The 57,671-nt window shown below is 40.6% G+C and carries 61 protein-coding genes, 3 tRNA genes and 1 other RNA gene (2 of these 65 cut by a window edge); 9 read left to right on the top strand and 56 right to left on the bottom strand.

Annotation, left to right across the window (positions count from 1 at the left end):
- The 9 genes from fliI to B5771_RS12240 form a co-directional block, all read right to left on the bottom strand.
- Positions 1–319: the beginning of a flagellar protein export ATPase FliI gene (gene fliI / locus B5771_RS12200; RefSeq protein WP_088187739.1), read on the bottom strand. It extends 989 nt beyond the left edge of the window; only the first 319 of its 1,308 coding nucleotides appear in the window; the start codon lies at positions 317–319; its stop codon lies off the left edge, out of view.
- The gene (locus tag B5771_RS12205) at positions 276–1,139 is read right to left on the bottom strand and encodes a FliH/SctL family protein (protein WP_088187740.1); all 864 of its coding nucleotides are present in this window, start codon (positions 1,137–1,139) and stop codon (positions 276–278) included. Before B5771_RS12205 ends, fliI begins: the two co-directional genes overlap by 44 nt.
- Positions 1,129–2,139: a flagellar motor switch protein FliG gene (gene fliG, locus B5771_RS12210; protein WP_088187839.1), complete on the bottom strand. Its 1,011-nt coding sequence runs from the start codon at positions 2,137–2,139 to the stop codon at positions 1,129–1,131. Before fliG ends, B5771_RS12205 begins: the two co-directional genes overlap by 11 nt.
- A 6-nt stretch (positions 2,140–2,145) precedes the next feature.
- A complete protein-coding gene (gene fliF / locus B5771_RS12215) occupies positions 2,146–3,735 on the bottom strand; it encodes a flagellar basal-body MS-ring/collar protein FliF (RefSeq protein WP_088187741.1) in 1,590 nt (529 codons plus the stop codon).
- Between the two features lie 128 nt (positions 3,736–3,863).
- Positions 3,864–4,196: a flagellar hook-basal body complex protein FliE gene (fliE, locus tag B5771_RS12220; protein ID WP_088187742.1), complete on the bottom strand. Its 333-nt coding sequence runs from the start codon at positions 4,194–4,196 to the stop codon at positions 3,864–3,866.
- A 6-nt stretch (positions 4,197–4,202) separates the two neighbouring features.
- A complete protein-coding gene (flgC, locus tag B5771_RS12225) occupies positions 4,203–4,697 on the bottom strand; it encodes a flagellar basal body rod protein FlgC (RefSeq protein ID WP_088187743.1) in 495 nt (164 codons plus the stop codon).
- A 4-nt stretch (positions 4,698–4,701) separates the two neighbouring features.
- Positions 4,702–5,886, bottom strand: a complete 1,185-nt coding sequence (locus B5771_RS12230) for a chemotaxis response regulator protein-glutamate methylesterase (protein WP_088187744.1) — start codon at positions 5,884–5,886, stop codon at positions 4,702–4,704.
- 1 nt (position 5,887) lies between these two features.
- Positions 5,888–6,313, bottom strand: coding sequence for a chemotaxis protein CheW (locus B5771_RS12235; RefSeq protein ID WP_047810847.1), 426 nt, complete (start codon positions 6,311–6,313; stop codon positions 5,888–5,890).
- Positions 6,314–6,326: 13 nt separating this feature from the next.
- Positions 6,327–8,492, bottom strand: a complete 2,166-nt coding sequence (locus B5771_RS12240) for a chemotaxis protein CheA (RefSeq protein ID WP_088187745.1) — start codon at positions 8,490–8,492, stop codon at positions 6,327–6,329.
- Positions 8,493–9,310: 818 nt separating this feature from the next.
- Between B5771_RS12240 and B5771_RS12245 the strand changes: the two genes are divergently transcribed.
- Entirely contained in the window at positions 9,311–10,378 is a 1,068-nt protein-coding gene (locus tag B5771_RS12245) for a glycosyltransferase family 2 protein (RefSeq protein ID WP_088187746.1), read from the top strand.
- A 217-nt stretch (positions 10,379–10,595) separates the two neighbouring features.
- Here B5771_RS12245 and B5771_RS12250 read toward each other — a convergent pair whose 3' ends face one another.
- The 33 genes from B5771_RS12250 to flgM all read right to left on the bottom strand — a co-directional run bounded on the left by B5771_RS12250 (position 10,596) and on the right by flgM (position 39,160).
- Positions 10,596–11,885 carry a DUF4910 domain-containing protein gene (locus B5771_RS12250; RefSeq protein WP_207652688.1) on the bottom strand — a complete coding sequence of 430 codons (1,290 nt, stop codon included), beginning with the start codon at positions 11,883–11,885 and terminating at the stop codon, positions 10,596–10,598.
- A 63-nt stretch (positions 11,886–11,948) separates the two neighbouring features.
- Positions 11,949–12,776 carry an AAC(3) family N-acetyltransferase gene (locus B5771_RS12255; protein ID WP_242966821.1) on the bottom strand — a complete coding sequence of 276 codons (828 nt, stop codon included), beginning with the start codon at positions 12,774–12,776 and terminating at the stop codon, positions 11,949–11,951.
- Between the two features lies 1 nt (position 12,777).
- The gene (locus tag B5771_RS12260; RefSeq protein ID WP_088187747.1) at positions 12,778–13,005 is read right to left on the bottom strand and encodes an acyl carrier protein; all 228 of its coding nucleotides are present in this window, start codon (positions 13,003–13,005) and stop codon (positions 12,778–12,780) included.
- Between the two features lie 4 nt (positions 13,006–13,009).
- A complete protein-coding gene (locus B5771_RS12265; RefSeq protein ID WP_088187748.1) occupies positions 13,010–14,818 on the bottom strand; it encodes an HAD-IIIC family phosphatase in 1,809 nt (602 codons plus the stop codon).
- A 97-nt stretch (positions 14,819–14,915) separates the two neighbouring features.
- Positions 14,916–15,407 carry a hypothetical protein gene (locus tag B5771_RS12270; RefSeq protein WP_088187749.1) on the bottom strand — a complete coding sequence of 164 codons (492 nt, stop codon included), beginning with the start codon at positions 15,405–15,407 and terminating at the stop codon, positions 14,916–14,918.
- A 61-nt stretch (positions 15,408–15,468) separates the two neighbouring features.
- Positions 15,469–16,494 (bottom strand): pseudaminic acid synthase, encoded by a 1,026-nt coding sequence (gene pseI, locus B5771_RS12275; protein ID WP_088187750.1) that lies wholly within the window; start codon positions 16,492–16,494, stop codon positions 15,469–15,471.
- Positions 16,495–16,605: 111 nt separating this feature from the next.
- Positions 16,606–17,160: a UDP-4-amino-4,6-dideoxy-N-acetyl-beta-L-altrosamine N-acetyltransferase gene (pseH, locus tag B5771_RS12280; RefSeq protein WP_172408259.1), complete on the bottom strand. Its 555-nt coding sequence runs from the start codon at positions 17,158–17,160 to the stop codon at positions 16,606–16,608.
- 1 nt (position 17,161) lies between these two features.
- On the bottom strand, positions 17,162–18,277 hold the full coding sequence (gene pseG / locus B5771_RS12285; protein WP_207652689.1) for a UDP-2,4-diacetamido-2,4,6-trideoxy-beta-L-altropyranose hydrolase: 1,116 nt from the start codon (positions 18,275–18,277) through the stop codon (positions 17,162–17,164).
- 1 nt (position 18,278) lies between these two features.
- The gene (locus tag B5771_RS12290; protein WP_088187752.1) at positions 18,279–19,121 is read right to left on the bottom strand and encodes an AAC(3) family N-acetyltransferase; all 843 of its coding nucleotides are present in this window, start codon (positions 19,119–19,121) and stop codon (positions 18,279–18,281) included.
- 23 nt (positions 19,122–19,144) lie between these two features.
- On the bottom strand, positions 19,145–19,888 hold the full coding sequence (locus B5771_RS12295; RefSeq protein WP_088187753.1) for an SDR family oxidoreductase: 744 nt from the start codon (positions 19,886–19,888) through the stop codon (positions 19,145–19,147).
- Positions 19,885–20,112, bottom strand: coding sequence for an acyl carrier protein (locus B5771_RS12300; protein ID WP_088187754.1), 228 nt, complete (start codon positions 20,110–20,112; stop codon positions 19,885–19,887). The genes B5771_RS12295 and B5771_RS12300 overlap by 4 nt, the downstream gene beginning before the upstream one ends.
- Positions 20,113–20,126: 14 nt before the next feature.
- Positions 20,127–21,191, bottom strand: coding sequence for a 3-oxoacyl-[acyl-carrier-protein] synthase III C-terminal domain-containing protein (locus tag B5771_RS12305; RefSeq protein ID WP_088187755.1), 1,065 nt, complete (start codon positions 21,189–21,191; stop codon positions 20,127–20,129).
- A complete protein-coding gene (locus B5771_RS12310; RefSeq protein WP_088187756.1) occupies positions 21,181–21,420 on the bottom strand; it encodes an acyl carrier protein in 240 nt (79 codons plus the stop codon). Before B5771_RS12310 ends, B5771_RS12305 begins: the two co-directional genes overlap by 11 nt.
- 1 nt (position 21,421) lies before the next feature.
- Entirely contained in the window at positions 21,422–22,249 is an 828-nt protein-coding gene (locus B5771_RS12315) for a GNAT family N-acetyltransferase (protein ID WP_088187757.1), read from the bottom strand.
- The gene (locus B5771_RS12320) at positions 22,249–23,781 is read right to left on the bottom strand and encodes an amino acid adenylation domain-containing protein (RefSeq protein WP_088187758.1); all 1,533 of its coding nucleotides are present in this window, start codon (positions 23,779–23,781) and stop codon (positions 22,249–22,251) included. Before B5771_RS12320 ends, B5771_RS12315 begins: the two co-directional genes overlap by 1 nt.
- A gap of 41 nt (positions 23,782–23,822) precedes the next feature.
- Entirely contained in the window at positions 23,823–24,551 is a 729-nt protein-coding gene (locus tag B5771_RS12325; RefSeq protein WP_207652690.1) for a glycosyltransferase family protein, read from the bottom strand.
- A 98-nt stretch (positions 24,552–24,649) separates the two neighbouring features.
- Positions 24,650–25,198 carry a UDP-4-amino-4,6-dideoxy-N-acetyl-beta-L-altrosamine N-acetyltransferase gene (pseH, locus tag B5771_RS12330; protein ID WP_088187760.1) on the bottom strand — a complete coding sequence of 183 codons (549 nt, stop codon included), beginning with the start codon at positions 25,196–25,198 and terminating at the stop codon, positions 24,650–24,652.
- A 361-nt stretch (positions 25,199–25,559) separates the two neighbouring features.
- The gene (locus tag B5771_RS12335; RefSeq protein ID WP_088187761.1) at positions 25,560–26,498 is read right to left on the bottom strand and encodes a GDP-mannose 4,6-dehydratase; all 939 of its coding nucleotides are present in this window, start codon (positions 26,496–26,498) and stop codon (positions 25,560–25,562) included.
- Between the two features lie 3 nt (positions 26,499–26,501).
- Positions 26,502–27,512, bottom strand: a complete 1,011-nt coding sequence (locus B5771_RS12340) for a UDP-N-acetylglucosamine 4,6-dehydratase family protein (protein WP_088187762.1) — start codon at positions 27,510–27,512, stop codon at positions 26,502–26,504.
- 63 nt (positions 27,513–27,575) lie between these two features.
- Entirely contained in the window at positions 27,576–29,444 is a 1,869-nt protein-coding gene (locus B5771_RS12345; protein WP_088187763.1) for a 6-hydroxymethylpterin diphosphokinase MptE-like protein, read from the bottom strand.
- Positions 29,445–29,461: 17 nt separating this feature from the next.
- The gene (locus B5771_RS12350; RefSeq protein WP_088187764.1) at positions 29,462–29,731 is read right to left on the bottom strand and encodes a hypothetical protein; all 270 of its coding nucleotides are present in this window, start codon (positions 29,729–29,731) and stop codon (positions 29,462–29,464) included.
- A 4-nt stretch (positions 29,732–29,735) separates the two neighbouring features.
- Positions 29,736–30,143, bottom strand: coding sequence for a flagellar export chaperone FliS (fliS, locus tag B5771_RS12355; RefSeq protein WP_088187765.1), 408 nt, complete (start codon positions 30,141–30,143; stop codon positions 29,736–29,738).
- Positions 30,144–30,200: 57 nt separating this feature from the next.
- Positions 30,201–31,712, bottom strand: a complete 1,512-nt coding sequence (gene fliD, locus B5771_RS12360) for a flagellar filament capping protein FliD (protein ID WP_088187766.1) — start codon at positions 31,710–31,712, stop codon at positions 30,201–30,203.
- Between the two features lie 14 nt (positions 31,713–31,726).
- Positions 31,727–32,095 carry a flagellar protein FlaG gene (locus tag B5771_RS12365; RefSeq protein ID WP_088187767.1) on the bottom strand — a complete coding sequence of 123 codons (369 nt, stop codon included), beginning with the start codon at positions 32,093–32,095 and terminating at the stop codon, positions 31,727–31,729.
- Positions 32,096–32,206: 111 nt separating this feature from the next.
- Positions 32,207–33,013, bottom strand: a complete 807-nt coding sequence (locus tag B5771_RS12370; RefSeq protein ID WP_088187768.1) for a flagellin — start codon at positions 33,011–33,013, stop codon at positions 32,207–32,209.
- A gap of 298 nt (positions 33,014–33,311) precedes the next feature.
- Positions 33,312–34,391: a glycosyltransferase family 2 protein gene (locus tag B5771_RS12375; protein ID WP_172408260.1), complete on the bottom strand. Its 1,080-nt coding sequence runs from the start codon at positions 34,389–34,391 to the stop codon at positions 33,312–33,314.
- Positions 34,392–34,498: 107 nt separating this feature from the next.
- Entirely contained in the window at positions 34,499–34,738 is a 240-nt protein-coding gene (gene csrA / locus B5771_RS12380; RefSeq protein ID WP_088187769.1) for a carbon storage regulator CsrA, read from the bottom strand.
- Complete coding sequence (locus B5771_RS12385; RefSeq protein ID WP_088187770.1) at positions 34,739–35,218, bottom strand: flagellar assembly protein FliW; 480 nt, start codon at positions 35,216–35,218, stop codon at positions 34,739–34,741. It lies immediately after the preceding gene.
- A gap of 73 nt (positions 35,219–35,291) precedes the next feature.
- Positions 35,292–35,849, bottom strand: a complete 558-nt coding sequence (locus B5771_RS12390) for a DUF6470 family protein (RefSeq protein WP_088187771.1) — start codon at positions 35,847–35,849, stop codon at positions 35,292–35,294.
- Between the two features lie 129 nt (positions 35,850–35,978).
- Positions 35,979–36,842 (bottom strand): flagellar hook-associated protein FlgL, encoded by an 864-nt coding sequence (gene flgL / locus B5771_RS12395; RefSeq protein WP_088187772.1) that lies wholly within the window; start codon positions 36,840–36,842, stop codon positions 35,979–35,981.
- Between the two features lie 86 nt (positions 36,843–36,928).
- Positions 36,929–38,374, bottom strand: coding sequence for a flagellar hook-associated protein FlgK (flgK, locus tag B5771_RS12400; RefSeq protein ID WP_088187773.1), 1,446 nt, complete (start codon positions 38,372–38,374; stop codon positions 36,929–36,931).
- Positions 38,375–38,377: 3 nt separating this feature from the next.
- Positions 38,378–38,860, bottom strand: a complete 483-nt coding sequence (locus B5771_RS12405) for a flagellar protein FlgN (RefSeq protein WP_088187774.1) — start codon at positions 38,858–38,860, stop codon at positions 38,378–38,380.
- A 27-nt stretch (positions 38,861–38,887) separates the two neighbouring features.
- Positions 38,888–39,160, bottom strand: a complete 273-nt coding sequence (gene flgM, locus B5771_RS12410) for a flagellar biosynthesis anti-sigma factor FlgM (RefSeq protein ID WP_088187844.1) — start codon at positions 39,158–39,160, stop codon at positions 38,888–38,890.
- Positions 39,161–39,529: 369 nt separating this feature from the next.
- Here flgM and B5771_RS12415 point away from each other — a divergent pair, with 369 nt between their 5' ends.
- The 4 genes from B5771_RS12415 to B5771_RS12430 all read left to right on the top strand — a co-directional run bounded on the left by B5771_RS12415 (position 39,530) and on the right by B5771_RS12430 (position 42,552).
- The gene (locus B5771_RS12415) at positions 39,530–40,345 is read left to right on the top strand and encodes a flagellar motor protein (protein ID WP_088187775.1); all 816 of its coding nucleotides are present in this window, start codon (positions 39,530–39,532) and stop codon (positions 40,343–40,345) included.
- Positions 40,342–41,190 (top strand): flagellar motor protein MotB, encoded by an 849-nt coding sequence (locus B5771_RS12420; RefSeq protein WP_088187776.1) that lies wholly within the window; start codon positions 40,342–40,344, stop codon positions 41,188–41,190. Before B5771_RS12415 ends, B5771_RS12420 begins: the two co-directional genes overlap by 4 nt.
- A gap of 71 nt (positions 41,191–41,261) precedes the next feature.
- The gene (locus B5771_RS12425; RefSeq protein WP_088187777.1) at positions 41,262–41,699 is read left to right on the top strand and encodes a YaaR family protein; all 438 of its coding nucleotides are present in this window, start codon (positions 41,262–41,264) and stop codon (positions 41,697–41,699) included.
- A gap of 64 nt (positions 41,700–41,763) precedes the next feature.
- Positions 41,764–42,552 (top strand): protein-glutamate O-methyltransferase CheR, encoded by a 789-nt coding sequence (locus B5771_RS12430; RefSeq protein WP_088187778.1) that lies wholly within the window; start codon positions 41,764–41,766, stop codon positions 42,550–42,552.
- Between the two features lie 74 nt (positions 42,553–42,626).
- Here B5771_RS12430 and B5771_RS12435 read toward each other — a convergent pair whose 3' ends face one another.
- The 12 genes from B5771_RS12435 to dnaG all read right to left on the bottom strand — a co-directional run bounded on the left by B5771_RS12435 (position 42,627) and on the right by dnaG (position 51,190).
- The gene (locus tag B5771_RS12435) at positions 42,627–42,815 is read right to left on the bottom strand and encodes a hypothetical protein (RefSeq protein WP_047809818.1); all 189 of its coding nucleotides are present in this window, start codon (positions 42,813–42,815) and stop codon (positions 42,627–42,629) included.
- A 203-nt stretch (positions 42,816–43,018) separates the two neighbouring features.
- Complete coding sequence (locus tag B5771_RS12440) at positions 43,019–43,402, bottom strand: EamA family transporter (protein ID WP_088187779.1); 384 nt, start codon at positions 43,400–43,402, stop codon at positions 43,019–43,021.
- 126 nt (positions 43,403–43,528) lie between these two features.
- Entirely contained in the window at positions 43,529–44,479 is a 951-nt protein-coding gene (locus B5771_RS12445) for an HD-GYP domain-containing protein (RefSeq protein WP_242966822.1), read from the bottom strand.
- A 573-nt stretch (positions 44,480–45,052) separates the two neighbouring features.
- Positions 45,053–45,492: RNase P RNA component class A (gene rnpB, locus B5771_RS12450), an RNA gene on the bottom strand.
- A gap of 23 nt (positions 45,493–45,515) precedes the next feature.
- A complete protein-coding gene (locus tag B5771_RS24325; RefSeq protein ID WP_162531698.1) occupies positions 45,516–45,677 on the bottom strand; it encodes a hypothetical protein in 162 nt (53 codons plus the stop codon).
- Between the two features lie 311 nt (positions 45,678–45,988).
- Positions 45,989–46,858, bottom strand: coding sequence for a Nif3-like dinuclear metal center hexameric protein (locus tag B5771_RS12455; protein WP_088187780.1), 870 nt, complete (start codon positions 46,856–46,858; stop codon positions 45,989–45,991).
- The gene (locus tag B5771_RS12460; RefSeq protein ID WP_088187781.1) at positions 46,843–47,643 is read right to left on the bottom strand and encodes a class I SAM-dependent methyltransferase; all 801 of its coding nucleotides are present in this window, start codon (positions 47,641–47,643) and stop codon (positions 46,843–46,845) included. Before B5771_RS12460 ends, B5771_RS12455 begins: the two co-directional genes overlap by 16 nt.
- 140 nt (positions 47,644–47,783) lie before the next feature.
- Positions 47,784–47,858, bottom strand: a tRNA-Val gene (locus B5771_RS12465).
- A 104-nt stretch (positions 47,859–47,962) separates the two neighbouring features.
- Positions 47,963–48,037 (bottom strand) — tRNA-Ile (locus B5771_RS12470).
- Positions 48,038–48,055: 18 nt separating this feature from the next.
- Positions 48,056–48,130 (bottom strand) — tRNA-Asn (locus B5771_RS12475).
- 86 nt (positions 48,131–48,216) lie between these two features.
- Entirely contained in the window at positions 48,217–49,404 is a 1,188-nt protein-coding gene (rpoD, locus tag B5771_RS12480) for an RNA polymerase sigma factor RpoD (RefSeq protein ID WP_088187782.1), read from the bottom strand.
- Complete coding sequence (gene dnaG / locus B5771_RS12485; RefSeq protein ID WP_242966830.1) at positions 49,394–51,190, bottom strand: DNA primase; 1,797 nt, start codon at positions 51,188–51,190, stop codon at positions 49,394–49,396. Before dnaG ends, rpoD begins: the two co-directional genes overlap by 11 nt.
- A gap of 447 nt (positions 51,191–51,637) precedes the next feature.
- On the opposite strand from dnaG, the gene B5771_RS12490 reads away from it, so the two are divergent.
- Positions 51,638–52,237, top strand: coding sequence for a GerMN domain-containing protein (locus tag B5771_RS12490; RefSeq protein WP_088187784.1), 600 nt, complete (start codon positions 51,638–51,640; stop codon positions 52,235–52,237).
- 220 nt (positions 52,238–52,457) lie between these two features.
- On the opposite strand, the gene B5771_RS12495 is transcribed toward B5771_RS12490, so the two are convergent.
- Positions 52,458–53,489: a deoxyguanosinetriphosphate triphosphohydrolase gene (locus B5771_RS12495; RefSeq protein WP_088187785.1), complete on the bottom strand. Its 1,032-nt coding sequence runs from the start codon at positions 53,487–53,489 to the stop codon at positions 52,458–52,460.
- A gap of 166 nt (positions 53,490–53,655) precedes the next feature.
- Positions 53,656–54,507, bottom strand: coding sequence for a DegV family protein (locus B5771_RS12500; protein WP_088187786.1), 852 nt, complete (start codon positions 54,505–54,507; stop codon positions 53,656–53,658).
- A 289-nt stretch (positions 54,508–54,796) separates the two neighbouring features.
- Here B5771_RS12500 and B5771_RS12505 point away from each other — a divergent pair, with 289 nt between their 5' ends.
- From B5771_RS12505 to B5771_RS12515, 3 genes are all read left to right on the top strand, one after another.
- Entirely contained in the window at positions 54,797–56,719 is a 1,923-nt protein-coding gene (locus tag B5771_RS12505) for a sigma 54-interacting transcriptional regulator (protein ID WP_088187787.1), read from the top strand.
- A gap of 316 nt (positions 56,720–57,035) precedes the next feature.
- On the top strand, positions 57,036–57,221 hold the full coding sequence (locus B5771_RS12510; RefSeq protein ID WP_088187788.1) for a hypothetical protein: 186 nt from the start codon (positions 57,036–57,038) through the stop codon (positions 57,219–57,221).
- A gap of 205 nt (positions 57,222–57,426) precedes the next feature.
- Positions 57,427–57,671, top strand: partial view of an ATP-grasp domain-containing protein gene (locus B5771_RS12515; protein WP_088187789.1) — the 5' portion only. It continues 1,036 nt past the right edge of the window; the window shows 245 of its 1,281 coding nt (coding positions 1–245); the start codon lies at positions 57,427–57,429; the stop codon falls past the right edge of the window.

The raw sequence follows: 57,671 nt of genomic DNA on the forward strand, positions 1-57,671 counted from the left end.
CCAATCCATCGAGAATTCGTCCCAAAAGTTCAGGACCCACAGAAACTGTCAGCCTTTGCCTTTGAGGAATCACGCGATCACCCGGAGCAATCCCTTCCAGTTCTCCTAAGGGCATAAGAAGAGCGGTTGAATCCCGAAAGCCAACAACTTCAGCTGGAATCTCCTGTCCGTTGTAAGTAAGGATATGGCAATATTCACCGACACTTACTCTTGGGCCGGCCGACTCAATCATCAGGCCCACAATTTTGGAAACCCTTCCTTGAGCCGAGATTGGGTCAAGCTGCTCCACCTTTTGAGTCATTAAGGTCCAGGCTCCCATACTTGAACTCCTCTCGTAAGGTGTGCTCTAATTTATCTAGTTGCGCGTTTAGCCGGGCATCAAAGATCCCTTCTTGACACTCCAGGAAACAATCGCCTTGAGTTAACGATTCATCAGCAGTCCAAGGGCAAGGTAATTGATATCCCTGAAGCCAGCCGGCATCCTCTTTCGCCACATGAAGCATCCATCCTTGACGTTCCTGTGGCAAGAGGGTGAGAGCTTGAATCGTGTTTAGCATTTGTTCCGGCTCGACTGCCAAGGTCGATCTTACAATTCGTTCAGCAATTTTTATCGCCAAATGCAGCAGCTCGGCATCAACTTTGGCATATTCCTCTTGGACTGCATGCTGAGCCATCTGCAAAAGCATATTTGCATTCTGGGAGAAACGGCTCCCCTCAGCCAGTCCTTCAGACATCCCTGCTTGATACCCTTCAGCTTTAGCCGCAGGATAGACTTCAGCCCTTACTGACTCTCTAACCTCAGAACGTAAACGTTCCACGTCATTTTGGGCTTGGGAACGAATAGCCTCAGCTTCGGCCTCAGCCTGCTTCAGTATCTCTTGAGCTTCAGCGTCTGCCTTAGCCTTGATCTCCTGAGCTTCCTTTTTTGCTTGGTCCAATGATACCACTATAGCTTCCTGTGTTTCAGGCGGAAGGGAAGACTCTGGAAGCTCATCCTGTGCCGTATTCAGATCAGTCAGGTCATCACTTGCTTCTTTTGGCATAGGATCAGCTTGGACAACCTTCGGAGTCCATTTCACAAGATGTGGCGTAGATACCTCGACATCCCAACTTTTTACGACGCCTGTTTTAGTAAACAATTTCGTCTGCGCCTCCTCTTGAAATAACGATTGCGCCGCTCTCTTCCAGTTTGCGGATTACTTTAACAATACGCTGCTGAGCTTCTTCGACATCCCGCAGTCGAACCGGACCCATAAATTCCATATCTTCCCGCAGCATCTGTCCGGCCCTTGAGGACATATTGCCCATAACCTTTTCCACGACTTCAGGATTACTCCCTTTCAGCGCCAATCCCAAGTCTTTTGTATCTACTTCACGCAGTACCATCTGAATACCGCGATCATCAAGGGTAATAATATCTTCAAAGACAAACATTTGTCGTTTGATTTGTTCCGCTAACTCCGGATCGTCTTGTTCCAAAGCATCCATAACCACTTTAACCGTTCCGGGGTCAGTCCGGTTGAGAACATCAACAATATTTTGGATACCGCCGGAACTTGTATAATCTGTCGGAGCCAGACTGGAAATCTTCCGTTCCAGAACTTTTTCGATTTCTTTAAGCACGTCCGGACTCGTCCGGCCCATAATCGCAATTCTCTTCGCCACATCGGCCTGTCTCTCTTGGTTAAGACTGGCCAGCAAGGTTGCCGCTTTATCAACAGGAAGATGGGTCATAATGAGGGCAATAGTTTGAGGGTGCTCACCTTGAATAAAGGAGAATAGTTGTTTCGGGTCTGTCCGCCGCACCAAGTCAAAAGGACGCATTTTCAGATTACTTGCCAAACGGCTGATAATCTCATTGGCTTTAGGTTCTCCAAGAGCCCGTTCCAACACTTCCCGCGCGTAATCCACTCCCCCGTAAGAAATATAATCATTTGCCAAACACATCTGATGAAATTCCTCAATAACATTATCCCGCTGTTCCGGCGTGATTTTACCCACATTGGACATTTCCAACGTCAATTTTTCAATTTCTAATTCGCTAAGATTTTGTACTATTTTGGCAGAATTCTGTGAACCTAAAGAAATCATCAGAATTGCTGCTTTTTGGATACCCGTTAAAGGCTGTGCTTGAGCCATTGTCATCTAACTCTCCTCTGCTAACCAGGTCTTAACAAGACGAGCGACTTCAGCTGGGTTATTCTGCGAATATTGTTCAACAGCCTCTTTCGTTTGTTGCATAAGGATCTCATCCTCAGTTTTGGCCTGTTTCTTGGCCATTTTGGCCTTCGCCTCTTGCTCCAGTAACTCTTGGGACATCATCAGTTCAGCATCAGCGAGAGTTACCGGCTGTTCACCATTCATACCTAACATTCTATCCGCACGGGCTTTCTTTGCTCGTCTGACCCAAAAAACGATGAGTGCTGCTAAGCCAAGTAAAACACCGGCCCCAATTTCAGCGTAGGTCATCATTTGCTGCCGTTGTTGTGCGCTTGCCATGGCTTGTTTTGCTTGAGCCAATTCAGAATTATTAAAGGGAATGGCGGCAACTTGAATTTGATCTCCCCGAGTTAGATCAATCCCAGCGGCAGATGCCACGATCGTCTTGATTTGATTAAGCTGGTTCGGGGTAACGACTGACGAATCGGCCATTACTGACACGGAAAGGCGCTTAATTGCCCCTGGGCTCACCACTTGTTCTTCTTGGCTGGAATCAACTTGATTATTAATTGTGTTCGTTGTCTTAGTTGAAGACGTTGACCCCTGTGTCGCCGCTTGATAGGTAGGCGCCCCATTGGTCGTCACACCTGGTGTCCCGCCGACCGCAGAGCCGTTCGTAGTGTTTTCGGTAGAATTTTGCTGACTGACTACGGCGCCGGGGCCATAAGTCTGTTTAGTCCGTTTAATTTGATCAAAATTCAATACCGCATTGATGCGAACGATGGCCGCATTGGGACCCAATACCCTGTCCAGCATACTTTGGACAGATTTCCGAGTATCTTCTTCCACAGATTGTTCAAGCTGATACTGGGTTCCTGTGAGACGATTAGGATCATTACTTTTACCAAGAACATCCGAGAGAACATTACCTTGGGTATCCACAATCGTCACATTAGCCGGCTGCAGTCCTTCAACTGACCCTGCAATAAGATTAGCGATCGCACGAACTTGATCATCGCTCAGTTTATTTCCGGGAGCGATTTTAAGAGTTACCGATGCGGTCGCCGCTTTTTGAGTATCGGCAAATAGTGAATTATCCGGCATGACTAATTGAACTCGAGCGTCTTGCACACCATTCAAAATTTTCAAGGTAGTCTCTAATTCGTTTTGTAAACCAAGGGTGTAGCGCAATTTGCGGTCGGCATCAGTTTCACCGAGATGCATCGTGTCCAAATAATCAAAACTAAATTTGCTGTTTTGGGGAAGTCCTGCGTTAGCCAGTTGTAAACGGACATCAGCAGCTGATTGTTGAGGAACCATAATCGTGGATCCGTTATCTGCTAATTGATAATTAACTTTCAAGTCTTTAAGTTTCGTCGTTATTGCTCCGGCATCCGTATCGCTGAGCTTGGTAAAAATAGCGACATATTGCGGACGGCTCGCCCAAACAATTAAGGACACCAGCGCTACCATAACCATAAGAGGAGCAACAACCGTGATTACTTTCTGTGGCCGAGAAAGCTTATCCCAAAAATTCTTTACCGAGTTCTTAATCCCGGCCCAAGAATAATCCATTCTTCACACTCCTTTCCTTAAAGTGAACTCATTCAGCTAAAGCTAAAAATCCAAAATAATTTCCGTAAGACCCAACCAAAACAATAACTCCATCCGTATTAATAAATAAGAACATTTTTACTTTAAATTTACATTTGCATATTCATAATTTGATGGTAGGCGTCAAGGACTTTATTACGGACTTCAACAGTCAAAGATAAAGACAGATTAGCTTTTTCCAAGGCAACCATAGCTGTCGATACGTCTTGGACCTGACCTGTCGCGAGCTGCATACTGGCTTTGTCTGCATTGGTCTGCAGCGCATTGACCTGTCCTAAAGCATCACTTAAAAACTTCGCAAAATCCGTTCCCGCCTTTTGAGCCCCATCGCCAGAAGGAAGAGCGGTATTATTCCCAGTACTTGCCGAAGAAATCGGATTCAGGATTCCTGGCGATGAAATAGGCGCTATTGAAATGCTCATTTTATCTTACCCCTTTCCAATTTCTAAGGCTTTTGAAGCCATTGACTTACTGACATTAAGGGCAGTAACGTTTGCTTCATAAGCCCTGGAGGCCGAAATCATGTCTACCATTTCTGTGACAATATTCACATTCGGCTCTCGTACATAGCCTACAGGAATTCCGGGTTCGGCCACTTTGGCAGCGTCGGGCGAATCCGGATTGTACTCTAAACGGAAGGGGGCTTCAGTATCCGGAACACTGTTAATACTGGAAACCTCTACGCCATTGCCAACATTTTGCCCGCTCATTTTTTCCCCAAGCACATTAGAAAACGATGCTGTCGAGGGACGTGGGACAAACACAGCCACTTCCCTCTGATAAGGGATAGGGTTTCCAGCAGGAGTCAGCTGTCCCGTTCGAGTTGTATTAATATTGGCTATGTTACTGGAAATTAAGTCCATGCGCAAACGTTGGGCAGTTAGCCCGGAAGAGCTGATATCCATCGAACCAAATAGGCTCATTTCCTTACCCCCTTTTCATAACGCACTCCACAATTGTTCGTCCAATCTCACCAAGCGGTACGATTCGATCAGCTAAACCGGCATCAACTACAGACCTGGGCATACCGTAGACAACACAAGTCTCCTCAGATTCTGCTATGGAAAATCCTGCAGAAGCCTTAACGTCTTTCATTCCCTTAGTCCCATCATTGCCCATACCGGTCATGATGACTCCCAGAGTTCCTTTGCCTACAGACTTCGCCAGAGAAAGCAGCATAACATCCACCGAGGGGTGATAAAGTGTAGGGATCGGAGCTTCATCGCCGATATTAAGAACTAGCTGCCCCGACTTACGCTGGACTTGCATTTGTTTCCCAGCCGGTGCCACATAAATTGTCCCGGCTTTGAGAGCTTCTCCGTGAAGGCCTTCCCTGACATTTAAGGGGCAAAGTCCGTTTAAACGTTGGGCGAGAGGCCCAGTAAACCCTGCAGGCATATGTTGAGCTACAAGTACAGGTACTGGAAAATTAGCAGGCAATGAAGGAAGGACCGCTTGCAGGGCTGACGGCCCCCCTGTGGAAGTTCCGATCGCCACAATCTCAACAGGATGCTTAGGCAGAGTGGAGCTTTTCCCCGTAATAACCGGACGTGGGGCTTGTCCTTTTGCTGGAAGAACACCCGCTTGAGGAACGGCCGAAGTTTCAACCTTTCTTCCAGGCGTTAGGTTAACAAGCCCTTTGTTCCCGGAAACCCCGGAACTAATAGTTAATCCCTTCCGTCCAAGACGAGAAAGGTTAACACCGGCGGCTGCCAATACCTTTTCAATTAAATCACGCGACAGAGCCTGAAGATCATTTCCTTGTGTCCCTGTAGGCTTCACAACGACATCCACGGCTCCTAAATCCAAAGCCTTTAAGGTCGCTTGTGCTCCTTCTGTTGTCACTGAACTTAAAATAATTATCGGCGTCGGCTGCCAGCGCATAACCTCGTCTAAGGCCTGGAGGCCATCCATTACAGGCATCTCGACATCCATGGTAACTACCTGTGGACGAAGGGACTGAATTTTTAAAATTCCTTCACGCCCATCCCGTGCAGTATCTAAAACCTTAATATTAGGGCTTTGATTAAGAATCTTTTGCAAGGTCAAACGCATGAATGGCGAATCATCAACGATCAGCACCCCAACGGATGTATTTGGCCTTTCACTCATATTAATCCCCGCCCATAATTTGATCGAGTTCTAAAAGAATGAGTAAGCGCTCACCAGTTTTCCCAACTCCGCGTATAAACTGAGAGTCAACACCAACCGCTATCGGCGGCGGGGGTTCGATACTGTCACTATCTAAATGTAAAACTTCCGTTACGGCATCCACGCGAATCCCGAAAACTTTAGCTTGTACTTGAACCACAATAATTCGGCTAAGTTCCGTTTCTTCCGCACGAGTCATGCCGAAACGAGTTGACAGGCTCACGACCGGAATCACGTTCCCCCGTAAATTTATAACTCCTTCCACATAAACCGGGGCATTAGGAACCCGCGTAATCGGCGGAATTCGAATAATCTCCTGAACGCGCATAATATCAACGCCAAATTCTTCAGAACCTAAACTAAACGTTACTAATTGTTCTTCAGCCATGCTTTTCTCCCCCTTAGATTTTTCTCGTAACTAAAACGTCTTGAAGAAGAGATCCTATATCAAGAATTAATGTAACTTTGCCATCGCCCAAAATTGTCGCGCCGGCAATTCCTGGCAGGTTATTGAGAAAATCGCCCAGGGACTTAATGACAACTTCCTGTTGTCCGCGCAATTCATCAACAATAAGTCCCAGCACTTTGTCTCCAAAGCCCACAACAACAACAAAAACCTCATTTTGGAGAGTTTCCGCATCCGGAAGACCAAACTTTTCTTGCAGAGAAATCAGGGGCAAGGTGTTTCCGCGCAGTTGAACCATCTGCAAACCGCCTACAGTCTTAATGTCCGAACGGTTAACGAGTAAGGTCTCCAGAACCGAGGACAGCGGAACAGCATAAATTTCATCCCGTACTTCCACGAGCAAAGCTTGAATGATCGCTAAGGTCAAAGGCAGACGAATTGTAAAGGTAGTCCCCTTACCTTTGCGGGTTGCAATATCGACCATTCCACCGAGATTGTTAAGGGCCTTTTTCACAACATCCATACCCACGCCCCGCCCGGAAATGTCAGTGACTTTATCCGCCGTACTAAAGCCGGGCAAGAAAATGAGATTGGCGATATCATTTTCAGAGAGTTCTTCCCGCTCATTAATAAGGCCCTTAGTAAGAGCTATTTTCTTAATTTTGTCAAGATCTAAACCGCCTCCGTCATCGGAAATGAGAATCGCAATATGGTTGCCATCATGATACGCATCCAAAGTAACCGTTCCATGAACCGGTTTGCCTGCCGCCCGACGTTCTTCCGGAGATTCAATACCATGGTCCACCGAATTGCGAATAAGATGCATGAGAGGATCGCCGATCACTTCAACGACGGTTTTGTCAAGTTCAGTATCTTCGCCCTTTAACACCAGATCAATTTCTTTACCCGTCTTTTTGGCCAAATCCCGCACCAAGCGCGGAAAACGATTGAAGACAGTTCCAATGGCGACCATACGCAAACGCATAACACTTTCTTGCAGATCGTTCATTAACCGCCCTAAGTAAACATTCGCCTCATTTAAATTATTAACCATCGGGTCCGTGCTGTGCTGAGATTTTAAATCCAAGCCGATTTGTACCAATCTGGTCCGGGTAATAACCATTTCGCCGACAAGGTTAATGAGATTATCCATTCTAACCGTATCAACACGAATTGTATGAACCTGAGTACTGCTTTCCCCATTCGTTGGCGGTTGTTCAGGAACAGCCGGTGCTGCCGCAGGTTTGCTTTTTTCTTTAGGTACGTCAGGCATACTCTGTTTAACAATTTCATGATTCGCGGTGTCCTGGGGCAAAATTTCGTTATTCGAAATATTCGGTTCTTTCACAGCACTCTCCGCCGTTAAATAGGGAAAAATCTCCACACTTGTTATGTCGGTAATTTCTAAAACTTCTTTTCGAATCTCTTCACTAGGTTCGTCGCTTAAAAAGAGAACAGAAAAGCCATCAGCCTGTCCCGCTTCCAAGTCTTCAACACTAGGAAGAATTTTTATGACCTTTCCCATACCCTCAAGCCGTTGGATGGACATCACGGCACGAACTGCCTTCATGAGTGTATTAGGTGCAAGTTTGACATCAAGTTCAAAAACACCATGCCCCATACCATGGGCATCGTTAACTTTTTCACGTTCCTGCTGACTAAGAGAAAAGTCAAGCGGTACAAAACTGGCAGGCGCTTCCTCTTCATGGGCTGAGGTTTGCTCGGTTTTCTCTGAAGCCGCAGGGGCAGTTTCCCCATTTAATAAGGCTTTCATAGAATTCACTAAATCCTCAGATCCATATGTAATGTCTTGACGTTTCTCAACCTGTTCCAGCATTGCTTTAACTCTGTCAGTCACAGCAAGCAAAACATCAATCATTTCCAGAGAGACATCAATTTTCCCCTGTCTTAAGCGATCCAATAAGTCCTCGGCGGCATGAGTTATTTCAACAATCGGAGTAAACCCCATCGTACCTGAAGCACCCTTCAAACTATGTGCCGAACGAAAAAGGTCGTTAATTAAGCCAATATTTCCGCCCTCTTTTTCCAATTGTAATAACCCTGCTCCGAGCCTTTCAATCTGCTCTTGAGAATCTAATAAGTAAAAGTCCAAAAATTCCCCTAACTCAACCCCTTGGTTTTTGTCATCGTCCTGGCTCATCCATGTCACCTCAATCATTTAGGTTATTCCACAGTTAATAACTTCTCTCTATTTCCCAATCCGAGACATTGCAACTATTGCAATTCACCAGTTATCGACACATATCATGTGGATTAGATATGTTCCTTCTATATATGTCTCTTCTATATAAATTATTAACTCAGATACTTTTATTCGCCATCATTTATCATACTCCTCCACATATCCTTATGAATTTCCTAAATATGATAGCTCAAAATAATAATAAACCTTTTTTCGCATCCTGTTATATAGGACCTTTGGGTATAATTAAATGCTGCAGGTCGCACCTTTCCAAAATCATTATTAAATTTTTAGTTAGACTAATTCTAGCATCTACTTTGTTTTCCGTATATAGCTTTTTCGACAAATTCTTTAGGAATATTGTAGAAAGAAAACACCAATACAGGAAATATGTGGTTGAAATAGTTATTTCATTCCATTAATTTTATGCAAATTATTTTTTCAATTAATTACATAAATACTTTATTAAAAATTAACCACTATATATAACACCATTGGTTAAGTACAGCTATAATATAGTGGGCCAAAGTCAGTAACTTTGATTAATGAAATTGAACTGTTCACCTTTGACTTTAAATTATGAATATATGTAATCAACCTTTTGCAATATATCTAATGTCTATAATTTCATGTTCAAAGTAATCTGAGTCTTTATGCAAAATTGCAAAAATACAGTTGTATTACTTTTGGCACATGTTACAATAGCAACGAAGCTTAAATTTAATAAGAAATTTCAAGGTACTAATACTAATGGATAAGGGGATAGGGATAAATACATGATTACACTCAGTGTTTGCATGATCGTAAAAAATGAAGAGCAGCTAATTGCCAGATGCCTTAATTGCCTGAACGATATCGCAGACGAAATTGTTATTGTTGATACAGGGTCAGTCGATAACACTAAAGAAATAGCCGGCGAGTATACATCTAAGATTTATAATTTTGATTGGATCGACGATTTCTCTGCAGCAAGAAACTTCTCTTTCTCCAAAGCCACCATGGATTATATTTACGCTGCCGATGCTGATGAACTGATAGACGAGAAAAACAGAGAAAAGTTTAAACGCTTAAAGTCAACCCTTGACACAGATGTAGAAATTGTCGAAATGAAATACGGCAATCAGTTAGAAAAAGGCAGCACCTATAATTTTGATGTAGAATATAGACCGAAACTGTTTAAACGAGTTAGAACGTTTAAGTGGATCGACCCCATTCATGAAATAGTGGATTGTCGCCTAAACTCAATGAAATCTGACATTCTTATTACGCATAAACCTCTAACCAGCCATGCCTCACGTGACCTTTCCCTTCTTGAGAAGCTTACCACAAAACAGACTGTATTAAATTCCAGATTACATATGATGTATGCTCGCGAATTACTCATTGCCGGCAGAGAGGAAGATTTCTATCATGCCTTTACGTATTTTAACAGATCTTTAACAGCTATGAATAAGGATGATATTCGACTGTCCCACTGCGTTTTAGCTCGGTACTATAACTTGAAATCAGAGAGCTTTAATTTCTTTAAAATAGCAACTAAAAACATTCAAGGAAATGCCAGTGCTGAGATCTGCTGTGAATTAGGCAGCTATTATATGAAGGAAAAAGACTATAATGAGGCTGTATATTGGTACTATACGGCGGCAACAGCGGCATCTGCAGACTTGTCCATAAATTACGTTCAATTTATACCCAATTTGCAATTATACCGTTGTTTCTTTGAACTGGGTGATCTTGCTGAAGCGGCGAAATATAATGATATGGCCGGCATTTATAAGCCAGATAGCCCAGAAGTGGCTGCTAATAGGGAAGTGCTTAGTGCCTCGATGAATTTAGATAAGTGAGTAGAGTATGTTTATTGAAAAAGCAGGGTGCTGGTGAGCAACCCTGCTTTTCTTATAGTCAACTTTTGTTAGTATGCTTGTAGTCAGTACTATCTTCTTAAATAAGGACTATCTTGTCTTAAAAATATTTCAGGATAGTAACTTTATTAATCCATGAAATTATTATGATCTCAGTCTATTTCTTTTTATTTTTAAATATTTTTTGAATTGTGTATATTTACCATATTTGTTCAATAAGGTTCGCGTCGATTAGGTCATCTAAAATCGGATATATTTGATCGACTGGCAGACGAATGATATCGCTTATATCCAATAAATCATTAGTTCCGTCAGCATAAGCAATGAAATTCATCATGCTTCTAACCGTTTGACCAGATTCCCGTGTACTGATGGTCGGATAAAGCCCTCGCTTACCCAATTGGGGTTCACCCAAACATTTAATCCGATATCTGGCATTTCTTTCAAGGAGCGTAATACAGTCCTTCAGAACTTCATAACTTCCCTGTAAACCAGCCGGCGAAATTAAGGACAAATCATCCAAAGAAGTGTGGTATTCCGGATACATTCCATACTTAGTGCGCATTATACTTGCAACCGGCAAGTCGACGCCGGGACTGCAATATTGACGTTCATCACTCCCCCGTTCAAGGTACGAATACCTTACGAACTCAGGATGTTTGTGTGTCAAAACATGCAAAGCCACTCTATCAGCCAACGTATCGCCATACCTGGATGGCAGGAAGGAATAAGCTCTCTCATCTCCTGCACATGTCACATTATAACCTGCAACAACATTCGTTTTCATTACCCCAAGATTCTGGCTTAAGTAAACAAGGGACCCGATAGTTTCCGGTACGAAAACTATACGATACGTATAATTTCGTCGAGGAAGCTCCAACAGCCACTTCGCCAGATAGGTTACAACTGCAGGTCCGGATAATTCGTTGTTAGCCATCGACGGGTGACAAATATAGGTTGATAACAATACCTCTTTCTCTGTTTCACCGGGGATTATTAACTCTCCATAGGTTAAGAAACCCTGTGTTAAACTGGAATTTATATAAACCCGATATTGCCCCTCTTTGAGAGACATCCGCTGCTTATGAGAAAGACAAAATCCCCATCTTTCCTTGTAATACGAAGTAACATAGGGTATAGCTTCAGGCATACTTTCCATAGAATATAAATGCTGCTGTAATTCTTGCAGAGACATTACCTGATCAACCGGAACTGAATAACCAACGACATGCAGATTATTCTTTTTAAAATCAATAATTTTAGTCCCATCGGGATCTTCAATGTAAGCATCTACGATATTCCATTCTTTGGGCACTGTCCAGTCAAAAGCTGAAGTACCACTGGGGACCTCTTTTATTGTGAGAGGAATATGCTCCTGAATAATTTTCAGAGTCTGTCTTACGCCTTCGCCCGTTATGCTGCGGCAAATGGGAAATAGTGTTTCAGCTAAATGATACATAGCTTCACCAATAAGATTTGTTTCAGACATTATCATTCAAGCCTCCTAAGGTAAGAGCCTACACAAGCCCCTTACGCAATGCGAACTAAAAACTTATAAATCTGGCTCCTCCTCTAAAAAGAAATAAGGATCCAGAGCCAACAATTTGCCCCCTTCTTCAAAGAGAACATCTGAGTTAATACATTGTATAATACCACTGCCTAAAGTCACTTGACTTAACATTCCATTTTGAAGCAGATGCTTTTCTAAGAGATTTGTATCCAAGTTAACGTTTTTACCCAAATAGCGTACAAAAAAAGTAAAACTGTCCTCATATACCTGATCCTCATTGACGATGGTCCCCGAAAATGACTTCAAATATCGATAATTACAGCCGTGCATTTGTTCGATATGATGAATATAAGTACAAGAATGAAACGATGCACCCAAACAAACAAATTTCCCTTTAACCTTGCGAAGCTTGCCAAATATAGAATCATCGTCAAAAGAATCATGTCCGATATTCATAAAAAAGTCTTGTTTCTCTCCCCAAACGGCCGCTGAAAATATGGGATGTACTGTTCTTTTCACATCGCTTCGCTGCCGAAAATGCTCAGTAAGTACACCAACGGTCGATTTACTCTTGGCAACATCAAATACTTCGCCGTTGCAAAAACTATAGCTAAACGTTGGCATAACGATGGTACCATGTCTTCCCACAACTTCAATGACCGCTTCAATAATACTATCCAATAAAAACTTTCGGTCAAAAGCAGCCAATTTACCGAAGACAGCAATATCAGAAGTCATATATACTGTATCACCCTTAGTTATACCTACGTTTTGCAACGCTTTCACAAAATCTTGAGAGGAAATTGTTACATCATCAATTGTAAATAACGGCTTAAGAGATTCTGCTCGCGAATTTAGTCTTGAATCCACTTTAGACACCCCGCTTCGCCAAGACCAAGTCCTGAAGCTGTTGAAATGTCTGTAATTCCTCAACTTCTTTCATCGTAAACTTAATATTAAGCTGAGTCTCGACTTCACTAATAAGCATCATGTGTCCAAAAGAGTCCCATCCCTCAGCTTGATTGCGAGTTAAATCGTTGGTTATCTCTGAGACACTAATGCCTAATACTTTTGCCACAATATTTTTTAAGTTATTCATTTGATCACCCCATACTAATTTGAATAAAATCCGGATAAGCAAAATGCTGATCAACCTCTAACTCCCAAATCTGTCGCTGACCATCGTCCCCAATATAACGAAAAGCATGCGCAGAATAGAAGTCCTGAGCTGGTATGTTCTTTGCAGTAGGTATAAACTCTCCTGCAATAACGGTTACTCCGGCTTGACGCGCTTGTTCTAAAACATAGGCTAACAAAACATCTTCAATCTTTCGACCGATAATCCGGCAGCTTAATAAGAAGTTATCTATGCGCCACCTCTTGGCTCCCATTTCTGCCATGACTAAACCGGTTATACCATTGTCTCCAAACTTATCGCTTACCTGAACTGCGGCAATTAGATATTGATTACTAGCAGCCAGTTCGTGAATTTGTTCTTCAGTATACCTCCTTGTAGTCAGGTTAAACTGATTGGTTTTTAGAGTCATTTGTGAGATCCTGGGAATCGTAAAATCATTCGCAGGAAAAATTGCAGCCTTCATGTCAAGACCGCGCAAATACTCTTCCACACTTCTTGAAGACTGAAGCATCTCTTGCCGCCGGCGTTGTGCAGCATACATCTTTCCTTTTTGCTGATCTTCTGTAGTAACCTGCAAAACGTTCCAAATAGTCAATTGTTGAAGAGAAGATACATATAATGCGGAATCCTCCGGAAAATCAACAACCATAACATCTGGGAGTGAACCCTTGACAATCTCACGATTAAGCGGGTCATCGTCAATGAACACTATGCTGTCTAGTCCAATATTTAATTCTGCAGCTAGTGAACGAAGGTTCTCTGCTTTATCCAGCCAGTTTATCCGCTCTGCGGCGAAATGTTCTTTTCTTAGTACCATGTGAGGGTGTTGAGCAAGGACATTCATTACTTCTGCAACGTTATTTTTACTATTTATAGCCAAAATGATGCCCCGTTGATACAACGACAAGAGGAACTTCTGGAATTCCCAGTAGGGCCTTCCAGCGGGGGTCGGACCAAGGCGGATACCTTCCATGCCATCCTCTCCCAAAACGCCTCCCCACAAGGTATTATCGAGATCCACAACAATACATTTAACCAAAATCCCCAATAATGGTTTAATATAACCCAGATAAACGTCGCACAATTTTGGCATATATTCGAAATTGAACTTTACATCACCCAGATAATAATATTTGGGATCAAAAAGATTGTACTGACCATAACACGCACTCCATGCCTGATAATCAAACAAAAATACCTGACCGTTATCTTTCCATGACTCCCTTAAACGTTGGTTTAACATCTGCACAGCTTCGCAAATCCCATACTCCTGTTTGGATTCTAAGATACCCATGGGCGAAAAACCTGGCATTTCAAAGTTATGAACAACTACCTTTGCAGAACTGTGCAGGTTAACTTTGTTAACAAGCATAAGAAGCTGATCCAGTTTTTCTGAAATCATTGCTTTACGACCCATGCTATTGATTTGATAGGGTAAAAAAAAGTGGTCCCCCAAGAGAGAACGCAAATCGATAAATAGGAAAATGATATCCGGCTTAAAAGCATACAGAAAACTATTCAAGTCCAGAATTTCCTGAGTATATTGGTTATAGGGAGCAGTATAAATATCTGGATTAATACCGTCTATTAGACATTTCACCTTTAAAATTTCCGGCAACGGCTGTATCGTAAAACTACTTAATAAGGCAATCTTGACCTGGCGCCCGCTTCCCGCCTGATCGTTCATTTCTTTAGTCAGCTGCCTAGAAATAAGCACATAGTCTGCAGCTGAATACGGGGGATTTCGCATAATAAATGATTTTGCCGTTTCCATTCATCACACCTCATAGAATAAAATATGTTGAAGTTAAGTTAACAATCGCTCTAAATACCATCATGACTTATATCGTTAAACATTTCCACAGCAGTTTCTATCGTTGTTTATCAATAAATCTGGCTTCAGGTTTATAGGCATTCTGATAGGACTGGCCTTGACGTAAAGTACTTTTAAAGCGGAGAAGCTTGAGTTTAGCCGCTTCTCTCTCCATTTCAGTTTTTTTCGTGTACTCTTTATCCAGATCTTGAATTTGCTGAATAACATCGTTAATCCTATTATATTGTATGTTAAGTTGTTCAAAGAGATTTTCTGGGATATAAGACTGAATTGAATCTAAGTTGAAATTTTCCAGACCAATTTTTTGATTGATACTACTTTGGAGGAGTTTAAGCTCTTGATTTACTTGATCGATTTCGTTGATCAAGCCTTGTCGCCGTTCTAAAAGTTCATTGAATAACTCAACCTCGGTATCCAGCGACTTCGACTCAAGTTGTTGGCTTAATTCAAGTATTGATGTAAAGTGAGTAAGGTTAATACTCATCTTTTCGCTGATATCCAGACATTGTTTATTAATATCTATATTCATCTTTGTCACCAAGTTTCTTTATGATTACATATAGCCTCATGAACTTTAAAACAATCCATACTTAAAACAATTCCCAGGAAAGCGGTGTTCCCCTTTTTATTGCTTGTGAAGCGGTCTTGCCAAGAACTAATTCGTAGAACTTCGGTTCTAATCCATATCCAGGCCTTATCGCGCGTATTGTCTCTTTGGTAAACAGTTCTCCTTTTTCCATATCCTTCACAACATAAAGCGACCGTCTGCCTTCCAATTTCTCATTACCCGTCGGGCCATAGTAGATATCCCCCAGCGCCTGCCAAGCTTGATTGGCCTCATATACGAGTTGTTTCATCTCCTTCGGTTCGAGGGAAAACGCTGAATCTACACCTCCATCGGCACGACATAATGTAAAATGCTTTTCAATAACTTTAGAGCCCAAGGCTATGCTTGCAATGGCAGCTCCCATGCCTAACGTGTGATCAGATAAACCAACGTTACAATTAAATAATTGAGCCATATGTCCAATTGTCAGCAGATTGGAGTTCTCTGCCTTGGCGGGATAGGTGCTGGTGCATTTTAATAATACTATTTCCGAACATCCATTCATCCTGGCAGTTCGAACCATTTCATCTATTTCGCCGACCGTCGCCATACCGGTTGAAACAATCATCGGCTTACCTGTCTGGGCAACTTTTTTGATAAGATTGTAATCAGTCATTTCAAAGGATGCTATTTTATATAAGGGAACATTTAGACTTTCCAGAAAGTCAACAGCCGTTTCATCAAAGGGAGTGCTGAATCCAATAATCCCTAATTCCCTGCAGCGATTAAATATAGGCTCATGCCATTCCCACGGGGTATAAGCTCTTTGGTATAATTTGTATAAGGACTGACCTTGCCATAAACTCGCAGGATCGCTGATATAAAATTCACCCTCGTTGAGGTCCAAGGTCATTGTATCTGCAGTATACGTCTGCAACTTTAATGCTTGTACACCGCTTTCGGCCGCTGCTTCAACAATCGCTAAGGCCCTATCTAAAGACTGATTATGGTTACCGGACATCTCAGCAATGATAAATGGTTTATTAAATTTATCTAGAAAGCTAGTCATTTTTTAATATCACCTCTACCACCATAACGTTTTTCAAAGAAAACTCTGCTACGTATATTGTTATAACATTAATTGCAAAGAGTTTTAACCAAAATTACTTAACATATTACATTAAAGTTTAAAGATATATTTCCGAATATGTTCACGCTTCATCTTCCAGTCATCAGCAAAAAGGGACATAAGTACTAGATTTTCATACTTTCCATTTTTTAAAATATGCTCAGACAGGAACCCTTCCTGTCTATATCCGAAGAATTTATGCAACATGATAACCCGCTTATTAAATTCAAATACATATCCCCATAATTTCCGCATTTGGAGTTTTTCCACAGCATACTCTAAGATAAAAAACTCAATTGCCAAACCAACATCTACCGGCAAGCCCTCCTGTTCTCCAAGATATAATCCAGAGGAACAGGTAGCACTTCTAGTATCAATATCCGTATAACAGATATACCCAATAGGCCTGTTGTCAAATTCGAAAATAAAGTTTGCAGCCACGCTGCGATTTTTGATACTCTTAAACCACGCACGATGTTCATCCATAGTAATGATATGGTCAGTAAACATTTTAGAGCGAACATGCTCTGAGTTTCTCCAAGTCAACAATCGTTCCAAGTCAGTTTCGTTTATTATGCGCATCCTATAGTCACCGATCTCGAACATATTACTTCCTCCAAAATTCAACAATAATTCCATCTTTATATTCGGCATCGGCAATACCAACTAATTTTTTGGCCTTTAAACTCATTTCTTTAAGCAAGTCAGGTCTTGAAATAGCACTCTTCAAGTGCTCACAAAGTTTTTGGCTATCAATATCGTCATGCCAGCCTAAATTAATGAATGCTCCATAAGGTGATAATTCCTCTATTCCTTGACGTTGATTATCTGCTAGAACAATTATCAGCGCCGGTAAGCCTAAAAAGCATCTTTCCCAAGTCGCTGACCCGCCGGCACCTATAGCAAGATCTGACTTAAGCATCAATTTTGCCATATAATTTACTTGACAATAAAATTCAACATTTGATAAGGTCTCACATAATTCTTGGGTTTCCTTTTTATACAGATACCCGTTTCCCACAACTACATCAAAATGAATGTCAGGCCGATCAAGTTGCTTAATCGCACAAACTGTCTTTTGGGTCTCGTTTGTTGGATCACTTCCGCCAAAAAAAACCAGCACATTCTGAACATATCCATCTCGGGATGGACGTTGAAATTGTGCCTCAAAGAATTCTTCTCTAAGCAACAAATACTTTGGCCCTAATAACTCCTTACAGTGCGCCGGTAACAATCCGTTGTAACGTTGACCCATGTCAGTATGAAAGTTTTGATCTAATAGGATATCGCAATCATGCCGTCTATTAGCTAAATCATCGATTACACAAATTTTTTTTGCGTTTTCTCTTATCCCCTTTTCCCACTTTTCATCGAGAGCATAATGGTCTACAACTACCCAATCCAATCGTCCATATTGTCTAAGTATTTCTTGCGTAGATGCAAGATCCTCATTCCAGTTGTTTTTTAGGTTAACAATAAAGTCTTCCACCGAGTCAGGCATTGAGTAATAATTCATAGGCAGAACATGAATCATAAAGCCTTTGTCTTTTATGAGCTGCATCATATGCCCCGGATAGTCACGGCAAATAAAAACGACGTCTGCTCCCGATTTTCTTAATCGTTCAGCTAGAGTCAAACAACGCATAACATGTCCGGAACCTAACATTACTGCTGAATCAACTCGAATTGCTACTTTCATATGCTCCACTTTCTCATAAATCATTTTATAAAGCAACCATATTCGTAACAGAAAACTCTTTGTCTAATATCTTAGGATAAGGTCTGTCAAGCATATAATTAATATTTCGATGGATTTTCTCACATAAAGTCTCATAAGCAATGGACTCATCTACAGATGAAATCGAACTATCACCGCAACTAACTTGCTTCATCATCTTATTATCCACTAGAAACCTTTCAAAATCGTTGCGACGAGTTGGAACCACGTCTTTATATCGTACAAAAAGTTTATATGTATCAGTATATTGCCGATCACCATCAACAATAGTACCAGTAAAATCACGATCATATCGATAAGGAACCGATAAACGTTCTTCAATATAATGTGTATAAGTAAAACATTTCCCAGCACTAACACCAAAAAACAAAAACTTTACATTCTTTCTTGAATGCAATTTATCGAAGGTACTTTTTGACCCAACAGAATCATAGCCTATTCCTGTGACCAAATCCTTGTCTTCACCAATTAGGGCTACAGACATTAATGGATCAATCGAGCGGACTGCAAAAGGCTGTTTACGAACAAATTCATTGAGAGCCCCCATCTGCGACTTGGAGTTTTTTACATCATAGTTCTGTCCATTACAGAAACTAAACGTAAACGTAGGAAAACAAATTGTTTTTACACCAAGCCCCATGACTGTTTCCAGTACGAGATGTAACATATCTGATTTTTTCAGTGCAAGATTTGGCATTCCAAAAGACATATCGGAATGAATAAATAGTATCTCGCTTTTATGGGCTTCTACCTCAATAAGTTTCTTGAGAAGATATTCATTACTAATCCAATGACCATCTTTAGCCTGAAACAGATCAATTTTTCTCATAGTTCCACCATCTCTAAATATTCTTAATGGGCAGTTCTACCACCGTCTACTATCATCTGCTGCCCCGTAACCCATCTGGCGTTATCAGAAAGAAGGAATTCGACTGCATTTCCGATATCTGTCACATCGCCAAATCCAAGTAAATACTCTTCCTGAAGTCTATTTATATAGTCCTTGTTTTGGAAGGTTTTTTCAGACATACCAGTTTTGATCGCTCCGGGTAAAATCGAATTAACTCTTACATATGGGGCAAGTTCAACTGCCAATGACTTCATAAAAGAATCGAGAGCACCCTTACTTGCACAATATATACTCTGTCCCTTAGCTCCATATTTGCTATAAATACTAGAAACAAAAATAATATTTTTTAACTGTCCATTATTATACTTCTTTTTTGTTAAAACTTTTGTTAACTCAAAAGCTGAAAAAAAGTTAATATTCATCATAGTCTGTGCAGCTTGCAGACTAACGAGCCTGGAGGGCATTACGTGAACAACCCCTGCCGAATGGACAAAATTATTCACATGTCCCGTATGTTGCACAAGAAACGTGCTAAGATCTGCCTCAATATGATTTATGTCAGACAAATCATAAGCCCAGATCAAATGGTTATCGCTGTTTGAACAATTAAGTTTTGTTCTCTCCAGTTCTTCAATATTTCGGCCATGCAAAATCAGATTATGATTTTGCGATAAGATTTGAGCAATTCCTCGACCGATACCTGATGATGCCCCCGTTACTAAAGTGTACAAGTTTGCACTCGTCATTCCTTAGAACCCGCTTTGGACTTCACAATATCTTCTAGATCGCCAATAGTTTTGACCTTATCAAATTCCTCTGTAGTAATAAGCACACCAAACTCTGAATCAATTGTAGATAATGTCACCAGGAGACTTAAGGAATCCCAATTGTCGAACTTTCTAATTTCGTCCTCTCTTTTAACCGTTTCGACCTCTAAAATTTCTGCCATTTTGTTGTATAGTTCTTGCATGATTAACCCCTCCATTAAAAATTTATCATTTTACAGAAATCAAGCTGGCTTAAATCCATAACCATTGAGCTCCATGTTAAACCAACGCCAAATCCAGCCAGGCAAACCCGATAGCTATTGTTTAATAGTTTATCACCCAAGTTAAAGGTTATATTTGTAGGTATCGTCACACCGCTGGCATTTCCAAAGTTCGATACTATGTTATTTGGCATTTTTTCATAAGGAATTCTAAGCTTATCAGCAAGCTTTTCCAGCATAAATTTATTAGGCTGGTGAAATAAGTAGAAATCCAATTCTTCTTTATTGATTCCTGAAAATCCTAGAAGGTCTTCAATCATTGGCGGTACTTCAGTTTGGACAAAATTGAATACGGCGGCACCGTCCATTTTCAGGTTATCCTGACTTCTGAAATTGTTGTCACCAACATCTTCCATGACTGAAGTCTCAGACGTTGATGGAGTTCTGAAACCACCAGCGGGAATAATAAGAGCAGTATGATTTTTCCCATCCATTTTAAGGTTTGCGTAAGTGACTGTTTCTGCATCACTCTTTTCAACAATAGTAATCGAGGCAGCGTCGCCTATCAGAGGCCAACTATTTCTGTCTTTTGAAGATACTTTTCTGCTTAAAACATCTCCATTGATCAGGACAACCTTATTGATTGAATCCTGCTCAAGCATTAAAAAGGCCTGAATTAAACCGATAACAAAACCAGCGCAGCCCTGATTAATATCAAGGCAAAACATATCATTTTTCAAATTCAAACGGGATTGGATGACATTACTTGTAGCAGGCATAAAGTAATCCGGCGACTGGGTGACCAAAATTAGGGCATCGATGTCTTCTTTTCGCAACAGCCCCTGATCAAAAAGATATTGCAAACCATGAACTGCTAAATCCGAAACACACACTTCACCTTCAACAATTCGATGTTTTTCATACCCCATGATCTGTTTTAACTTTAGTGATTTTGCTAAAGGGAAATTGAAGTTTTTCATCTCATCGACATAATTAATCTCATTTGCAGGAATCACTGTTAATATTCCAGTTATCTTCTTATTATGAAATTTAAGATTCATCCCGCACCCCACACTTGCGCAATAAAAATTCTATACTGTCTATATTGCAAAAATTTTCAGGAATAATATCAATGCCCTCAATTGATATTGAAAAATGTTGATCAAGTTCTGTTACTAAAGTAATAATATCAAAAGAATCAAGAAATCCCTCCTCAATAAAATTAATACCATCTGAAAAATCAAATTCTGGCCTTAAATTAGAGAGAATTTTTAGAATCGACTTTCTCAAGTTAAGTCACTCCTCTTTGAATTAATACTTTGTCATACAAACCGTCCAACTTATATCCATAATGTTCATATTTATTTATAGCATTAATATTGTCAGAAACTACCCAAACAATAAATCGTCTTATATTTTGGCACATTTGAAAATAGAACTTTATTAACTTTCCTCCGATTCCTTCATTTTGGTATTTGTCAATGACAATCCAGTATCTCAAAATCGAAGTTTGGCCAATATTATTAAAATATAGCAACCCCAATATTTTATAATTGGATTTATATAGCAAAATATTGCCATTATCAATTTCTTGATAAATTTCATTCAAATTGGGGATTTGTTCACCGTACTTATCGAAATTATTGTTTAGGATTTCAGAAATAGTCTGTCCATCGATTTCAGTTGCAACCTTGATGTTATTCATCATGGGCCTATCCGCATATAAATTCGAATTAAGGGAAGAGTTAATTTTAAACATTCTTTGCAAATGGAGATGCTCATCAAAACCTTCGGCTGCGAATTCCTTTCCTAAATCATCAAGATCAGGCGATTTACCAAGCAAATCGACTACTACCACATTTCTTCGTACGAAATTAATATTTTCGAGAAAACTAAAATCAGTATCTTCGTTCACAAAAAAATACATATAATAAAAATCAGCATTTTTCCTAAAGAGCAGCATTGCTCCTTCATATTCAATAAGAGTTAATTCTTTTTTACTAATCCATAATGCAAGTTTATTTAGATTAACCGTAAAATTCGTTCTTGTCCTTTTCGAGTTCATTTTTACTAAATTAATAGCGTTGAAAACGTCAAGACTATCAGCGACAACTTTCATTAACTTTGAAACAACCTTTCTGTTAATCTTTGACGATCAATTTTACCATTAGGATTTCGAGGCATTGATTCTAGATGATAATAGACTGTAGGAAGCATATATTTGGGCAGCAATTTCGCAACTTCTTCTCGAATAAGTGCAGGAGGAACCTCCTGGTTAGATTCATAAAATAAAGTAATTTCTTTCTTTTCCTTATTGTACAATACACAAGCGTTCTTAATTGTTTCTATACCCAAAATGATATGTTCTATTTCAGGTAACTCGATTCTATATCCTAAGTGTTTAATCTGATAGTCCTTTCGACCGCGGAACATAATTTCACCATGCTCATTAATTAACCCTAAATCACCGGTTCGATAAATAATTTCAGGATAATATTTATTTAAGGGATTTTGCACAAATGCCCTTGCGGTTTTTTCGGCATCATTCCAATAGCCCATTGCCAATGAACCACCGCGTACACATATTTCGCCTTGTTCATTCACTTTTGCTCTTTCATTATTTTCATTTAGGATTAAGATATCTGTGTTTTTAAAAACATATCCTATAGGCAAAGGTTCTTCATCGTTGAAATCCCTTTCAACTATGTAGTAAAGACAATCAACCGTTATTTCAATGGGGCCATATAAATTTACGAACATTGCATTTGGAATGTTTCTTCTCCAGTAATTAAAGTGTTTTGTTGAAAAAACTTCCCCCGCAAACAGAGCTTTCTTAATACAGCTCAGATCGCAATTTGCTAAAAGATCAAAGTTCGCTATAGTCACCATAATCGTTGGCACCCAAAAAATGAAACTCACTGATTGTTTAACGAGGAACTCCACCAACTTTACAGGAAATACTGCTAATTGATCCGGAATTATTACAATTGTGGCCCCTTTGGCCAAACTCAAGTACAACTCAAGTGTATATATATCAAAATAGAAAGGCGATAAACTTCCTATAATCTCAGTTCCATCAAGTTGTAATGAGTCAACTGCCTGATCTATAAAATCAATGACACTTCTATGATTAATGACAACACCCTTTGGTGTTCCGGTAGATCCTGAAGTATTGATAATGCAAAGCGGATCAGTATCTATTATTGAACTCACTCGATCTAGGATTAATTGGTTGCTGTAATCAGAACCATCTTGAAGAGACGTGTCAATATCAATTATTCGGCTAGGTTCTATCCCCAATGACAGTAACGTTGGTTCTAGCTCTTTTGAAGTAATTATTAAAACAGGCTCAATGTTCTTTATGATATTTTTTATCCTCTCATTTGGGGACTTTATATCTAAGTTTGTATATATATTCCCACTATATATAATGCCTAAGTTTGCAATTATAGTTTTATAACCTTTAGGTAAAAAGACAGCTATTGGAGATTTTATAAGATTAAACTTATTGATTACCACGCTTGCCAATTTTTTGGAACTAGTCTCTAACTCCTTAAATGTTAATTGCCTTGTACCATCAATGACTGCAATCTTATTTTGGCAATCAATAAGCGGTCCCATTTCAAGGTATTCAATTACATTAATCTGCATAATATATCTCCTCATTTTTAAACATCTGCTTAAAGAAGGAACTATTCTTTAGGATTCTTCTGCTTAATATGGCTATTTATAGCCAATAACTCACGGTTTTCGTCCATCAAATTAATTATCTTTCTTAGATTAAGAGTTTCATGATTCAACATTTCATAAATTCTTCTAATGAGCTCAATGTCTTCTAGAGTATCAACTGTAAGCCTATAATTCGGGCGATTCATCCATGACGGCGGTTCAACTTTTTGTACTTGAAACTTCTCAGGGTGCTCATACATGTGAATCGTCACATGTTCCCGCTCATAAGGTTGATGAGCAGTTTCATACGTGAGCTTCAGGGCTTCAAACGTAAATACCTCTCCTGACAGTCCCCTGGGCAATCGGGTTCCATCAAAAGCTATATAATCCACTTTCTTTTGGCAAAGTTCATGAATAAGCAAATCAATTCCTTCAAAATCCACCAGAGGACAATCTGCCGTCACTCTTATGACAATATCAGCCTGATGCTGCTGAGCGGCTTGATAATACCGGGACAAGACATCTAATTCGCTGCCCCGAAAAACTGATGTTCCTTTCATATCACAAAAGCGGGCGATTAAATCATCGTCGGGCTTGGTACTTGTAGCAACCACTATTTCATCGATCTCTCGTGCAAGCTTTAAGCGATCAAGGACATGTTCTAGCATTGGTTTTCCAGCTATGTCCATTAATACTTTACCTGGTAATCTTTCCGATCCCATTCGGGCCTGAACGATACAGACAATTTTCATCGACAATCCGCCTTCCCCAAATAAATCTCTATTAATAAACTACCTAAAATTCGATATTTAGGACAAAATGTAGTAATTAGTAATATATTTTCAATAATTTAATACTTAATTTCATATAAGTTTAAATTATGTCTTTCCCAATCATTTTTAAAAAGGGCAAAATAAACAATATCTTCATACCTGTCATTTCTCCATATATGTTGAATAAAACGCCCCTCTTCAGAAAAACCCAACTTTATATGGAAATTAATACTCCGTAAATTGAATGCTAACACTTCACTGCAAAGTTTACGGATTTTGAGATGATAAAAAGCAAATTCAACGCCAAGTAAACCCATTGTTAATCCCGTACCTGGCGGTAAACCCTCTTCACCAAGATAAAATCCCCACTTGCACCTTGCACTCTGACTATCAATATCTGTAAACTTTACTAAGCCAAGTGGTTTCCCTTCAAATTCAAATATCATGTACCTAGAATTGGCATTGTCCGCTTGTATACGTTTAAACCAAGCAAAATGTTCCTCCCTCGTAATAATATGATCCAAAAACATGTTTCCTCGAACTCTGTCAGAATTCCGCCAACATAATACTCTCTCAAGATCACATTTTTCTAAGGGGCGAAGTTGGTAATCACGGTATACTCGCATGGAACACCAACATCCTTTTGTATAATCTCGATTTTCCCAAATCCACTAAAATACAATTCGTAAAATCTTTTCTTTCAATGGATACTTTTTAGTTACAATTCGTTATGCCATTCATTTTCCTGTGAGCGAATAACTTAACATCTTATCCAAGGCATGAACAACATCTTGAACAACAAACAGATGCCAGGAAGACAAACCTTCGGCATCATGAGGCGGAAGCGAAACCCCTTCTAATGAGGTGAAACTTTCTACTTATTGATCAAACTGCAAATACTGCCCCATGTAATACTGCAGTTCCATTGGCAAAAGCAACTGCATAATTTGCACACCGGTTTTCCGCCATATCATGCTAAGAGCTCGTTCATAGTTGAGATGCCATCCAGTCTTTCATTTTCATCAAACCTTCTTCTAAAGATACTTGAGGCTCCCACCCTAATAATCGTTTTGCCTTTCTCGAATCGCATAACAATTTTGGAATCTCGCTCTGGGGATGAATATGTTTTATATGTTTAATTAAACTCGGATCTTCACAGATTTTAGCGGCTAATTCATTAATAGTTATATCCTGCCCCAGTCCAGCATTGACAATTTGCCCGTTAACACTCTCGGAAAGGCCGGCTGCCACAACAAAACGGGCACAATCCTCGACATAAAGTAAATCTCTGGTTTGTTCACCGGAGCCATAAATCCCTAACGGCTCACCCTGGAGAGCCTTGCTGGTAAAAATACTGACAACGCCGCCTTCCCCGGTAGCCTTCTGCCTTGGTCCATAGGTATTGAACGGCCGAATGACCACAGACGGTAGACCGTAAGCATAATAATATGATAAAACCATATTTTCACCGGCAATTTTTGAACCAGCATAAGGGGAAGCCGGTTTGATCGGTGACAATTCGCTTATTCCTTCTGCACCTATTGCTTTATCATAAACCATACAAGTACTCATAAACACCATTTTAACGTCATACTTACGACATTGCTCCAGCACATTAAACGTCCCGATCACATCATTTTTAAACGTTGTTTCTGGGTCATCAATACTGTCTTGAACATTAATACTGGCGGCCAGATGGAAGCACACGTTAAATTCATTTGCGAATAACTGCTCCAAACTATGCTTATCTTGAATATCGCCCAGCACAAAACCCTTAAACCGAGGATGATTCATATATGAGCGTATATTCTCTTCAGTGCCATTGGCCAAATTGTCCAAAACCCAAACCTTATGCCCTTCCCGCAATAACCGTTCCACTACCCAAGAACCAATAAATCCCGCTCCTCCAGTCACCAAAGCCTTCACTAATTATCTCTCCTTTAAAAGTTCCGCTTTAATCAGACTCCGTATCTCGTCAAGAGTAAGGGTTTGTCCACTTTTTGAGCTATAATTACCTTCAGGAGCCTTCTTAATTTTTTGCTTGGCAGATAACTTGCCGCCAAAGGGTGCAGGAATAGCATACATATGAGAATATTCATACGCATTTCTAGATTCCTCAAAAGTCATAAGTTCCTCATACATTTTCTCTCCCGGTCGAAGTCCGATTTGCTGAATTTCAACCTCACTAACTCTAATTCCGTACTTCTCACAGACAAGATCGATTATAACTTTTGCTAAATCTCCTAAACGAACAATCGGCATTTTGAAGACAAATACTTCACCACCATCAGCAAGCTGCATAGCATCCATCGTCAAACGCGTTGCTTCTGAAACAGTCATCATAAACCGGGTCATATCCGGTGATGTCAGAGTGATTTTCCTTTTCTCCCGAATTTGCTGTTCAAAGAGCGGAATCACTGATCCTCTCGAACCCATAACATTACCAAAACGCACTGCTGAAAAAGCTGTTGCTCCAGACCCCTTTTGATATTCGGCTGCAACAATTAAACGCTCCGCCATCAATTTTGTTGCTCCCATAGCATTTGTTGGGCTAATCGCTTTATCGGTACTTGTGAAAGTAACCTTCTTTACTCCCGATTCCAAGGCAGCTTGAATAACATTTTGGGTACCGACAACATTAGTTTGCACCGCTTCAAAAGGATTGTATTCACAGGCAGGCACATGTTTCAAAGCTGCCGTATGAAAAATATAATCAATCCCCTCAAAGGCTCGGACAAGCCGAGAATAATCTCGTACATCCCCCAATAAGAAGCGTAGATTCGGAGTCCCTCTGAATTCCTGCTGCAATTCAAATTGTTTAAACTCATCCCGGCTATAGATGCGAATCACTTCTGGATTTTCCGGAAGCAATGTTTCTAATAAGGACCGTCCTACAGTTCCTGTTCCACCGGTGATTAAGATTCGCTTCCCTGTAAACACTTGCTGAACTCCTCCCTAGCTTCTATATTTTAGTTATATTCGATTCCTTAAGCATTAGCGAACTTATGATCTCAATAACTCATCATCTTTATCAAATTCAAGAAGCGCATCTTCTAGTATAATTTTAAGTTTTACCAGAAATTCATTTAAATCCGCAAACATATCTCTTAATAATTTCGCTTTCTTAAGAACCATTTCCTCCGAATCATTATCCATTAAACCATCGTTTAGGTTAATATAATCTCCCATCGTTCTGATGAATTCGGATCTAAAAGCAGAATAGATCCAGTTATTACCCAGAATTTTATAAGCTGTTTCATACATTTGATCTAAATATCGTTTCTTAAACTCTAAAGAAACGTCAGGATCATTAACATAATCATATAAATCAGAGGCTTTAGTATAAACTAATTGATCTATACTCAGTTTCTCAATCCGTTCCACAAACGACTTCTTAACCTTTTCGACATTATCTTCAGGCACAATATTCTGAGATACCGAATTAAGCCAATCGACAAAAGAATCCTTCTGTGAGGAGTCGACTCCTACATGTTTTTCTAAGGCCTCCCGCAATGTTAATTGAACCATACCATTGATTTTAGCCCCGCCTTCCGTGGCGTTGATGACTAAAGTCGGAAAGCGCTCTAGAAAAATTTCAAACCAATCTCTGAACATTCTCCAAGCCAGAGTCGAAGGCACCTTTTCCCCATAATAACCTTCTAAATAGACCACTTGATCCTCATTCTCTAAATTTGCTTTCACAGTATCATAGACACTTCCTGAACTATGGGTTCGCCCTTCTTCTCCAAAGGCGAGATCTTGACCTATCAAAATGATAGCCGGAGCCCCAATTAAATTTGCAAAGTTAAAAGCAAAATGTGTCACAGATAATCCCATCGCCAAAGTGCCACTATCTAATGCCTGAGCTAATTCGTTTTCGAAATATTCTCCTCCTCCGTAGACAAACAAATGATGCTTAAACAGCCTTGCGCTCCGCGTATCAACAACAGGATTGGCAACAAAGGCAATGGATTCCGGAATAGGTTCATCTCGTTTGTAATGACATTCTGGAATAAGCGGCGTTCTGTCGACACTAAAAGTAGCATCCGGTATAATTCCATAATCTAATAATTTATTAAAAACGGTATTTACGCAGAAAATCGTAACCCGATCTTGCCATTCTTTAAGTACCGCAATATTCTTTGTCAAAGACGGCCCCGCCAAAACAATCACGACTGGTTTGCCCCATGTATTGGCAATGTTTCTGAGTGAAGGATTTTTGACGAGATAGGGTATATGCGCAACAAAATTGTTCAGCCCCCGGACAGTCCACCCTATGTCTACCCCTATTGCATGCCGATGATATTGAATCACTCCGAATACCAGACTTCGTATTTCTTTTACAGTTTCATATTCCGTACGGTATTTCGGTGCAAAATATATGAACCCCATTCGCTGGATTTTGAGCAGCACTTCTCCCATAATAATAATGCCGTCAAAAATTGCCCGAATTTCCGACGGCTTTCCAAAAGCCAGGACAACTCGCCCTGTTGCCAGTATTTCTTGAAAATCGATGACATGCATAGCCGCCCTCACGATATCCCAATCCGTCTCTAAAACAATAATCAGACTTGAGGGTGGAGTTCGATCTAACAGTTCTATTAAATGATAACCAAGACCTAAGCCAAATAAAAAAATTGCACGATAGGAGGTAACATTGTCTTCACTAACGATCAACTTAGCGGCCTCCGACAAAGGGTCATAAGCACTATGTAAGAGAATTTCTTGACCCTCGATCCTTTTTGTCGCCGTATAGTAGCCTGTCTTTCCCGAAAAAAGGCTGACCGTGGAAGTTTCCAGAGGCTGATTTAAAACCTGTTCTTCAAATCCTTGAGTAATAAGAAAAGCTAAATTCTTTTCATAAAAATTCATCTTAAACCCATCCCCGTTCAGTCTTTTAACAAAGGTTTTACTTCAAAGATAAGTATATCCATTAGCCGAACATAATCTTTTGTCTCCAAGCTCTTCGAAGCCTGTAACAATAACTGTCGAATCGTCTCTTGAACGCGGACAGTCATTTCTTGGATCATGCACTCCATTTTCTGAAATAAAGAATCAAGTTCTTTGAGCGCAGCTTCATCCTCATTGCGGATAAATAAATTACGAATATAATCCAAAGTTAAAAACAAATCTTCTTTAAGTTGATCATTCATCTGCATTGTTTCATTCCCCTGTCCGCAAATGTTCTCTATGCACTATCTTCGCAGCCTCAGCCCAAGTCTCACGAAAAGCCCGCAGAAAATCCTCAACTGGTTGAAGACGTTCTGTGCTTTTTTCGACATTGGCCAAAAGTACTTCCCTTTGATAAAAATCATAGAGTTTGTGAAGATTAGAAGCGACTTCTCCCTGATTCATATCCAAAGATATCTTCAGTTCTATAAAAGCGTCCTGAAGTTTCCCTAACCATTTATTCGCCGTTTCAAAGTCTTGCTGTTCCAGAGAAAATCGGGCCTGATTAAGGAAACGAATCGCTCCATCAAATAACATTAGTAATAATTTTTCCGGGGAAGCTGTTGCTATGGAAGTCTGTCTATAGGCTCCGTAAGGATTGTTTGTTGTAGTATTTTGCACGATAGAGCGATTCCTCCCTTAGAAATAATTTCAATGTAATCGTTCAAAGCCCTGGTACTACGAACTTGATGATTTCGAAGAACTCGAAGAACTCGACGAACCCGACATAGCAGCGATCTGGCTAGATAACCAAGTTCCTTGCGAATTAAGACCAGCCAAGACCGTTTCCAAGTTAGCAAACTTTGCATTTAGCATAGTTTCATAGTCAGTCGCACGTTGTTCAAAATCATCAATTTGATCTTGCACATCTTTTATCTGTCTATTGTAACTGTCATCTATTTCAGATAACGTCCCACCATACATTATAATTGGATTAAGGTAAGCATGAAGGGTATTTCCAAGTCCCTCATAAATGTTGTGAACCGTGTCATTTTCCGGAGTAACTCCATTGTAAGAAGCGCTAAAGAGATTGGCTACACTTTGAGGATTATCGGCAAAAGCCTTTTCAAAAGTTCCCTTATCAAAGGATAAGGCAGCACTTTCTCCAAAATTGTCAGCCGAAGTTGAAATCCCCACGTCACTTAGAAGTGTATAGGGTGACGAGGATTTATTAATAATTCCGCCTAACATTCCTCTAAGCCGGGACTGAATATCCTGAAGCTGGGCATCTCCAAACAGATCCCCTGCAGTTTTCGTCGTGGTATCATAATTCAGTTCGGTAGCAATAAAACTCTGTACCGAATTATATTGATCCACAAAAGCTTGAACAGCTTTTTCGGCCACTGAAGGATCCGCAGTCACTGCAACAGTTGCCGTAGTTGATGAACTGGCTCCTGTTAAGTTTAAGGTTATCCCTTGAATTGCTGTCGTGACTGTATTCGATGCGCTGGAAATGCTAACTCCATTAACTTTAAACTGAGCATCTAACGCTGCCTGAGTTATTCCTCCCAATCCATTATCCAGGTCTGTCTGAGATAGTACAGTCGTTGAAGAAGCATTTATCCCCAATACATTTTGTAACGAATTTGTTAATGAATCATCAAATGTGATAGCATTATCTTTTCCCGTCTTATTGCTTGTAATGGAAAGACGATATTTGTCGCTGCTCACCTGGATTACAGATGCAGTTACCCCAGCTTGAGCACGGTTAATCGAATTGGCAATGTCCGTTAATGAAGGATTTGATCCCGAAGTAGAACTTCGAATAACAACTTTTTTTCCATTAATCCCAAAATCCCAACTCGAACTATCGGAACTTGAGGTGTAAGTATAGGTCCCAGATGGGGGATCACTGACTTCCTGGCTAACTACGACTTCAGCAGTAGCAATGTTGTTTACATTGACGGAATAAGTTCCCGGCAAGGCTCCACTGCCACCCGTTGCCGTCACAATATTTGTGTCGCTGGAAGAAGCTGTGGTAGCCGTCCAAGTATCTGACGATTCTAGCGTCGTAAGTGTTGCATCCAGGGCAGAGAGCCGAGTGTTTACATCGTGCCAGGCATTTTGTTGAGTTTGCAGAGTTGATTCTTGTGTCTGCATTTGAGTTTCAGGAAGCTTATAGGCTTGCATCATTGAACTAACAATACCAGAAAAGTCATATCCAGATAATCCGGTTAAAGCATTTGACATAAAACCCCTCCTTCCTACGAATGCTTGTCAAGAAGCAGTCCGTACATGTTATAAAATGAATTCAATAAATCAAAAATACGTTTAGGGGGAATCTCGTTGAGGACTTCACCCGTTTTGCTGTCCACGATCTTGACCATCACCTGATGGGTGCTGTTATCAATATTAAACTTCATATTTCTATCTATAATCCCCATCATACGATTAAGCTTTTCAGCCGCCTTTTCAATTTCCTCCCGAGGGATTTCTTCGCGAGCAGATGGGGTCTCTTGCTTACGATCAACGACAGGTACTAATACCTCTTGCGTTTTGTCAGACTTCTGTCCGGGAAAAGCATCTAAAGGCAGTACCGTTACTCCGATATTGGGTTGGATTGGATTAACCATATTAGTCCCTCCCATTTAAGCGCCTCTGGCAAATTCTCAAGTAATAATAGAAGAGCCGTCCGGCTGACCGCCGACCGGCTCTCTTGTAAAAATAAACTAAATTAAAAAATATTAGCCTAACAATTTGAGAATTGCTTGTGGTGTTTGATTGGCCTGAGCTAACATAGCAACTCCCGCCTGACTCAAAACTTGATTTTGCGTGAATTTCGACATCTCGGAAGCCATGTCGACATTCGTAATTTGAGATTGAGCAGCTGTCAAGTTTTGGGATGCAGTCGTCAAGTTAGAAATAGTATGAGTAAGCCTATTTTGTAAAGCACCCAGATTTGCTCGAGCTGTAGAAACCGTGTCGATTGCAGCACTAATTTTGCCAATCGCGATAGAAGCTCCTCCCACTGTAGAAACAGATAGGCTTACTCCAAGCGCACTAGCAGTCAATTTATCGATGTGCAGTGAAATGGTTTGACCGCTCTCGGCTCCAATTTGGAATTTTACAGTTAAACTTCCAGTGAGCAAGTTTTTGGTATTAAATTGGGTTGTTGATGCGATCCTGCTAATTTCTTTTGTCAAAGCACTTACTTCACTTTGGATCTGCTGACGGTCATTAGTTGTGTTCGTACCGTTGGTAGATTGTACTGCAAGCTCTCTCATCCGTTGAAGAATGGATTGAGTTTGGCCCATTGCACCTTCTGCTGTTTGGATCATTGAAATGCCGTCTTGCGCGTTCCTGTTAGCTTGATTTAAACCATTGATTTGCGCGGTCATTTTTTGGGAGATAGCTAATCCTGCTGCGTCATCAGCTGCTTTGTTAATTCGATAACCCGAGGATAACTTTGCCAATGAATCTTGAACAGCATTATTGGTGTTCGTTAAATTGTTTTGAGCAATTAAACTGGATATATTAGTGTTAATATACATCCTTTTTCCCTCCATGAATAAAATTTTCCCACATCCGTGTAGGAATTTTGTTATCCGCTTCTTTGTCGACAAGAAGTAGCTTACTCTATAATCATCGGATAACATCCCCACTTTATAAAGGCCAATTTTAGTCAAATTTCAGTGTTATTGTTTATTTACCTCCAAGTAACTTGTAAATTCGCCTCATATTAACATGCCTATATGCTCTTCTTGAATTAGACCTAATCTCATAACAACCTTGGTGCAAGCCCAAAATGATATAATCTACCAAACATCCTCAAAGGTACTTGATTGAACATTATGAAATCACCTGACTTTCCAAAAGCCTAAGCCGCTCAGTAGCTTTTTCATAGCCAAAGTCCGAAGCTCTTCGGTAATATTCTTTAGCCTTTGACAAATTAGAAGTTACTTCATGCAATACTCCGAGATTATATAAAGCATAAAAGCTCCCAGTTCCAATGACACCATCATAGTAACTATGGTCACCTATTTCAAGACATTTACAATACTCCTTCTCAATTAGCGGAAAAAAGTTCTCATATTTCTGATCTTTGTAGATAAGTTCCATATAAAAGTAACCGCAAACAAAATGGTAATCTGGATAATTATCTAATGCATCGCGCTCGTTATGAATAATCTCCAGACCTTTTTCGAAATTTTCAGTATTAATGATGTTGTATAGATACTTGACAACCATACTAGGTTTATATAATTCAGACTTACCTATAAGTTTATAACACTTCTCAAAATATTTATCTGCCATTTCATAATGCTTAGAAAGATAATACTGCGTTGCAGTCTGGTAGAGCATATAGGTATCATTCGGCGAACGCTCCAGCGCCAGCAGCAGCAACTTCAAATTTCTATCATCCTTTGCGTTTAGGCTAATATAGCCATCATGACCTAACTCAATTGCAACATTTAGCCGTTTAAAGTCAGAAACGACCTGTTCATGAATAATTCCCGTATAAAAAATTCCTTTAGGAATTAGACGTGAAATATAACATTGGGCAAGCTTTTCTTCGCCATCTTGAATGAACTTATCAATCAGTTTTACTCGTCCAATAGCCTTTTGGGTTTCAATAAATTTTCTAATTGCCTCTCCGCAGTCATTAAGAATATATTCGTCAGCATCTAAAACTAAATTCCAATCGCTCGTGGATTGATTCAGGGCAAAGTTACGGGCCTTAGAAAAATCATTAACCCACGTAAAATCAAATATCTTTGCACCAAAAGAAGTTGCGATATCTTTCGTATTGTCCGTCGATCCTGTATCAACAACAATAATTTCATCAACAAGATCCGCTGCGCTTGATAAGCACCTCGCAAGACACCTACTCTCATTTTTAACGATCATAGCTAAAGTTAATGTTTTCATATTCACCTCTAAAAAATGCTTCCCATTTCTTAAGTTTTGTTAAATTTCAAACCCCATTGCTTATTAAATTAAGATGAAACATTGCCTTAAAATAACAAAGATAGTTACTATTTCTCCTTTAGTTTAAAGTCTTTTAAAAGTTGAAGCGATAATCCAAATTCTTCACCGGTTACCGCTTCCCTGTTTTGCTTTTGGATTTCCTCGTAGACTTCACTCCGCAGAATTTTCACTTCCCGAGGAGCCTTAATTCCAATACGAACGTTATCCCCGGAGATCCCTACCACAGTAATTTCAATGTTGTCTCCTATTTTAATGGTCTCATTTAACTTTCGTGTAAGAACCAACATTTAATCAACTGCCCCTTCCTGTTCCCGTGCACTGGGCTTCACAATTTCTATCGGTTGTTTCGTAAGATACCGTTCATCCGCTAAGATAACCTGAACTCCCACTTTATGCTTAGTATTTAAGAGGATTGGAGCTTTTAAATTCACGGTACTCTTCGCCATGTCCCGTCTATCTAATGTTACAATTGCCCACACATCTACATGATCATTAGGGTTTCCATCGGGGGGAACGCTAATACTGTCGGTCTTATTCCGCATAACATTAAATCTCAAGATTTCTTCATTCTCCGAATCAACATCTACTCTGTAATCAGGGAATAATAGTCCAGGACGTATTAAAATAAAACCAATTCTCTCTTCCTCAACAGAAATTAATTGAGCAAAAGGAATCCCTTTCTCTTCAACAAAGCGGAATTCCTTATTGAATTCAAAACCCGGGATACCTTGAGCAAAATAGTAAATATTGTCCTTATCTTCCATCATCTATTTCCTCCATATTTATCTTGAACTATGGAATGTCGAATGTCTTATGTTCAGCTTTACAGATTCAGATACGTTACTTCTGCACATCATAGATAGCTCCCACCGCATGAAATTTTATATATGGATTTTGTTCCATGATACTTTGAGCCGAACCGTACTGTAAGTCCCCGTGAACAGAACCAACCCTCGCATCAACTGAAACTCCGCCAATATTTGCCTGATAATTAACAGAATAGGTTGTCACTGAGATCCGAATCGGTTGTGAACAACCAATCTGAACTTCCTTCTGACGCGGTTCTGCATCTTGCGAAACAATTCTTGCCACAGATACTTTTTTTGTAAGATCCGCAAATTGCTCTCCTTCACGGACCCTTCGGGAGATACCAGCATCAGTGGTTGATTTAGCTTCTTGATCAAAGGCACGTTGTTCCGCTACTACACCATAATACCCCAGCGATTCGCGCGCCGGGGTATTATCAATCTCTATTGTTGCAGCAGGCTGTTCTAACGAAATCTCTGCCGGTCGTTGTTGAACTTCGAAATTCGCCGGAGTAATCGAGACGTTATATTGAAAAGGAGTAACCTGGAGTCCAATCCGTCCAAATTGTTGTTGGATTTGAAGATCCACCATACCCGATCACCTCAACCTTCTAAAACATCCCACATTATGTTTCCTGCGAATAACTCCTAGTAAACAATAATTTTTCAATACGAAGCGAATCTTTCCTTTTAGCAGTTATCTTGCAAAATGTCAACTAATTTACTTCATAAAATCAACTAAAGAAGGTTGAATAATTTTAGTCCCAATGGACAAAGCAGCTTGAAAAGTATTTTGCTGGGACTGAAAATCTAAAATAGTTTTTGCCACGTCAGTATCCTGTACTGTCGAGAGACTCGACGTTAAATTAATATTCATTGTATCCATCTGACTGCTTATTGCTTGCACTCGGTTAACGCTCGCGCCTAAGGACGCTCGACTCGTAGAAATACTATCAATATTGGTCTGAATTTGATCGACATATGGACTTAAATCAGCTCCTGAAGTCAGAGCATTAGAAATATTCTTTAATAAGGTCATACTTGCAGGAAAAATGCTCGAGCCATCAACCGAGATAGTTACTTTCGAATTATTATTGCCCACATCCAATTGAATGGGCGAATAGGTTGCAAAGGACGCTGTGGACGACACAACAGGGGCGTCAGTTGTCGACGTTCCATTGAATATATATTTATCCCCGACCTTAGTATTGGCAAGCGTCTGGATTTGCTGATTGATCTGATCAATCTCCGCAGCGATATCTGTTCGTGATTGATCATCATTGGTACCATTTTCCCCTTGGAGAGTAAGTTCATAAGCGCGATTGAGCATTGACTGAACATCTGATAAGGTGGAATCCGTTGTACCCATAAAAGATGCTGCCTCATCAGCATTACTCTTTAGCTGGGTAATCATTGCCATATTCGTTTTAAGGCCCAGGACATTATGGGTACCTGCCGGATCATCTGAAGGCTTATTAATCCGATGCCCTGAAGACATCATGTTCTGCATGTTTGCCATATTTTCTTGGGCAGAATTAAGATTTAGAAGCAAATCCCTTGACATCATATTACTGGTGATTCGCAATATATTCCCTCCTTAATCAAAGATATATACCTGAGATAAATAACGCAATATTATTTTCAAATTGATAAGCAATAAACAATGTCTTACTACCTTGTAACGCCTAAACCGGTTACAATCGTGCTAAGCATATCATCCATTGTGGTAACCACTCTCGCTGCAGCCATATAGCTCTTTTGATATTGAATCATATTTGTCATTTCTTCATCAAGAGATACTCCGGAGACAGAATCCCTTTGGTTCGTTAAATTATTAACTAGAACATCTTCTCCTGCCTTCGTTTGATTAGTTTGTTGAACTTGGACTCCGAACTGAGAAACGATAACTCCGTACTCATCTCCTAAGGATGATGCTTTGCTTGTTAATGATGTATCTGTGATGCTCGACCATCCGGTCGCCAAGGCAGCTATCGCGGCGGCAATACTTCCATCACCTGAAGTTCCATCTCCTGTAACAATGTTATTGATGTTGGTGGGTACTGAATCATCGACTGGCGCCGAACCCGTCGAAGTCAAGGAGATGGTACTCGCAGTTAAATTCGAAGGATCAAAAAAAGTATTACCCGTAGCAGTAGACCCGGTAACTTTCCCGGTTCCATAAATGCTATTAACTGCTCCGACAATATCTTTAGCCAGTGAATTATATTGATCCAATAAATTATTCAAATCCGTATCACGAACCTGTATATCCGCTTGGAGTGTCCCCTGTTGCGGATTTAACGTAAGTGAATCCCCTGATTCCCACTTAACATCATTGCCATCAAGCCCGGAAGTCTCATCCAAATGATTAGCCGTCCCATTATCCACCAACGTCGCTGGAGGAACATCTCCCCCGATACTTATGCTAAAATCATCATTGGTTTCTGAAACCTTCACATTGACAATTTTCGATAATTTGTCAATCAAATTATCTCGGCTATCCAAAAGATCATTAGGATTGTCCCCAGTTATCTTTGCAGATTTAATTTGATCGTTAAGTTTCGCAATTTGATCTGCGTAGCTATTAATCTTTTGAATCTGCGTCGTCACATCCGAGTTAAGGTTGCTTTGCATCGTCTTGATCTGCTGTGCAATAGCATGAAAACTATCAGTTAAAGTTATGGCACGTCCTTGTACAACCGAACGAGCTCCTGTATTTCCCGGGTCCTGAGAAAGGCTGCTCCAAGCTGTCCAGAAATTATCCATAGCAGCACTCAAACCATTATTCGAGGGTTCGTTCATAAAACTTTCTATATTAGATAGACTCGTTTGCCTGCTTGTCCAATATTGCTGCTTTGAGGTTTCATCACGAAGCTCCATATCTACAAATTTATCCCGTGCCCGGGTAACTGTATCCATAGACACCCCAGATCCCAGGCTCAGATTCCGACCCGTTGCGTAGATCGTATAAGGGGTGGTTTCTTTCAAGTTGGCCATCTGTCTGGTGTATCCTTCAGTATTAGCATTAGAAATATTATTCCCCGTAACATCTAAGGCGGCTTGCTGAGACGCCAGTGCTCGGCGCGTAATTTCTAAACCAAAAAAAGTAGAAGTCATGTCTTAAATCCTCCAATCCAAGAGATGCAACTTTTCATCCATATCTTTACCATTTCTGCCTGGATGTGTATACGTGTTCTTCTCCTGATACATCAGCAACCCCAATGTAAAGTTAACAATACCCATCGATTGCTGCAAAAGTTGGGTATTAATATCATGAATTCTCTGCAACTCACCAATTACCCGCTCCAGATCAGAATGAACCCCCTGCAGGACAGGAAAGCGCTCCGCAAGCACTACCAGAGTTAAACTTTCAGGTGCCTGACCTAGTTCCAGGCCGATCTGTTCCGTAAACAAGAGACGTTCCTTTTCCAAGCGTTTAACATCTGGAAAAAGCTGCTCCTCTCGGGCCGTGATTTTGTCAATTTCCTGGACACTATTTTCAATCAGGGCTTTTTGTTTACTTTTTCCTAAGTCATAAAGCTCTGTATAGCATTTGACCTGTTCCCTTAAGTTTCTTTCCAAGTTCTCAAGCACTTCAGACACGGAATCTTCCTCCTCGTTTAGACGCTCTTAGAAATTTGGCGGAAGCAATTTAGCGGCTATTTTCAGAGCATCCACTTTAAACTCTCCCCGTTCAATCTGCTTGGACAGGGTTTGAACACGATCTTCCCGAATGTCAACAACTTCTCTTGCTTTTTGCAATAACGTCTGAAATGTTTGAGCTTTGTCTGAAACAGCAACATTATCCGTTTCGCTCGTCGATCTATTTTTTGCGGCTGGCTTCAAGCGATTAGCGGCTTGGGTACAGCCTGCCAGCGACATAAATGTAGGATCTACCTTCATTTCATTCACTCCAAGATATATAGTCTTACTTTGCTTATCGAAAAAAGCAAGGTAAAACTTAAGAAAAACTTTCTCCATATTCGTTAGCCATTCTTTCCTCAGACAATAAATACTTGTTTGCATTATGTAGAGATACTAAAGTTTAGAGTATATTTTGTCGATATTATATTGTAGGGAGATGCTTTTCCTCTTCCCATAATCTAAGCTTCTACGCTAAAATCATGTAATAAACGCAAAGGGAGGTATGTCGCAGCCCTTTATTTAGAAAAGCAACTAGGCCAGAGGATCCAGATTATTCCCTTTCTTCTCTCATAAACTAGAATTATGGTCTCTATTGCTAAGGTATAAAGGAGTGTCGTGGCAAAAAACATGGATTTATCAACATTAATTGGCGTTATCGCCGGAATAGGCGCTCTAGTCATGGGATATCTTTTGGAAGGCGGCGCTCTCGGGGCCCTTTTCCAATTTTCTGCAGCAATTATTGTTTTCGGAGGAACCACCGGAGCAGTCTTAACCAGTTTTTCCCTTTCGGATCTCAAACACCTCCCTCATTGGCTAAAAGTTGCCTTTACAAGTCAAACTTTTGGCACCGCAGAAGCTTATGAAGCTCTTGTTGGCTTCGCTGAAAAAGCACGCCGCGAAGGATTATTAAGCCTTGAACAAGAACTCCAGACTGTTAACGATCGTTTTACTCGTCAAGGGTTACAGCTGGTCATTGATGGCACAGATCCTGAAATTACCGAGGAAATTCTGGAATCAAATATCGCTGTCTTGGAAAAACGCCATAAAGTTGGCATCTCCGTCTTTGAAGCGGCCGGCGGATTTGCACCGACCATGGGGATTATTGGGACTGTTATGGGACTCGTTAAGGTATTAGGTAATCTCTCCGATCCGTCAGCACTCTCTGAATCAATTGCATCTGCTTTTATTGCTACCCTTTATGGTGTTTCCTCTGCCAACCTTCTCTGGCTTCCTATTGCCACAAAGCTTAAAATGAAAGACAAGGCGGAGGTTGCCGCAATGGAAATGGTTCGAGACGGAATCCTCTCGATCCAGGCAGGCGATAACCCATCTATTCTCAGAGAAAAATTGAAAACCCACGTCGGTTCTTTGCTCCCCTCTGAAGACAATGATGAAGAAGGTGCAGCGGCAGCAGGCCGTCCTGCAGTTAGTGAGAGCCGATGAGTAGAAAACGCGGAGAAGAAGTTGAAAAGGAGAACGGAGAACGTTGGCTGCTCACCTATTCTGACCTTATTACCTTACTTATGATTTTCTTCGTTGTCCTTTACTCGATGAGTAAAGTTGATTCAGAAAAGTTTCAGGCCATGGCCCAGGCTTTGAACTCAGCCTTAAGCGGTGGCAGTTCTGCTAAAATACAATTGGCAACCAGTCCATCGGGACCGGCTGCCATACCTCCTAAAACTCCTCAAAGTGATACTGCCAAACCCTCCACAACCACGCAGAATAACAACCAAAAGGCAGGTCAAGGAAATGTGGATGCGGATAACAAGTCTATCGAAACCATAAAGGCTAAACTCGATAAATTTGCATCAGATAATGGCATTCAATCCACCTTAGTTACGTCTGTCGAAGAACGCGGCCTTGTCGTTAGTATTCAAGAAACCTTGCTTTTTGAAAGCGGCTCGGCAGATATAACTCCTTATGCCCGTAATATCTTAGAGAAAGTCTCCACAGTCATTGAATCATCCTCCAACCAAATCAGGGTTGAAGGCCATACCGACAATTTACCAATTCATACTGCCCAATTTCCTAGCAACTGGGAATTATCAGTAGTCCGTGCTACTAATGTAGTGCAAATTTTGCAGCATGACGGCATTGACCCTAATCGTCTCTCTGCAACCGGTTACGGTGAATACCGGCCAATTGCCTCTAACGATACAGAAGCAGGAAGAGCTAGAAACCGCCGCATCGATCTTGTCATTCTTCGTTCTAAATATGATGTTACGGAACCCACCAGTAACGTTTCTTCAACGCCAGCAAATTCGGCTTCACCAACAGCAACGCATTAGTAGAAGTCAGGAAAGACACTCCAAGGCAAAAGGGCTTGCATTATAAATATCCTTTCTAAAGGAGAATAACTATGTCTATTCGCATCGAAACACCAACTCAAGCCTCTTCTTCCACGATTGATTCTCAAAATTCCTCAGAACGTACAATCGATTTTAAAGGAGTTTTGACCCAAACTCAAAACATTCAAAAGACTGAACTTCAAGCCTTTCTCGATCGTCTTGAGACCCAGGGCAAAAAGTTAGCTCAATCACTTTCTATTCGAGACTTAAAGGATTTTCGTGATATGGTTAAGTCTTTCCTGCGTTCAACCTTTGGTCAAAGCCGAAAAATGCAGGAAGAATCCTCTTGGGATTTCCATGGTCGTCCGAAAATTATGGCTCGCATCTCCAAAATCGATCACGCTTTAGAAAATCTAGGAAAACAGCTTCTCGACCAGCAGGCTAAGCCTTTAGAAGTTTTAACCAAGGTCGGTGAAATTAAAGGGCTCATTGTGGATCTTTTTGCCTAAATGTCAGCCTTTAGTGAAATTACAAGATCACACTAATTTATTTAAAAAGAGAGGTGTCATCCTTTTGGCTATAACATCCATTTCCAATACCTATGAGGAATTTATTAAAGCTTTTCATCCCAAAAGTGGGCTTGATCTTAAATTTTATAAACAAAACCAAATGCAGCGAAGAATTCTAAGTTTTATGAACTCCCACGGTTATCCGACATTTCCTGAATTCTTCAAAGCCCTTAATTCAGATCAAAGTTTATATGACGCTTTTTTTAAACATCTCACTATTAATGTTTCTCAGTTTTTTCGCGACGCGAACCAGTGGAAAACTCTGAAAGAGTCCATTATCCCCCAGCTCCTTCAGAGTAAAAGCCCTCTAAAGCTTTGGAGCGCCGGATGTTCGAGCGGACAAGAGCCTTATTCTTTAGCCATGACCTTGATGGAATACTTCCCGAATAGCAAATTTACCGTCTTGGGATCAGACATTGACATTAATGTTTTGAATCAAGCGAAGGAAGGCCTTTATAAACAAAATGATTTTGCAAGTACTCCCCCTGAATTCCTGCAAAAATATTTCACTTCAACTGAAAAGGGCTATCAAATTAAAGAATCGGTAAAACGATTGGTCACCTTCCAGCATCAGAACCTCCTAACCGATCGATTTCAAACCGGCTTTGACTTTATTGCCTGTCGAAATGTTGTCATTTATTTTACAGACGAAGCCAAGGAAATGCTCTATAAAAAATTCACAGATGCTCTTAAACCTGGAGGAATCCTTTTTACCGGCAGTACTGAACATCTCTTTGGTATGAAACACCTCGGTTTAAAAGCCGTTTCTTCCTTCTTTTACCAAAAAGGATAAATATTAAGAGGAGCTATTCTCGTAAAGCCAAGAGAAAAGCTCCTCTTCATTATTTCACCTTTAGAAAATTCCAATTAAGCAGTAGGACAGATCCTCTCGTATTGCTGGATAAACTCCTCTAAGGGATAAGTAACACCTTTGCCGTGAACCTCAAGGGATACTTGCTGATCCTTTGAATTGTACCCAATAAACTTCATTCCTAGTAACTTGGCCATTTTGGATAACTCGATCCGTGCTCCGCGCCCAAAATCTTTAAATTGCATCCAACACACGCCCCTTTTTTAGTCTAAAGACTTTTTAAGTTCTAGGGTTTAGATTATCTTATCCTATTCATATTTTTCTTGCAACTTTCGTTTTCGACAAAATTTGCTCTATTCCGCCTCGCCACAGCCCTTTTATTCTCAAAAACTACACGAATCTTCCGTTGTCAGCAGCTTACAACTGTGCTCTAAAGCTCTCTTTAAAGCTATGTCGCCCACAAGCCCAGAACACTAATCCCCGCCAAAATAAGAATGCTGCCCATAATTTTAGGAAAGGAAAGATTTTCATGAAGAACCAATGTACCATAGAAGATGGCAATTACATACCCCAGAGCAACCAGAGGATAGGCATAACTTAATTCCCAGCGTGATATCACCACAAGCCATAGAAAGGAGCTTAACCCAAAACACATAAATCCTAAAAAAATAGCCGGAGTAAAAATAATCGCCCCCAGTTGCCTCCAAATCCCCGTAACTGTAACCTTTCCATATGTCAGCATGCCTAAGCGAAATAGAAATTGTCCCGTGGCCCCCAGCATAATTGAACCTAAGGCCACGGCCATTGGAGAAAGTTCTGAATTAAGACCCATTAGAAAGAGTACTCCTTGTCTTTTTTCCTTTATAGCCTCTCTTGCTTCTCCCCTAAAAAGATAAACACAAGGTTTGTTTTTTCAACCTAAGTTTTCGCAGCATCTCAAAAATTTATACCTGCTTTCTCATTCGGATTGATTGAATTCTAATCGTTTAATAAAACGAGTTAAGTCTTGCAGTAAATCGACATACATGGTTTGTTTGAAATATTGTCCTTCTTGATCATATAAAAGGCGAAGGAGTGGCCGAGTTGGCATGTTCAGGGGTATTGCTGCCACAACTCCTATTTCACCGGTATTTAAGGTAACCAGGGACCCTTCGGGATAGAGCACCAGGGATTCCTGGAAGGCTTTAACGAAACGAGGGTTAAAGTCAGTCCCAGAACCGCCAATGATCATTTCCAAAGCCTGATATGGGGGAAGACCTTTACGGTAGGGCCTATCAGCCGTGAGAGCTTCGTAGACATCTGCTACCGCTACGATCTGGGCATCTTGATAGATCTCCTGACCCTTCAAACCGAAGGGATATCCTCTGCCATTCCAGCGTTCATGATGTTCTTTAATCGTAGCAAGTACTGAAGATATCAGCCGGGCATCTTTCAACATTTCTTCTCCCAAAAGAGGATGCTGCTTTATAACATCTCGCTCTTCCTCCGTCAAAATTCCAGGTTTATTTAAAATTTCCTTAGGCACTTGTAATTTTCCTAAGTCATGGAGCAGAGCTCCCAAAATTAAATTCTTAAGCTTATTTTCATTATAATTCAGCTGTAGCCCAATAATTGCAGACAATAAAGCCACATTCAAAACATGCATATAGGTCCCAAAATCATGTTGTTTATACCGTTCAAGATTAATTCGATTACCTTCCAAATCCAAGAACGTATCTTTTGTCCGTAATTCTTCCATAATTACTTTAACCAAAGCAAGCATCTTCTCAATATGCTGTGGCTGTAAGAGTTGGGCCTCATGGTAAATTCTCCATAAACAGCCAACAAGCTTTACATAAACGTCCTTAGAAAACTCCTTAATTGTCTTAGGAGCCTTGATTAATGCCCTTTTTTCATTTCGAGTTTCCATCTTATATACTTCTTGTCGCTTAAGCTTCGCCAAGACATTAGAGGTAATTAAGCTTCCCTTTGCAAGCAATAACCTACCCTTTGAATCAAATAAGTCTAAAGGTGTTCTTTGCTCTTTTATTGAATTTGGGCTTAACTTTTTCAATACCAAATCCACGACCATTGATCCCCGCTTTCTTTAACTTAAGAAACAAATATTTGAGCTATTATCGTATAAAATAAGTTCAATCTATCAAATTGCTAATATGTATATATAATAAGTCAAATTATTGCACAAACCAACATCTTTCTTTCAACAAATTTCGACTTTTACACTCAGATTTATACCATATGTTAGACTACGATTTTATAACTTTTGTTATGCTTTTTATTTATACCTTGGTTCATAAATCCCCTAAGTTCGTGAAAAATATTTTAATCAGATAAGGATTTAGAGAACTTCTCTTTTTATAAATGTCTATCATTAAGATCAGAAAGGGGAGAATCAAATCCATTGATTCTCCCTTTTCTGATCTTAATAAAACTGAAGGGAAACGGCTATGTATCATTATACATGAGCAGTTTCCCATAAGCATGGCGAAGTGAACCTATAAGCCGAGTTCTGTCTCTCCTTGCGGAGGTGATGATCATCTATCTCGAACTGCCGTTACCGACAGCCTCCAGCGACCTTACCCGGGAACAAAAACGGGCCGTTCATCGTTCCCCTATTCGGTCTTGCTCCAGATGGGGTTTACATGGCCAGCCAGTCACCTGACTGCCGGTGAGCTCTTACCTCGCCTTTCCACCCTTACCTATCCAGAAGTCAGTCATCGGAATCCGGATGTCGGAAACAGAACTAATTATATCTGACTTCCGTCCTCTGATGACTGGTCTCTGGATAGGCGGTATATCTCTGTTGCACTTTCCTTGGGGTTACCCCCACTGGGCGTTACCCAGCACCTTGCCCTATGGAGCTCGGACTTTCCTCAGGAGCGACTTTTCAGTCCCTGCTCCCGCGATCATCTAGCTTACTTCGCTCAGTTATTTTACTAAAAAAATCAGTTTTGGTCAAATGGAGAGTTTTGGTTCTTTTCCATTTCTTCCATTTCATCGTCAATGTCCATCAAGGCTGCTAACCATTTTGCCCGATTTGCATTATCTTCTTTAAAATTGGTTAAAACCTTTTCGCGTTCCATGCGGAGAACTTCTGCTCGATTCATGATGCTCATCAACTCCTTTAGTTATTTACTAAAAATTTCAGACCAAAAACAATTCAAAATTAACAACTATATTTTGGCCTTAATTTTATTTTCTGATTATTTTCTATATACATACAATAACATGATTCATCATTCAGTGTCAAGTATTAATTATCACTTTCACAAACTTTTTTAATTAATTCTTAACTACAATTTACTTTTTGCAGTTGAGGGGTTTTCGTTGATATCCCATAATGAAATCTTAACCGAAGCATGTAGACTTTGTCTTCACGCGAATTAGCCTTCTCTTAAGTAAAAAAACATCCCCTAGCTTATAGCCAAGGGGATGCATTTTTTGAACTAACTTTAAATTCTATACCTTGCAGCGACCTTTCAGAAGACAGGTAATAGTATAATGCCTGAAGCATAGGTGCTTCGCTTAGAAAATGGCCAAGGTCGCCCACAGCCATTCCTCCTTCAAGGGCATCAAGGACCGCATGATGATCAACATCTCCTGTGATTAGTAAATCCGCACCTTTAAACAGTGCCTTCGGCACAAACCGGCCCCCGCTGCCATTGATAATTGCCACCTTGCGCACATCTTTTTTTAGTGACCCGGCTAAGCGTACTCCTGTCAAATTATAAGGATGGGCATAACAATTTGACTGCAGCAAACGTTCCAAAAAGTTCTCCCAGACAACTTCCAATGGTTCCGGGCGCTCCAAGTAACCAATAACTCCATACCCACGAAGTTCCTCTGTGGAATTTGCTGAACTCAAGTTGGTTTGGCGGCTATAGTTACTGTTATTACTTTGCTCTTCAAGAAGCTTTAGTTCTTTTAGGCCTAAAATCTCTCCTAATGTTAGGCTGGATGACAGCCTCGACTGGTCAAGATTTGTGTGTGCCGCATAGTATCCGATCTGATAGTTGAACAATGTTAAGGGAATCTTTGCCGCAGGATTATCCGACCTCAAATTTTTCAAGGGCCGAAACATAAGCGGATGATGGGCAACAATAAGTTGCGCCCCAAAGTCTTTAGCCTCCTCAATTACCTCTAAAGTCCCATCTAAAGCAATCAAAATGCGCTCAACGGGCGCAGAACCAGATCCAACTAACAGACCAACATTGTCCCACTCTTCGGCCCAGCATTTCGGGGCAAGTTTTTCAATATGTTGTGCCACAAGGCCTATCGATACTGCCATTTTTTGATTCCCTCCACCAAAACTAACTCCTCAGATACATCTCTGATTTTTTCAAGAGTTTCCGATTTATTGGATAGCTTCATTTGTTCTAATTGTCGTCTAAGCATCCCGCTGTAATCATCCAGATATTCTCTCAGAAGGTCTGTGGCTTCCTCTAAAATCAGAGGACCAAAATACCAGACTAGCTTATCAACGATCATTGAGTGCCCTAAAAACTTGTTATTCTCCGGCTTTTGAGGGCTTAGTCGTTGAAGCCAGACATCCTTTTGGCAGGATAATTCAGCCATGGTTTGGCCTTCATCTCTGGAAAAAGCCATAACTGTATAGATGCGCTCATCTTCTTTGACCAATCGTTCTATTTTTAAGCGCCACCCACTGTTCAAAAGAGACAAACGTAACGTTCTTTCCCCTCCTTGAGGCTGAACAATTAAATCCGTCACTGCTTGTAATACCTTTGGCCGAGCAGCGAAGATCTCTAACATGGTCTTCCCACCCATCCCGGCAAGGGTTAAGACATTTACTTCCCCTGCTGCAAGAGGCTTCAGCCCATCTCCCAATCTTACATCAATAACCGGTTCTAGCTGCCGTATTTTAACCGCAGTCAAGGCAGATTTAAAAGGTCCTTCGTGAACATCGACGGCAACGGCTTTGGCAATTCTCTGGGCTTCTACAAGCGCAATCGGTAAATAAGCATGATCTGTCCCAATATCCCCAAGGCTGGCGTTTAAAGGAACAAGGGATGCAACCAACTGAAGGCGCGGACCCAATGTTACTGAAAAGGTCATAGGTCACCTCATAAAATAAGAATTCTATATTCGAAATTATATTATAAAGTATTATATCCAAATACGCATCAGAGAAACAAGAAGGATTAAATTAAAAATGGACCCCGGCATAGTTGCCACAGTCCATCATTTGCTTTCATTGGTGGGCGATATTGGTCTCGAACCAATGACCTCATCCGTGTGAAGGATGCGCTCTACCGCTGAGCTAATCGCCCTTATTCGATATTAGACGTTCAATAATCGAAGTTCCAGGTTAACTTGAACCACGATTATTGAACGTCGTATAATTGTTTATTTCCAATTCAATCGAATTCGAATGTGGTGGGCCCACTAGGATTCGAACCTAGGACCAACCCGTTATGAGCGGGGGGCTCTACCGCTGAGCTATGGGCCCGAAAAGGGAAAAATAAATTGGCTCCCCGAGTAGGACTCGAACCTACAACCTACCGGTTAACAGCCGGTTGCTCCACCATTGAGCTATCGAGGAATGCCCTTTGCACGGATAATTATAGTTAATCTTTCCGAAATAGTCAAGCCTTTATTTTAAAAATCTTAAATCTTGATCGTATTTAATTACTCCAAGTAATCCTTTAACTTCTTGCTTCGGCTCGGATGACGCAATTTCCTTAAAGCTTTGGCCTCAATTTGCCGAATTCGTTCCCGTGTTACGCCGAATTCCTGTCCAACTTCTTCCAGGGTACGGGTCCTGCCATCGTCAAGTCCAAAACGAAGCCTAAGGACTTTTTCCTCACGTGGCGTCAACGTTTCCAAAACTTCCTCCAATTGTTCTTTCAGGAGAATGAAAGAAGCTGCCTCGGCTGGAGCGGGAGCATCATCATCGGGGATAAAATCTCCCAAGTGAGAGTCTTCTTCTTCCCCGATGGGGGTTTCTAAAGAGACCGGCTCTTGAGCAATTTTCATAATTTCCCGCACACGTTCAACGGGAATATCCATCACTTTGGCAATTTCTTCGGGAGCAGGTTCACGCCCCAGCTCTTGTAAGAGCTGCCGGGAAACCCGGATGAGTTTGTTAATCGTTTCAACCATGTGCACAGGAATCCGAATCGTACGTGCTTGATCGGCAATTGCGCGTGTAATAGCTTGCCGAATCCACCAAGTTGCATAGGTACTGAACTTGTACCCCTTGGTATAGTCGAATTTTTCTACGGCCTTAATTAAGCCCAGATTGCCTTCCTGGATTAAGTCCAAGAAGAGCATACCCCGGCCAACATAACGTTTAGCAATGCTGACTACCAGCCGTAGGTTAGCCTCCGCAAGACGACGTTTTGATTCTTCATCTCCCGCCTCCATGCCTTTGGCTAGCTCAATCTCATCTTCAGCAGATAAAAGAGGAACCCGGCCAATCTCTTTCAAATACATGCGGACAGGATCATCAATACCTACCCCTTCTGGAACGGAAAGATCGACTTCTGTCTCTTCTTCGATTTCATCCGGATCATCCACGAGGTCATCATCATCGTCAACTTTGCCCTTTTTTAAGACTTCCTGTTCAACATCCTCAGGCCCAGGCACAACGTCTATTCCCATTTGAGCAAGTTGTTGGTAAATATCATCGATTTGATCCGCAGAAAGCTCAATCCCTTGAAGAGCATCCATAATCTCTCCATAGGTTAGGGAACCTTTCTTTTTGCCATTTTGTATAAGAGCCTGAACGTTGTCCATTTGCTGCTCTTGTTTCAATTGTCCCCTGTCCTCCTTAGGATCTTTCATTTGAGTGCCTTTAACCTTACTATTTGCCACGTTTCAACCGCTCTCCTATCTCTTTCAACAGAGCCATGGCCCCTGCCATGTCACCGGATTTTTCTAAGGCAACCATACGAGCCTGCAGATCTTCAACTGTCTCCTCTGTTTGAGCAGAGAGAATACCTTGAATGCAATCTTCAAGCAACCGCTCAGTTTGGGATGTATCAAACTCTTCCAGGAGTAGGCTTGCCAAATGACTTTGAACCGTTTCATTGCTACGGTTAGGTAAACTGCCTTCCTGATCGAGATAATCAAAAATTTGTTGATGCGTGGAAACTCTCCAAAAGGAGGTTCCTAATTGCTCCTTAATTTTTTTTACTAAGGAGATATCTTCTAATAACAAGCGCAAAAGTGTCCGTTCCGCTCTATATACCCCCAGTTCAACGGTCGGTTGAGGGGCTTCCGAATCACTCTTACATATAATGGCATTACTAATATTATCCCTATTTTTCTCAGAACTAATCGGATTTTGTGGCGAATATTCACCAGAACGTTCTTTTTTACTTTTTTTCTGTCGCAGGCTTTTAATCTCACGCTGTACCGCTTCTAAGGTAAGCCCTAGCTCTAAACTCAAGAACCGTTCATACCCTTCTCTTTCAACTGGACTGACCACCTTAAGGATATCAGGAGCAAGCTTGTGCACCAGCTCAGCTTTCTCTAAAATGTTCTGCGGAGGTTGATTATGAGTCAATGTTTGATATTTGAACTCAACATACGTCACTGCCTGTTTAACAAGTTTGTCAAAATCCTCATGGCTGTGATTTTTTAAAAACTCATCGGGATCTTTTGCTCCTTTCAAGATTACAACCTCAACCTGAAGTCCTGTATCGCGAAGGATCTCTCCTCCGCGTATGGCAGCATTGAGACCTGCATCATCAGAGTCATACAGAAGAACGACGCGCCCTGCATACCTTTTCAGGAGATTAGCCTGTTCCCGTGTTAAAGCAGTCCCTAAGGATGCTACGGCATTAGGATACCCTGCATTCTGAAGCGCAATAACATCCATATAACCCTCAGCCAAAAGGGCATAACCTTTTTCTCGAATTCCTTGATGAGCTCGATGCATCCCGTAAAGATGATGTCTCTTATTAAAAAAAGTCGTTTCAGGTGAGTTTAAATATTTCGGAACAGAATCATCTAAAACGCGTCCGCCGAAAGCAATCGGTATATTGCGGTGATCAAGAATACTGAATAGTACTCGATTGCGAAAACGATCGTAAAATTTCCTTCCATTCTTGTCTGACTTTCCTCTTTCCAAGGCCAGCCCAGCTTCAGCGACTTCCGAAGGCTGTACTCCGCGTGTTTGCAAATACTCAAGTAAACCGTCCCACCGCTCTGGAGCATACCCTAAACGGAATTTATTCATCGTCTCGGAATCTAGACCGCGCTTTTTAAAATAACTTCGCCCGGGCTCCCCTTCGGGTGACTTTAACAGGAGATCATGATAGTAGTTGGCTGCCCATTCATTAATTTCTTCAAAGCGTCGTCGGAGCCGAGCCTTTTCTCGCTCTTGAGTCGACATTTCCTTTTCTGGGAGCACAACACCGCACCTCTGCGCTAACCTTTGAACACTTTCTAAAAACGTCCAATTTTCCTTTTTCATAAGAAAAGAGAAAACATTTCCCCCCGTATGGCAACCGAAACAATAAAACATTTGTTTTTCGGGAGTCACCGTAAAACTTGGTGTTTTCTCAGCATGAAATGGGCAAAGGCCTAAGAAATTTTTACCTTTGCGCTGTAAGCTGACATATTCAGATATGACCTCAACGATTTCAGTACGCATACGCACTTCTTCGATAACTTCGTCTGGAATTAATTCCTCATGAACCCTGTTTTCCACGTTCTTCGCCCTTCGATTTGCTTTCACAATTCAGATGGTTTGTCAACCCTATCTCTATAACAATTCTTCGCCGAAAATTCACGGAATCCTCTTTTTTAAACCCCTTATCAAGAATTAGTTTTAAGAAGGATGCAATTCTCATTTCAAGATCTATTTAATTCTCTCTTTTAGTCCATAATCCCTCTTTTCTTCGACAAATATTTGCCTCACAACTATGACTTTTCTCCTTAACAAAACCCTTCAGGGGGCTAAAAATTATGGAATAATTTTCCATACCCTTTAACATTATCAAAAAGCATGTTAGAATAAGCAGTGAATAAACTAAACTTGTTGTGAGCATCGTCCTTTATAGGCCTGTTAAAACAGGACGATTTTGAGGAAGGAGAAATTATGACTAAAGGTATTCATAAAGTACATAGTTTCATGTTTATAGCCTTATTACTTATCGTCACAGTTTTGGCGGGATGTAACTCAGCAAAAACTCAGCAAACCCAGTCATCATCAGATAACCAAACAACTGCTACAACAACACCCTCATCACCTTCAGCGAGTGAACCGGAAGGTTCAGCAACGCAAGCAAAAACAGTAAAACTAACACTTTACTTTCCTAATGCCGATGGGAGCGCTTTAGTTCCTGCTCAACGGACTGTTGAAGTTTCAAATCAGGAAGTTATTAAAGCAATGTTTAAAGAGCTGTCATCTCCTCCTTCAGGTTCAGAAACTCCCCTTCCTAAAGGAACGATCTTGAGGAGTGCTGTCGTTCAAAACGGAATTGCTACCCTTAACCTTTCGAGTCAATTTCGAAAGAATTTTGGCGGTGGATCGGACGCTGAATTGATGACTATCTACAGTATCGTAGATAGCATAACGAACTTGCCTGGTGTTCAAAGCGTTCAATTCCTTTTAGAAGGGCAAAAACAAGATGCTATTCTTGGAGGCCTGGATACCAGTGTCCCGCTCAAGAGTAATCAAAGTTTGATTCGTAAATAACTACGTAAGTAGTAAGTATGCATACATGTCATGTAAATTTTAGGTTGTCTTTTCAGACTTTTGCCCAAACCTTAGTTTGGTTCTCTTTTCTAAAACTTATACTCTTGCATCAAAATAATCCAATATCTAATTGACAATTGCTAAGAGAAAGGTTATAGCAAACGAATTTCAGTTTCTATAGTCTTTCTCTTTTTTGCCCCCTGCTTTACCCCTGCCGGTCTTAGCGCGGGATAAATAAAGTTGTAAAGAGATCAATGGCATAATTATCAGTCAATCCGGAAATATAGTCGACTACAGCTTGAGTTTTGTCGCCTTCAGCCCAAGCTAAATAAGTGCTCGGCAATTTTTCGATATTCTTTATATAATAGTCAAACAGAGCTTGAACAATGTACTGCCCTTTACGCCGTTCCTCCCGCAAAGCAGCACTGTTATATACTTTTACAAACATAAACTGTCTAAACTCGTTCATTGCCCCCCCAACTTCAATGGTCTGGCGAATCTGTGATTTTCCCTCCGACGCTTCGATCATATCGACGACCATATTCGAAATCATAACACTGGGCTTTTCTCCTAATATCTTCTTCACGTTTTGCGGCAAATCATCTTGGGATAATAACCCTGCTCGTAATGCGTCATCATAATCATGGCAGAGATAAGCGATACGATCACCGGTTTTGACAATTTGACCTTCAAGGGTTAACGGAATTCCCTCTCCAGTATGGTTCAAGACCCCGTCAAGAACAGGCCTTGTCAAATTTAACCCTAAGCCCTCACGTGCCAGTACGTTCATAATTCGAATCGATTGTTCATTATGTTCAAAGTGCCCAATGATCTTCTGCAAGGCCTCTTCGCCAACATGTCCAAAGGGAGTGTGGCCGACATCATGCCCTAAAGCGATCGCCTCAATAAGGTCTTCATTTAATTGTAAACCTCGTCCAATGGTGCGGCAGATTTGCGAAACCTCAAGACTATGAGTCATTCGCGTACGATAATGATCCCCTGAAGGGGCGATGTAAACCTGAGTCTTATGCTTTAAACGCCGAAAGGGTTTGCTGTGTAAAATTCTATCCCGATCCCGCTGAAATTTTGTGCGAATGGGGCATTCTTCTTCCATACGTTCTCGGAGGGCCGTTTTACTCTTAGCAGCATAAACCGATAGTCGTTCTTCATTTTTTTCTGTTCGTTCACGTATAGTTAAGCGAGTATCCAAGTTAGGAGAATCTACCTTCAAAGGCTCAATTCTGTCTGACATCGACATATCTCCTCATTTTCCAGACAAGCTAAGTTCTCCCATCTTGTCTTTATTTCATCCGTCGGCAATATACCTTTCCTCTGCAATAAAAAAGCCATAATCTCATTGTTACTCCCTTGATTATGGCCTAAATTTGTATTTCACTAGAGCAAGATTTTTCCCCAAACTAATTGGTCATAAACATTACGCCAAGTGTATTAGGCCCGCAGTGAGAAGAAATCGTACAACCGGCCTTTGCAATTATGATTTCCTTAAAACCGGTTATTTCCTCAACATTTTTCCGAACAAGGTTGATATATTCGGAGGATATACCAGAATGAACTATAAATACCCTATCTAAATTAATATCGGGATAGGCATGTAACTTATCTATTGTATAGGATTTCAGAACCTTATCGAAGGCACCTCGATATTTTTTGCCGACCTTCATTTTCCCGCTGCTATTGTCCACTTCAATACAAGGTTTAATGCTAAGGACGTTAGCCCCGAGGACAGCAAGAGCAGAGCATCTGCCCCCTTCATAAAGATAAGTTAAGTTATCCAGGACAAAGCTCGCCTGAACCTTGCTCCTTAAAGCTTTAACCTCCTCAGAGATTTTCTCAGCCGACATTCCCTTTGCTAGACGTTCAGCCGCCTCAATTACAAGAAGACCTATTCCTGTTGAGAGATTGCCTGAATCGATCGGATAGACACCTTTTAATTCCTGTGCAGCTAGACAACAATTCTGGTAAGAAGACGAAAGTCCTGATCCCAAGCTCAAATGGATAACATCATGTCCTTCATCCGTCCACCTTTTAAAATAATTGACATATTCTGCAGGATTCGGAGCTGCTGTTTTAGGCAAGATATGTCTTTTTTGATAAGTATCAAAAATGTCATCCGGTGTAATGTCAATTCCATCCCGAAAATCATTTTCTGCTAAAAGAATATGTAATGGACAACAATTTAGCTCATATCTTTCTTTTAGTTTATCGTCAAAATCACAGGTACTATCTGCACTTAGAATAATTTTTTTCATTTTCTCACTCATCCTTTGAAACATCCGTTTAAAAATCTATTGTCTACTATGTAGGCCTTATACATAGGGAAGAATTTATGAAGCTCATGGATTCTGGAGCATGTGTCTTTCTTATTGTAATCTATATTGCTTCATAAACAAAGCAGAAAACTGTCCTGTCAAAATCAATCCTCAATGACATCTCATTGAATTATTCCTTTGGCTTGCAACACCGTTTAGTTGAAACAGCATTGCAAGTCAAAGGATCTGTATGAAATATGGAAAAATTAATTATTGAGGAGGGATTCGTATGAACAATAAACGTGATTTAGATCAACTCAATCTCGCCCTAATTGCCAGCTATCCAAAACTATCTGAGGTCTTTGAAAAAACAGCAAAACGCGAAGGCATAAACTATATCAATGTATTTGCCGCCTTCGAGGAAGCTGCAAATCTTGCGCAGAAAATAGAACCTAAAGTAGATGCAATTTTGAGCCGAGGAGGTACTGCCGAGTATATTAGGCGGGTGGTGGACATCCCTGTTATTTCCGTTCCGATTACCCAATTTAATATCGTACGGTCTATGTATCAAGTTCCAAAAGAAGTAAATGACATCGCCTTCTTCAACTATGGGCGAAACATATATGGTATACGCGATATTGAAGCGATGTTCAACAAAACTCTACATGAATATATATATTTAAATAAACAAGATATTATACAAGCTGTAAGCGATGTTAAAAAGCGTGGCCTAAAAGTAATTATCGGCGGCAATGTTGCCATTCAGTTAGCTCAAGAAGAAGGTTTAGAAGGAATTGAGATATGTTCCGGAGAAGAAACTGTTTACCGTTCAATCCTGGAAACGAAACACGTCGTTCAAGTCCATCAACTCGTCAGAAACCAAGCCATTCGCTTAAATGCAGTCTTGAATTCCATAGCTGAGGGAATTATTGTCACGGATGAACAAAATCGAATTGTCACCTTCAACCCCTCAGCGGAACGGATTTTCCGTTTGCCGAAAGAAGATGCCCTGGGAAAACAGGTTTTAGACATCGTTCCCAATACCGGAATTCCTAATGTCTATAAGAATGGCGAACCGGAAATCGCTTATCTTCAAAAGATCAATGGGGGGATAATAACGGCTACTCGTCAACCCATTTTTCTCAATGACAAACCGGTCGGTGTCGTGAGTACATTTCAAGACGTTACAAAAGTCCAGAACTTAGAGCAACAAATTCGCAAGCGGATTTATCATAAAGGATTTATAGCCAAGCATCATTTCGAAGATATTCTGACAAACAACGCCAACATGCTTGAACTTAAAGAAATGGCTGCTTTGTATGCAACCACCCAATCTTCTGTCTTGATCGAAGGCGAATCAGGAACCGGTAAGGAACTATTCGCTCAGAGTATTCATAATTCAAGCCAACGTGCTAACGGGCCTTTTATTGCCGTGAATTGTGCTGCTATTCCTGAACATTTACTGGAAAGTGAATTGTTTGGTTATGAAGGCGGCGCCTTTACAGGCGCTAAAAAAGAAGGGAAGCTGGGTTTATTTGAACTGGCTCACAACGGAACAATCTTTTTAGACGAAATCGGCGAAATACCGAAATCATTGCAAGCCAGGTTATTGAGAGTCTTGCAGGAAAAAGAAATCATGCATATTGGCGGCGATAAAATTATACCTGTTGATATTCGAATAATCAGTGCCACAAATAAGAACCTCGAAGAAAAGGTCAAACACGAGGAATTCCGAAATGATTTATATTATCGTTTGAAGGTCTTTGGGATCAAACTTCCCCCCTTACGAGAGCGCAAAGAAGATATTCCCTTACTAACGAAAGTTTTCTTCCAGAAATTCAGCAAAGAGCTCGATGTCAAAACGGAAAACGAGCTGCTTCCATTATTGCTTGAATATACTTGGCCGGGAAATATCCGGGAACTGCGTAATGTGATCGAGCAGTTATCGTTATTAGTTGATCATTTTAAAAACATACCCAGCTGGATTGGCATCTTAAACAAAGTATTAAATAAAGAGATTAAAAAAAACAACAAAATGTTTTCACTACAAGTCAATCTTGAAAATGGCCTTAAAGATGCTTTAGATCAAGCCGAAAAACAAATTCTTGATTCGATGTTAGCACAGTATGGGAACGACCGAAATCTGGTAGCCCAAAAGTTAGGTATTGGACGTACCACTCTTTGGAGAAAACGTAATGAATTAAAAGACTAGTTTTTATTTGTTCCAAAGATGAAATGATAAATTTCATCTTTGGAACATTTCTTTTTGTTGCAAGCATAACTAAGATCATTTTAAGCTATCTGGATTCCCCTGAAAATGATTATGTCTAATAAAACTGTGACTCATCGATTTAGCCACAACCTACCAATATCAAAGGATTTTAAGCTGCCCTATTGGAACAAAGGACACCAATAGAGTTTTTTAGGGGAGTCCATTTAAAAATTGGCATCAGAATTGCAATTCTTAAGCTGCAGTAATTTAAATGAGTTATTCACTTATTAATACCCCAGAAGGAGGGATAAAGAAAATGAACTTCGAGGGTTTCTGTCTTCAATGTCTATGTGCAAGTTGTGCAGACAGAGGTACCTGCGAAATCCTTCATCCAAGTACGGAAGATTTTTGCATGTATTATTGTCAAGGTGGTGAATTTTCAGTCATCTCATGTGACCATTACAAAGAAAAAGCAGCGAGTCCGCCTCCTAAAGAATTATAGTATGTACAATCTTCAAAACGCTGTTTCGTTTTCTTTGATAAACTCTTATTACTTGGTAAATGTATTAGTTACTATTCAGTTTACAAAGAACATTTTGTTCAATGATTTCATGAAAGTTCCAATATTGTTCACTTATTAACGGTAAGGATAGTGACATTGGAAAATCAAATCAAAAATCAAAATTTTACGTTTTGGAGGAGAAATTATGGCAAGATTCTTAGAGTATCAAGGTAAGGAATGGCTTTCTAAAGCCGGTATACCTGTTCCCAAAGGCCGTTCAGCTGCTACGCCCGAAGAGGCAAAGCAAGCCGCCGAATGGATTGGCGGCCCTGTTGCCGTCAAAGGCCAAGTCCAGGCAGGAGGACGCGGCAAAGCAGGGATCGTAAAATTAGTGAATACTCCGGAAGAAGCAGCAAGTGCCGCCGCAGAAATCCTGGCTAAGACAGTCAA

This window comes from Desulfosporosinus sp. FKA (genome assembly GCF_002196785.1).
Lineage (GTDB): Bacteria > Bacillota > Desulfitobacteriia > Desulfitobacteriales > Desulfitobacteriaceae > Desulfosporosinus > Desulfosporosinus acididurans.

Coding starts and splice junctions, on each gene's coding strand:
- fliG (WP_088187839.1), bottom strand. CDS start 2,139: ATGGCTCAAGCACAGCCTTTAACGGGTATCCAAAAAGCAGCAATTCTG.
- fliF (WP_088187741.1), bottom strand. CDS start 3,735: ATGGATTATTCTTGGGCCGGGATTAAGAACTCGGTAAAGAATTTTTGG.
- fliE (WP_088187742.1), bottom strand. CDS start 4,196: ATGAGCATTTCAATAGCGCCTATTTCATCGCCAGGAATCCTGAATCCG.
- flgC (WP_088187743.1), bottom strand. CDS start 4,697: ATGAGCCTATTTGGTTCGATGGATATCAGCTCTTCCGGGCTAACTGCC.
- B5771_RS12230 (WP_088187744.1), bottom strand. CDS start 5,886: ATGAGTGAAAGGCCAAATACATCCGTTGGGGTGCTGATCGTTGATGAT.
- B5771_RS12235 (WP_047810847.1), bottom strand. CDS start 6,313: ATGGCTGAAGAACAATTAGTAACGTTTAGTTTAGGTTCTGAAGAATTT.
- B5771_RS12240 (WP_088187745.1), bottom strand. CDS start 8,492: ATGAGCCAGGACGATGACAAAAACCAAGGGGTTGAGTTAGGGGAATTT.
- B5771_RS12245 (WP_088187746.1), top strand. CDS start 9,311: ATGATTACACTCAGTGTTTGCATGATCGTAAAAAATGAAGAGCAGCTA.
- B5771_RS12250 (WP_207652688.1), bottom strand. CDS start 11,885: ATGTCTGAAACAAATCTTATTGGTGAAGCTATGTATCATTTAGCTGAA.
- B5771_RS12260 (WP_088187747.1), bottom strand. CDS start 13,005: ATGAATAACTTAAAAAATATTGTGGCAAAAGTATTAGGCATTAGTGTC.
- B5771_RS12265 (WP_088187748.1), bottom strand. CDS start 14,818: ATGGAAACGGCAAAATCATTTATTATGCGAAATCCCCCGTATTCAGCT.
- B5771_RS12270 (WP_088187749.1), bottom strand. CDS start 15,407: ATGAATATAGATATTAATAAACAATGTCTGGATATCAGCGAAAAGATG.
- pseI (WP_088187750.1), bottom strand. CDS start 16,494: ATGACTAGCTTTCTAGATAAATTTAATAAACCATTTATCATTGCTGAG.
- pseH (WP_172408259.1), bottom strand. CDS start 17,160: ATGTTCGAGATCGGTGACTATAGGATGCGCATAATAAACGAAACTGAC.
- pseG (WP_207652689.1), bottom strand. CDS start 18,277: ATGATTTATGAGAAAGTGGAGCATATGAAAGTAGCAATTCGAGTTGAT.
- B5771_RS12290 (WP_088187752.1), bottom strand. CDS start 19,121: ATGAGAAAAATTGATCTGTTTCAGGCTAAAGATGGTCATTGGATTAGT.
- B5771_RS12295 (WP_088187753.1), bottom strand. CDS start 19,888: ATGACGAGTGCAAACTTGTACACTTTAGTAACGGGGGCATCATCAGGT.
- B5771_RS12300 (WP_088187754.1), bottom strand. CDS start 20,112: ATGCAAGAACTATACAACAAAATGGCAGAAATTTTAGAGGTCGAAACG.
- B5771_RS12305 (WP_088187755.1), bottom strand. CDS start 21,191: ATGAATCTTAAATTTCATAATAAGAAGATAACTGGAATATTAACAGTG.
- B5771_RS12315 (WP_088187757.1), bottom strand. CDS start 22,249: ATGAAAGTTGTCGCTGATAGTCTTGACGTTTTCAACGCTATTAATTTA.
- B5771_RS12320 (WP_088187758.1), bottom strand. CDS start 23,781: ATGCAGATTAATGTAATTGAATACCTTGAAATGGGACCGCTTATTGAT.
- B5771_RS12325 (WP_207652690.1), bottom strand. CDS start 24,551: ATGAAAATTGTCTGTATCGTTCAGGCCCGAATGGGATCGGAAAGATTA.
- pseH (WP_088187760.1), bottom strand. CDS start 25,198: ATGCGAGTATACCGTGATTACCAACTTCGCCCCTTAGAAAAATGTGAT.
- B5771_RS12345 (WP_088187763.1), bottom strand. CDS start 29,444: ATGAATTTTTATGAAAAGAATTTAGCTTTTCTTATTACTCAAGGATTT.
- B5771_RS12350 (WP_088187764.1), bottom strand. CDS start 29,731: ATGCAGATGAATGATCAACTTAAAGAAGATTTGTTTTTAACTTTGGAT.
- fliD (WP_088187766.1), bottom strand. CDS start 31,712: ATGTCAAATGCTTTAACCGGATTATCTGGATATGACTTTTCTGGTATT.
- B5771_RS12365 (WP_088187767.1), bottom strand. CDS start 32,095: ATGGTTAATCCAATCCAACCCAATATCGGAGTAACGGTACTGCCTTTA.
- B5771_RS12370 (WP_088187768.1), bottom strand. CDS start 33,013: ATGTATATTAACACTAATATATCCAGTTTAATTGCTCAAAACAATTTA.
- B5771_RS12375 (WP_172408260.1), bottom strand. CDS start 34,391: ATGAAAACATTAACTTTAGCTATGATCGTTAAAAATGAGAGTAGGTGT.
- csrA (WP_088187769.1), bottom strand. CDS start 34,738: ATGTTGGTTCTTACACGAAAGTTAAATGAGACCATTAAAATAGGAGAC.
- B5771_RS12385 (WP_088187770.1), bottom strand. CDS start 35,218: ATGATGGAAGATAAGGACAATATTTACTATTTTGCTCAAGGTATCCCG.
- B5771_RS12390 (WP_088187771.1), bottom strand. CDS start 35,849: ATGGTGGATCTTCAAATCCAACAACAATTTGGACGGATTGGACTCCAG.
- flgK (WP_088187773.1), bottom strand. CDS start 38,374: ATGACTTCTACTTTTTTTGGTTTAGAAATTACGCGCCGAGCACTGGCG.
- flgM (WP_088187844.1), bottom strand. CDS start 39,160: ATGAAGGTAGATCCTACATTTATGTCGCTGGCAGGCTGTACCCAAGCC.
- B5771_RS12415 (WP_088187775.1), top strand. CDS start 39,530: ATGGATTTATCAACATTAATTGGCGTTATCGCCGGAATAGGCGCTCTA.
- B5771_RS12420 (WP_088187776.1), top strand. CDS start 40,342: ATGAGTAGAAAACGCGGAGAAGAAGTTGAAAAGGAGAACGGAGAACGT.
- B5771_RS12425 (WP_088187777.1), top strand. CDS start 41,262: ATGTCTATTCGCATCGAAACACCAACTCAAGCCTCTTCTTCCACGATT.
- B5771_RS12435 (WP_047809818.1), bottom strand. CDS start 42,815: ATGCAATTTAAAGATTTTGGGCGCGGAGCACGGATCGAGTTATCCAAA.
- B5771_RS12440 (WP_088187779.1), bottom strand. CDS start 43,402: ATGGGTCTTAATTCAGAACTTTCTCCAATGGCCGTGGCCTTAGGTTCA.
- B5771_RS12445 (WP_242966822.1), bottom strand. CDS start 44,479: ATGGAAACTCGAAATGAAAAAAGGGCATTAATCAAGGCTCCTAAGACA.
- B5771_RS24325 (WP_162531698.1), bottom strand. CDS start 45,677: ATGAATCGAGCAGAAGTTCTCCGCATGGAACGCGAAAAGGTTTTAACC.
- B5771_RS12455 (WP_088187780.1), bottom strand. CDS start 46,858: ATGGCAGTATCGATAGGCCTTGTGGCACAACATATTGAAAAACTTGCC.
- B5771_RS12460 (WP_088187781.1), bottom strand. CDS start 47,643: ATGACCTTTTCAGTAACATTGGGTCCGCGCCTTCAGTTGGTTGCATCC.
- dnaG (WP_242966830.1), bottom strand. CDS start 51,190: ATGCGTACTGAAATCGTTGAGGTCATATCTGAATATGTCAGCTTACAG.
- B5771_RS12490 (WP_088187784.1), top strand. CDS start 51,638: ATGACTAAAGGTATTCATAAAGTACATAGTTTCATGTTTATAGCCTTA.
- B5771_RS12495 (WP_088187785.1), bottom strand. CDS start 53,489: ATGTCAGACAGAATTGAGCCTTTGAAGGTAGATTCTCCTAACTTGGAT.
- B5771_RS12500 (WP_088187786.1), bottom strand. CDS start 54,507: ATGAAAAAAATTATTCTAAGTGCAGATAGTACCTGTGATTTTGACGAT.
- B5771_RS12505 (WP_088187787.1), top strand. CDS start 54,797: ATGAACAATAAACGTGATTTAGATCAACTCAATCTCGCCCTAATTGCC.
- B5771_RS12510 (WP_088187788.1), top strand. CDS start 57,036: ATGAACTTCGAGGGTTTCTGTCTTCAATGTCTATGTGCAAGTTGTGCA.